Source organism: Vineibacter terrae, assembly GCF_008039615.1.
GTDB classification, from domain to species: domain Bacteria; phylum Pseudomonadota; class Alphaproteobacteria; order Reyranellales; family Reyranellaceae; genus Vineibacter; species Vineibacter terrae.
In genome coordinates, this window is sequence record NZ_VDUZ01000045.1 from 1 (window position 1) to 56,586 (window position 56,586).

Consider the following 56,586-nt stretch of genomic DNA (forward strand, 5'->3'; position numbering starts at 1 on the left):
AGCGCCAGCGAAACGCGACAGCCGCTCGCATCAAATGGATGTTCACCACCCAACGCGCTCGCACAAAGCTCGCTCGCGCCTATCCAGACGCAGCCAAAGAGTCATAATCTCTGGGCACAGGTACTAGAAGGAGCGCCACCAAAGAGTCCGGCTCGGGCGCAGCGCGTCAGTCATGGGGCGGGCACATGCCACGAAGCGCCGCGCCGCGCAACCCGTCATGTCGTCGGGATCAGGTCCGAGGCCTTCTCCGCGATCATGTTGGTGGCGGCATAGGTGTTGCCCGACACCATGGTCGGCATCACCGAGGCATCGGCCACGTGCAGGCCCTGCAGCCCGATCACGCGCATCGATGCCGGATCGACCACGGCCATGGGGTCGGTGCCGATCTTGCAGGTGCCGACCGGATGATAGGTCGTCGAGCCGGTGGCCCGGGCGTGGGCCATCAGCTCGTCGTCGCTGTTCACGTCCGGGCCCGGGAAGTTCTCGTGAACGACGTGGTCGGCAAGCGGTCGTGTCGTCAGCAGCTTGCGCAGGTACCGCATCGCCGCCAGCAGCGCGTCGCGATCGATCTGGTCGGCGAGGTAGTTGGGCTGGATCTCCGGCTTTTCCGTCGCATCGCCGCTCAGCGCCTTCACATGGCCGACGCTTTCGGGACGAAGCTGCGAGGCGCCCAGGGTCATGCCGGGCCTGGTGTCGAGGACGGCGGTGCCATAGCGGCCGCCGGCATAGCTGGCCGGCGCGAAGTAGAGCTGCATGTCGGGCGTCTCCAAGCCCGGCCGGGTCCGCAAGTAGCCGCCGGCATGCGAGGGGCTGGCGGCCAGCAGGCCCTTGCGGCTGACGGCGTAGCGCAGCACCTCGCCCATCAGCCGCAAGCCATGCGAGCGCTCGTTGAGCGAGCCGGCACCCTTGACCAGGGCCGAGACCCGCACGGCGTAATGGTCGCGGAAATTGCGGCCGACGCCGGGCAGAGCATGGATGACGTCGCCGCCGAACGCCTTGAGCCATGCCGGCTCGCCCACGCCGGAGATCTGCAGCAGGTGCGGCGTGTTGATGCTGCCGCCGCACAGGATGACGCTGCGTGCCGCCCGCAGCGTCTCCTGACGGCCATCGCGGCCGCGATAGCGCACGCCCGTGGCCCGCCTGCCGTCGAACAGGATGCGTTCGGCCAGGGCCCACTGGATCACGCGCAGGTTGGGCCGCGACAGGGCCGGCCGCAGATAGGCGTCGGCCGGGCTCCAGCGGCGGCCGCCGCGCATCATCTGCTGGTAGAGGAAGGTGCCTTCCTGGTCGCCGCAATTGTAGTCGGGCGTGCGCTTCAGCCCGAGCGCCTCGTTGGCCGCAATGTAGGCGTCGCTCAGCGGATGCGGCTCGCGCTGGTCCTCGATGAAAAGCGGACCGTCGCGGCCGCGCACCGCATCCTCGCCGCCGACCCGACGTTCGGCGCGCTTGAAGTAGGGCAGCACATCGGTCCATGACCAGCCGCGGCAGCCGAGCTGGGCCCAGGTGTCGTAGTCGGCCGCCTGGCCGCGGACGTAGAGATGGCCGTTGATCGAGCCCGAGCCGCCCAGCACCTTGCCGCGCGGGAAGGTGATCTTGCGGCCATCGATGTGCGGGCCGGGCGCCGTCTCGTAGCCCCAGTTGAGCTTGGGATTGTAGACGGTCTTGTTGAAGCCCGCCGGGACCTTGATCCAGATGTGGCGGTCAGGGCCGCCGGCCTCGAGCACGGCGACACGGTGCTTGCCGGAGGCTGTCAGCCGGTTGGCCAGCACGCAGCCCGCGGCACCGGCACCCACGATGACGTAGTCGACGTCGTTCATTGCCACTCCATCGGCATCGCTGCCGGCGCACTATGCACGGTGCGGTCGAGGAGGGTCTACCAGATCAACTGACTCGGTGGCTGCGGCCGCTGTTGTCGCGTAAAACCAGGGAAGCGGCCAGGGAGGTGTATGATGACGCAGACCCCATCGATGAACCCAACCGATTGGGTGCTGCCACGGATCCTGGCCGAGCAGGGGCGGCTGCGGCCAGCGGCGCCTTGGGTCACGATTGTCGGCGGCGACAGCCTGACGTTCGGCGACGCTGCAGCGGATGTCCGCCGGGTGGCGGGCTACCTGGCCGGCCTGGGCGTCAAGCCCGGTGACATGGTGGGCCTGATGATGCCCAACAGCGTCGATCTCGTGCGCGCCTGGCTCGGGATCGGCACGCTGGGCGCCGTCGCCGTCATGCTGAACAACGAGCTGCGCGGCGCGTTCCTGCAGCATCAGTTGCGCAATTGCGGCGCCGATCTGGTGATCGTCGATGCGTCCCTCGTGGATGCGATCGTGGAGGCGGCGCCGCATGTGGAAACGCTGAAGCGGCTTCTCGTCCCCGGCAGCGCTTCCGGCCCGGCATCCGCCAGGCCGCAGCGTCTGAGCTGGGAGGGCTGGCGAACGGCGGCGCCATACGATGGACCGTTGCCGCGCGGCGAGGACATCGCTTGCGTGATGTACACCTCCGGCACCAGCGGCCCGTCCAAGGGCGTGCTGATGCCGCATGCCCATTGTGCGCTCTACGGCATGGGGCAGATCCGGGCCATGCAGCTGACCCACGACGATCGCTTCTACATCACGCTGCCGCTGTTCCACGCCAATGGCCTGCTGATGCAGCTGGGCGCCACGCTCCAGCTCGGCATCCCGGCCGTGGTTCGCCAGCGGTTCAGCGCCTCGGAGTGGCTGAACGATGTCCGCCGGTACGGCTGCACGGTTACCAATGCGCTGGGTGCGCTGGCGGCTTTCGTGCTGGCGCAGCCGCGGCGCGACGACGACGCGCAGCACGGACTGCGGGCGCTCTGCAACGCCCCCAACCTGCCGGAGCATGAAGCCGCCTTCCGCGAGCGCTTCGGGATCCGCGACGTGTTCTCCGGCTTCGGCATGACCGAGGTGAACATCCCCGTGTGGGGACGGGTCGGGCAGTCGCGACCCGGTGCGGCAGGCTGGGTCGATCGTGAGCACTTCGAGGTCGTCGTGGCGGATCCGGAAACCGATCGCGCCGTTCCACCGGGCCAGCTGGGTGAGATCCTGGTGCGGCCGAAAGTGCCGTTCTGCTTCATGGTCGGCTACCACAACATGCCGGACCGTACGGTGGAGGCGTGGCGGAACCTCTGGTTCCATACTGGCGATGCGGCCACGATGGACGCCGATGGGTTGGTGACGTTCGTCGACCGCATCAAGGACACGATCCGTCGCCGCGGCGAAAACATCGCGGCCAGCGAGGTCGAATCCGCGATCAGCCAGATGCCGGGCGCCGGCGAGGTCGCCGCCTTCGCGGTTCCCTCCAGCATCCCTGGCGGCGAGGACGAGCTGATGCTGGCGATCGTGCCGGCGGCCGGTGCAACGTTGACAGCCGAAGCCGTGATCGAGCACGCCGACAAGGTGCTGCCGCGCTTCGCCGCGCCCCGCTATGTCGAGTTCATGTCAGAGCTGCCGAAGACGGCGACCGGCAAGGTGCAACGCGCCGTTCTGCGCAAGCGGGGACCGGAGCAGGCGTGGGACCGTGATACGCCATCGCGGCCATGAACGACAGCCGCAAGACGAGCGGCGGACCTCGCGGCGGATTCAGGTCAGGGAGATGCCCAGCGAACCGATCAGTTCGGCGTAGCGCCCATTCTGCATGGTCATGATCTCGCGCAAATCCTTGGCCGAGACGTCCAGGGGCGAAACGCCGCCCGAGCGCAGCTGCGCTACGAATTCCGGATCCTTGATGGCCTGCCGGCTGCCCTCCCTCAGGCCTTCCACAAAGGCAGCTGGCGCACGTGACGGCGCGACCAACCCGCAGAAGATGGTCAGCGGATTGGGCTCTCCGAACCCGGCCTCGTCGGCGGTCGGGGCGTCGGGAAAGGCTTCCTCCCGTCGTGGCCCGAACACGGCGAGCGGACGCAGGCTGCCCGATTTGACGCGCGCGGCGACGGCGAAGGGCGTGTCGACCGCGACATCCACGTCCCCGCGCATCACCGCCAGGCTTCCTTCGGGCAGGCTGCGGAACGGCACGTGGGTGAGGTCGATATCGTGCCGCTTCTTGAACATCTCCATCTGCAGGTGCGAGTACGTGCCGACCCCGTTCGTGGCATACGAAAGCTTGCCGGGATTGCTCTTGGCATAGCGCACGAGATCCTGCAGGCTTTTAAGGGGGTGGTCCGCGCGCACCACCCAGACGGCCGACGTCGTGAACAACGGCGTGATCGGGGTGAAGTCGCCGATGGGGTCGTAGCCGGCGTTCTTGTACACATGTGCGGCGATGAGGAAGGTATTGCTCGCCACGAGCAACGACGCCTCGGGATTCCCGCGCAAGACCGTCTGCGCCGCGATCTGTCCGCCGGCACCCGGTTTGTTGGCGACGATGATGGTCCGCTTCAGTATCGGCGCGGCCTTGTTCGCATACATCCGGGCTACGATGTCGTTCACGCCGCCCGGACCGAACGGGCCGACGATCGTGAGCAGGGTGTCCTGCTGGGCATGCAGCCCGCGCGAGGCCACGAGCCCCATGCCGACAGCGGCACCGATGACGAGCTTCCTTCGCTTCATGGGGCCCCCCTTGCGGCGGCGACGCGAATCCTGTCGTCCTGGCTGTCCTGCACGCCACGCACCCTGTCGCCGATGATGGTGGCGCGGGCCATCCTGCGCGTCGCCGGATAGTAGTCCTGCACTGCGTAATGCTGCGTCGCGCGATTGTCCCAGAATGCAATCGTGTTCGGCTTCCATCGCAGCCTCACCTGGAACTCGGGCTGCGCCGCCTGGGAGAACAGGTAGTTCATGAGGCTGTTCGCCGCGAGCGCGAAATCCGCGCCGATGCTGCGCTCGCGCTTCTGCGTGTAGTTGGTGAAGTGTGTGGTGAAACCCTGGTTGACGTTCAGGATCTTCTCGCCGGTCTCGGGATGCACGGCGATGACGGGATGCTCCTGCGCCGGAAACTCTCCGCTCAGGGCGCGCCGCTTCTCCACGGTGTCGTCGCCGCCGAACGCGTGCGCGATGTCGTGCATCGCGTAAAGACCATCGCAGACCGACTTGATCCGGTCGGGAAGCCGCTCGTAGGCGAGCGCCATGTTCACCCAGATCGTATCGCCGCCTACTGGCGGGCATTCGACGCAGCGCAGGATCGAGCCCATCGAAGGCGTCTCGCGCCACGTGGTGTCTGCGTGGAAGATGTTCTCGTTGGCGGGGCGTCGGTTGCCGCGTTCCAGCAGCACGAGCTCGGCATGATCAGGATGGTGGCGAAGGACCGGATGGACCTCCAGCTCCCCGAAGGAGCGCGCAAACGCGACATGCGCCCTGGCCGAGATGTCCTGGTCCCGGAAGAACAGCACCTTGTGCTTCAGCAAGGCTTGCCGAACGGCTGCGATCAGCACCGGATTGTCGGCCGCCGTTTCAAGGTCGATGCCGTGAATCTCCGCTCCGAGCGCAGGCGAAACAGGATCGATGCTGATTCCGTCCGGCATGTCCACCATCCCAATCCCGGTCTCGACGATGCGGATGATAAAGCAGTCGACTTAATAATTGTCAAGCATGTGACTTAAATCTGCAAGTGCTTGCTCCTTCCTCTCCTGCAAGCTAGCTTTCGCCGACATGGCAAGGCCTGGGACCAGCAAACGCACCGCTGCGCGCATTGCGAAGGCGCAACAGCGCTCGGTGCCCAACAGTTCCGACATCCTCCTGCTGACGGCTGAGCGCTTGTATGCCGAGCGCGGCCTGGACGGCGTCTCCTTGCGCGAGATCGCCCGCGAGGCGGACCAGAAGAACAATTCCGCCCTGCACTACCACTTTGGCTCGAAGGACGCGCTGCTCGACGCCATCATCCGATATCGGATGCGGGAGGTGGATGCGCTGCGGAATGACTATCTGGACCGCTGCGAAACGGAAGGCCGGACGGACCTGCGGGCCGCAGTGGAGGCGCTGGTGAGGCCGCTCGCGCACGGGCTGCTCTCGCCGCGGCCGGACAATTACTACAACCGCTTCCTGGCAGCCGCCCAGATACACCCGGACATCGACCTCATCGCGCATGCCAGCGAGGAGGCGCAGGGAGGCTTCCGGCGCGTCTATTCGAAGCTGGAGCAGGCGCTGCCCCGGCTGCCGCCAGCGTTGCTGCGCCAGAGATATCTTACCGGCATCGCGTTGATCACCTTCAGCCTGGCGGATTTCGAGCGGATCAAGGCACGCAAGGTCCGACAGAGCCGCGGGTTCGACATGTCACGCGCGGTCGAAAATCTCATCGACATGACCGTGGGCGCGCTGGCCGCGCCGGTATCCGATCAGGTCAAGCGTCGGCTGGAGGTTGCCGAGCCTGCTTCGCAAGGGAAGCAGACCCTCGGCTGACGGCCGATCCCACCGGGGCGACGAATGGCTCTCGCTACGCCGCTTTCTGTCCCGCGCCGTCGACCACCGTCACGATGTCGCGCATGATGGCGGTGATATCGAAGTCCTTGGGCGTGTAGACGCGCGCCACGCCCGACTTGAGCAGCACCGCGGCGTCCTCGGGTGGGATGATCCCGCCGACCACAACCGGCACGTCGGCGATGCCCGAGCTGCGCATGCCTTCCATCACCTCGCCTACCAGCGGCACGTGGCTGCCCGACAGGATCGACAGGCCGACCACGTGCACGCCTTCCTCGAGCGCGGCATTGACGATGCGCGCCGGGGTCAGCCGGATGCCTTCGTAAACGACCTCCATGCCGCAATCGCGGGCGCGCACCGCGATCTGCTCCGCACCGTTGCTGTGGCCGTCGAGGCCCGGCTTGCCGACCAGCATCTTCAGCCGCCGACCGAGCTTGCGCGACACGCGCTCGACCTCTCGGCGCACGGGTTCCAGCCGGTCGCTGCCGGCGCCGGCGGCACGGCCCACACCGGTGGGTGCACGGTATTCGCCGAAGATCTCGCGCAGGGCCTGGCCCCACTCGCCGGTGGTGACGCCGGCATGGGCGCAGGCGATCGAGGGCTCCATGATGTTGCGGCCTTCCTTGGCCGCGTCCCGCAGCGCCACCAGTGCCGCGTCAGCCTGCCTGGCGTCGCGCTGCGCGCGCCACGCGTTGAGCTGCTCGATCTGCTCGCGCTCGACGGCGGCGTCGACGGTCTGGATCGCGGCTTCGCCGGCCGACAATGGGCTGGGCTCGCCCTCGGTGAAGGCATTGACGCCGATCACGGTTTGCGCTCCCGATTCGATCGCGGCGATGCGCTTGAGGTTCGACTCGACCAGCCGCTGCTTCATGTAGCCGGCCTCGACGGCGGCAATGGCGCCGCCCATGTCGTCGATGCGCGCCAGCTCCGCCCGCGTCTCCGCCTTCAGCTCGGTGACCTTGCGCTCGATCTCGGTGCTGCCGTCGAAGATGTCGCCGAACTCCAGCAGGTCGGTCTCGTGCGCCACGATCTGCTGCAGGCGCAGCGACCATTGCTGGTCCCACGGCCGCGGCAGGCCCAGCGCCTCGTTCCATGCCGGCAGCTGCACCGAGCGGGCGCGCGCGTTCTTGGACAGTACCACCGCCAGCATCTCGAGCAGGATGCGGTAGACGTTGTTCTCCGGCTGCTGCTCGGTCAGCCCCAGCGAGTTGACCTGCACACCGTAGCGGAACAGCCGCATCTTGGGGTCGGTGACGCCATAGCGCTCGCGCGTCAGCTCATCCCACAGCTCGGCGAAGGCGCGCATCTTGCAAAGCTCGGTGACGAAGCGCACGCCTGCATTGCAGAAGAAGCTGATGCGGCCCACCACCTGCGGGAACTCTTCTGACGTGACCTGGCCGCGGGCTTTCACCGTGTCGAGCACGGCGATCGCATCGGCCAGGGCGTAGGCCAGCTCCTGCATCGGCGTCGCGCCGGCCTCCTGCAGGTGGTAGCTGCAGACGTTCATCGGGTTCCATTTGGGCACCTCGCGCACCGTGAAGGCGATGGTGTCCGAGGTGAGGCGCAGCGACGGCTCGGGCGGAAAGACGTAGGTGCCGCGCGACAGGTACTCCTTGATGATGTCGTTCTGCGTCGTGCCCTGCAGCTTGGCACGAGCCACGCCTTGCTTCTCCGCGACGGCGATGTACAACGCCAGCAGCCACGCCGCCGGCGCATTGATCGTCATCGACGTGTTCATGCGGTCCAGCGGGATGCCGTCCAGAAGCGTCAGCATGTCGCCGAGATGCGAAACCGGCACGCCGACCTTGCCGACCTCGCCCCTGGCAAGCGGATGGTCGCTGTCGTAGCCGGTCTGGGTCGGCAGGTCGAAGGCGATCGAGAGCCCGGTCTGGCCCCGCGCCAGGTTGGTGCGGTAGAGCGCGTTCGAGACCTTGGCCGTCGAATGCCCGGAGTAGGTGCGGATCAGCCAGGGCCGGTCGCGCTTGATGCTGGGTGTGGGTTGGTTATCGGCAGGCATGGGGCGATCCCTGAAGCGGCCGGCGAAGCATCGACCGGGCAACCCGCGTGCCTAAGGGAATTCGTGTTGCGTTGCAACATGATCGATGGATAATTGCCTGAATTCGGGCATTCCGGCATTATCGCACTGCCCATCGGGTTGGCTTTGCCGGGGTGAGTCGACCACTATCCGTGTCGGTCCGGGGCGCGATCATCGTTGGGGACGACCGGGCGAGCCTAGATCCGTGAACGACGATTCTGCTTCCGGCGCCGACAAGCGCCCCGATTCCATTACCGGCAGTTCCGCGCCCACCGCGGCACCGCAATGGCTGACTCCTGCGCCAGCAGAGCCGGGCCCGGCGCCGGCAACGCCTCCCGTGCCACGAGATCACGGCGGCTATGCGCATAGCCAGGGCTTTTCCCGGAACTACGTGCCGCCGGCCAGTCATGCGCCGCCACCGGGATATCCCCCGCCGGCCGGAGCGACGCAGCCTTATGCGCAGCCTGGCTATGCGGCACCCGGCGGCCATGCCGCAGCGCCGCCCGGCTATCCGCCGTATGGCGCTCCCGTCGCTTACGCGCCGCCGATCCACGTCAATCCGCCGGTGCGGCTGACCTACGACGGCAGGGTAGGCGAGCTGTACTTGGTTTATCTGCGCAGCCTGCTGCTGACGCTGGTGACGTTGGGCGTCTATCGCTTCTGGGGTCGCACGCGCGTGCGGCGCTATTTGTGGTCGCATTTCCAGGCGTTCGGCGATCGCTTCGAGTATCGCGGCCGCGGTATCGAGCTGTTTCTCGGCTTTCTCGCCGGCGTCGGCTTCCTCATGGTCGTGGGCGGGATCGTGCTGGGGGCGCTATGGCTGTTCGCGCGCGAGACCGTGCTGCAGGAGGTCGATGCCGGTGATGCCGCGACCTGGCTGCTGCTGTTGGCCGGCTACCCGCTGCTGGCGGTCGGGCGCTATGCCGGCTTGCGCTACAAGCTGACACGCACGCGCTGGCGCGGCATCCGGTCTGGCCTCGATGGGTCGGCCTGGAAGTTCGGCGGCATATCTGTCGGGTTGGGCCTGCTCAATGCCATGAGCGCCCAGCTGGTGACGCCGATCCTGGATATGGCGCTGGCCAGGTATCGGCTGAAGAACCTGACATTCGGCACCGTGCGCTTCGGCTTCGCGGGGCAGGCCGGCGATATCTACGGCCGCTTCATCGGCTTCTATTTCCTCAACATCCTGGCCTGGATCGTGCTGGTCGTCATCATCGTGATGATCGTCGGCGGGCTGTCTGCCGTCATCGATCGCTTCGGCGGCTGGGAGGCGATCGGCGACAAGATTGCCCATCCGACACCCTTGGTGATCGTGATCATGATCCTGGTGGCCCTGGCGGTCTATTCGCTGATCGGCCTCGTGATCCTGCCGCTGCGCTGCTGGTACCAGGCTTATCTGCTGCGCTACCTCATCTCGCGGACATGGTTCGGCCGCATACAGTTCGTGAGCGGCGTGACGACGGGCCAGATGTGGGGCTTCATGGTGCTGAACTGGATCATCCTGGTATTCACCTTCGGCATCGGCTGGCCCTGGGTGCTGCACCGCACGGCACGACTGGTCGCCGACCAGCTCTGGATCTATGGCGAGGTCGACGCGCTGGCCGTCGCCCAGGCGCTTGGGCAGGGGCCAGCGATCGGCGAAGGCCTGCTCGACCTGTTCGACACCGGAATCGTGTGAGCCTGCCATGACCGCGCCCATGACGGCCCGCTTCTACGATGGCCTGCACCCCGTCGCTCACATCGTCACCGTGAAGGCGACGCCGGCCGAACTCGCCGCTACGATGCCGGATGGGCGCGTGGTCGTGCGCTGGCCCACGGCCGAGATCGAGGTGGTATCGGACGCCGAGCACGAGCCGCACGCGCTGCTGGTCTGTGCCCGGCAGCCCGGCACCCGGCTGGCGATCGAGGACGAGGCGTTGCGTCAGTCGCTGGCCGAGCTGGGGGGCAACCTGGCGCGCGCCACCGGTCGGCGGCCACGTATTGCGCCGGCCCTGGGCGGCGTCGCGGCGGCGCTGGCGATCACGGTCGGCGTCATGGCGTTCGCTGCCGAGAAGCTGCCGAACGTGGTGGCGCCGTTCGTGCCCTATGTCTGGCAGCGCTCACTGGGCGATTCGGTCGTGACGGCGATGACCAGCGACATGCGCAAATGCACGCGTCCCGAAGGGCAGCAGGCGCTGCAGGCGCTGATCGACCGCCTGCAGGATGCGTCTTCCTACCGGCGGCGCATCGATGTCAGCGTCGTGCAGAACCCGATCGTCAACGCGTTCGCCGTCCCCGGCGGTCGGCTGATCGTGTTCTCCGGCCTGATCGACAAGGCCTCGGGACCGGCGGAGGTGGCCGGCGTGATCGCCCATGAGGTTGGCCACGTGGTGCACCACCACTCCATGAAGGGCCTGCTGCGCGCCTATGGCTTCGATATGGTGCTGAAGCTGGTGACCGGCGGCTACTCGTCTGACGTGGCCACCCTGGGCGGTGCCGGTGGCGTGCTGCTGGCCCTGCGTCATAGCCGGGACGCGGAGCGGGAGGCCGACCAGACGGCGCTGGAGCTGATGGACAAGGTCGGGATGCGCGCCGACGGGCTGTCGACCTTCTTCGGCAAGCTGCTGGAAATGCAGAACAAGCAGGCTCCGGGTGACAAGGGCAAGGCACCCGGCAACGGCTCGACCAAGCCGCGCGACGCCGCCGAGGAGGCTGGCATCTTGTCCACGCACCCGCCGACGCGGGAGCGCCTGGAGGCGACCAAGCGTCCTGCGACCGGCGCGCCGGCGCTGAGCGCGCAGGAGTGGCAGGCGCTGCGAGCAATTTGTCGCTAGGCGCTTGTTTTACCTCAGCTTTCAGTAGGTCGGCCGGGCATGGTGCGCCAGCTATAGTGCAGTCGTGCGAATTTTATTTTCGCCGTTGTGGCAATTTTCTAACCAAACGGGTCTGTTGATCTAATAGAAATTGACTTTGTGCGTCGCACCATTACGCTGCGTCTGCTAACGGGAAACCGTTCAAATCCACAGACGTTATTCATTCGAAGCGCAGGGGCCAGATATGACCGCAGCGTTGGCCGTCGTTCCATCGCACCCGACGGCGGGACAGCCGAAGAAGGATCTCTACCAGGTCGGCGAGATCCCACCTCTGGGCCACGTGCCGAAGTCGATGTACGCCTGGGCGATCCGGCGCGACCGTCACGGACCGCCCGAGCAGGCGATGCAGCTCGAGGTCGTGCCCACCCACGCCATCGGCGATGATGAGGTGCTGGTGCTCGTGATGGCGGCCGGCGTGAACTACAACGGCGTCTGGGCCGGCCTGGGCGTGCCGGTGTCGCCGTTCGATATCCACAAGGCACCGTTCCATGTCGCCGGTTCTGACGCCGCCGGCATCGTCTGGGCCGTCGGTTCCAAGGTGAAGCGCTGGAAGGTGGGCGACGAGGTCGTGGTCCACTGCAACCAGGACGACGGCGACGACGAGGAGTGCAACGGCGGCGACCCGATGTTCTCGCCCTCGCAGCGCATCTGGGGCTACGAGACGCCGGACGGCTCCTTCGCGCAGTTCTGCCGCGTGCAGGCGCGCCAGCTGATGAAGCGGCCGCAGCACCTCACCTGGGAAGAGAGCGCCTGCTACACGCTGACGCTCGCCACCGCCTACCGCATGCTGTTCGGCCACCGCCCGCACATCCTGCGGCCGGGCCAGAACGTGCTGGTGTGGGGCGCCGCCGGCGGCCTGGGCTCGATGGCGATCCAGCTGATCGCGGTGTCGGGCGCCAACGCCATCGGCGTGATCAGCGACGAGAGCAAGCGCGAGTTCGTGATGAGCCTGGGCGCCAAGGGCGTCATCATCCGCAACAGCTTCGACTGCTGGGGCCAGCTGCCCGACGTCGACGACACCAAGGGCTATGCCGAGTACATGAAGAAGGTGCGCAAGTTCGGCGCTGCCATCTGGGAAGTCACCGGCAAGGGCAACGACGTCGACTTCGTCTTCGAGCATCCCGGCGAGCAGACCTTCCCGGTCTCCTGCTTCATCGTGAAGCGCGGCGGCATGGTCGTGTTCTGCGCCGGCACCACCGGCTACAACCTGACCTTCGACGCGCGCTTCGTGTGGATGCGCCAGAAGCGCATCCAGGGCAGCCACTTCGCCAACCTGCTGCAGGCCGCCCAGGCCAACCAGCTGGTGATCGAGCGGCGGCTGGATCCGTGCATGTCCGAGGTGTTCGCCTGGGAGGACATCCCACGCGCCCACACCAAGATGTGGAAGAACCAGCACAAGCCCGGGAACATGGCCGTGCTGGTATCGGCCAAGCGGCCCGGCCTGCGCACGCTTGAGGATGCGCTGGAGGATTGATGGCGGCCGCCTGCCGCCTGTCGTCATTCGCTGGAGTCTGTGATGTCCCTCGCTGAAAAGCGCGACGCGGTCGCGTCGACGCTTGCCCTCGACAATCTTCTCGCCCTGTGCGCCGAAGCCGAGCGCGCGGCGCTCGCCTTCGACGCCGCCGCCAAGGCGGCGGTGCGCCGGCTGATCGCCCCCGCCGGCCGCGTCGATGCCAAGCTGCTGGAGCGCGAGCAGTTCGCGGCCCATGGCTATGCCTGGATCGCGACCTACGTTGCCGGCCTGGTGCAGATGCGCCGCTGGGCCGAGACCCTGGCCGCAGGCTCCAGGCTGGGTGAGCTGGAGAAGTTGCTGCTGCAGGCCGCCTACGGCGAGTACCTCGGCCAGTTGTCGGGCGGCATCGCCATGAGCCAGGTCGAGGTCGTGCGTGGCGCCGATCTCGGGCTGTCGGACGACGAGGTCCAGGCGCTGCAGACGCCTGGTGTGCGCAAGCTCGTGGCGCACGGCAACAGCGGCGCGGTGCGGATGCGCATCGCGACATTGCTGGCCGATTCGCTGGATACCGGCGACTTCGGCGCGCTCGGCCTCGATGACGAGGCGCTCGAGATGGTGCGCGAGCAGTTCCGCCGCTTCGTCGGCGACGAGGTGCTGCCGCACGCTCATGAATGGCACCTCAAGGACGAGCTGATCCCGCTGCCGGTGGTCGAGAAGATGGCCGAGATGGGTGTCTTCGGCCTCACCATCCCGGAGGAGTGGGGCGGCTCGGGCATGGGCAAGCTCGCCATGTGCGTCGTCACCGAGGAGCTGTCGCGCGGCTATATCGGTGTCGGCTCCTTGGGCACGCGCTCGGAGATCGCGGGCGAGCTGATCCGCTCGGGCGGCACCGAGGCGCAGAAGAAGAAATACCTGGCCAGGATCGCGCAAGGCGAGATCCTGCCGACGGCCGTGTTCACCGAGCCCAACACGGGTTCCGACCTCGCCAGCCTGCGCACCCGCGCCGCGCGTGACGGCGATGTCTACAAGGTGCAGGGCAACAAGACCTGGATCACCCACGCCGCGCGCGCCGACATCATGACGTTGCTGGTGCGCACCAATCCGGACAAGCCGGGCTATCAGGGCCTGTCGATGCTGCTGGCCGAGAAGCCGCGCGGCAGCGAGGACAATCCGTTCCCGGCCAAGGGCATGACCGGCGGCGAGATCAAGGTGCTGGGCTATCGCGGCATGAAGGAATACGAGCTGGGCTTCGATGGCTTCGAGGTGCCGGCCGAGAACCTGCTGGGCGGCCAGGAAGGCAACGGCTTCAAGCAGCTGATGGCCACGTTCGAAAGCGCGCGCATCCAGACCGCGGCGCGCGCCGTCGGCGTAGCGCAGTGCGCCATGGAGCTGGGCCTGCGCTATGCCAAGGACCGCCTCCAGTTCGGCAAGCCGATCTACGCCTTCCCACGGGTGGCCGGCAAGATCGCCTGGATGGCGGTCGAGACCATGATCGCGCGTCAGCTCACCTATTTCTCGGCGCGCGAGAAGGACAGCGACCGCCGCTGCGACATCGAGGCCGGCATGGCCAAGCTGCTGGCGGCGCGCGTCGCCTGGAGCAATGCCGACAACGCGCTGCAGATCCATGGCGGCAACGGCTACGCCCAGGAGTATCCGATCAGCCGCGTGCTGTGCGACGCGCGCATCCTCAACATCTTCGAGGGCGCCGCCGAGATCCAGGCCCAGGTCGTCTGCCGCGGCCTGATCGAGGGGCGCAATTAGGCACGGTTCCTAGCGGCGGTACTCCCACCAGTCGCGACGGCCGTCGCGGTCGCGGTCGACCCAGCGGCGCGACTGATAGTAGCCGTCGTTGTAGACGTACGACTTGTAGCGATAGCTGTAGTCGGGATTGTAGCCGTAGCTGTAGCGGGGCTGCCGGTCATAGCCGTCCGAAACACAGGCGCTCAACCCTGGCCCTGTGATCACGAGCACGGAAGCGGCTAGGATGCGGGTGAAATGGCTGCGCATGGCGTGGCCCTCTTTCGAGGCCGTCTCGCCTGCTCTTACGTGCAGCTGACGGCCGTGATCCCTGCCGCCCGGGCCGCACCGTCAAATATCTTGGTTCCGCCGCAAAACCGGCCTGCTTGTGCCGCGGTTGTCTCACCTGCGGCATTGTTGGCGGTCCTGGCCGGCTGGTCCGGGTCGAACCGGAGAGCGGAACAATCGCGAGGTAACGGTTCCGCGACGAGCGATGTGATTGGTAGCCTCGCCCGCTGTTGTGGCGGGCGGGCGCCGAGGCCCTGCCGGCCGATCACGTGGAGGGAATCATGCCGGGTCTGTGTGAAGGTCGCGTCTGCATCGTAACCGGCGGCGCGCGCGGCGTCGGACGGGAATACGCGCTGATGCTGGCGGAGCAGGGCGCCAAGGTGGTCGTCAACGACCTGGGAGGCGCAGCGGACGGCACGGGCAAGGACACGTCGCCGGCGCAGCAGGTGGTCGACGAGATCCGCAAGGCCGGCGGCGAGGCCGTAGCCAATGGCGACGACGTCAGCGACTGGAACGGCGCCAAGAACATGATCGACCAGGCCGTGAAGACCTACGGCAAGCTCGACGTGGTGATCAGCAACGCCGGCATCCTGCGCGATCGCATGCTGGTGAACATGAGCGAGGCCGAGTGGGACGCGGTGATCAAGGTGCACCTGAAGGGCACCTTCGCGCCGGCGCGGCATGCCTGCGCCTACTGGCGGGACCGCGCCAAGGAGACCGGCGCCCCGGTGAACGGGCGCCTGATCAACACCACGTCGGTGTCGGGCATCTACGGCAATATCGGCCAGACCAACTACGGCGCCGCCAAGGCCGGCATCGCCTCGCTGACCGTGATCGCCGCGCGCGAGATGCGCCGCTACGGCGTCACGGTGAACTGCATCTCGCCGTCGGCGTACACCCGCATGACCGCCGATCTGCGGCAGTACTCACCCGAGGACATCGAGCGGCGCAGCCCGCGCTGGGTGGCGCCGATCGCCGTGTGGCTGGCGAGCGAGGAGTCGGGTGACGTCACCGGCCGCGTCTTCCAGGCCGGCAACGGCATCATCGCCGTCGCCGAAGGCTGGCATCGCGGCCCCACGGTCGATGCCGTGTCCGATCCGGCCACGCTTGGTCCGATCGTCAAGGACATGATGGCCCGCGCCCGCAAGAACGCCGGCATGGATGGCCTCGACCTGGATTGATTTTTCCGGTCGGGCCGCGCCGCTCCAGCGGCGCTCATGAACTCGAGCGCCGCTGGAGCGGCGCGGCCCGACCAGCCAGATCTTCTACTCTCCCAGCATCTTGCCGCGCAGGCGGCGCATGCCGGCGAGCCAGCGGTCGTAGTCGGCGGTCTTGCGGCGCATGTAGTCCAGCACCTGCGGGTGCGGCAGGATCAGGAACTTCTCCTCGTCCATCGTGCGCACCACGCATTCGGCAAGCTCGTCCGGCTCGATGATCCCATCGACGCTGGCCGAGCCGGCCTCGCGGCCCTGGATCATGGCCGTGCGCACCGCCTGCGGGCACAGCACCGACACCTTCACGCCCTTGTCGCCGTAGGTGATCGCCAGCCACTCGGCGAAGGCGACGGCGGCGTGCTTTGTCACCGCATAGGTCGCCGACGGCAGCGAGGTCAGCAGGCCGGCGGCAGACGCCGTGTTGACGATGTAGCCCGAGCCGCGCTCGGCCATCTTCTTGGCCACGGCGCGTGCCGCGTAGACATGCGACATCACGTGAACCGACCAGTTCAGCGCCCAGTCGCCGTCGGGCGCATCCTCGTCGCCCGAGCGCACCAGGCCGGCGTTGGAGCAGAACACGTCGACCGGCCCGAAGCGCTCCTCGGCGCGCGTCACCAGGGCGAGGATATCGACCTCCTTGGCGACGTCGCAGGGGACCGCCAGCCCGCCGATCTCCTTGGCGAGCGCGTCGAGCGGTCCCTGGTGCAGGTCCGCCACGACCACGCCTTTGGCGCCTTCGCGCGCGAACCGCTTTGCCATTGCCGCGCCGATGCCGCCTGCCGCACCCGTCACGATCGCGACCTTGCCCGCTAGCTTCATGGTTTCCTCCGGTATTGATGATGCGGACATGCCAGATGACGAAGCGCCGTGGTAGTGGTGTCTGTTCGACGCATCGCACAGCGAGCCAGGGCCTTGGCTGAGGTATCATGCTCATCATCTTCGATTGTGACGGCGTGCTGGTGGACACGGAGCCTGTCTCGAACCGCTGCTTCGCGGCGGCGCTCAACCGTGAGGGCCTGGCATGGGACGTGCCGCAGACCATGCGCGAGCTGATGGGGCGCTCGCTGAAGAGCTGCGTTGCCATCGCCGAGGCAGCGCTGGGCCGCGCGTTGCCGGCCGACTTCGTCGATCGTCTGCAGGCGGAGACGTTCGCCGCATTCAGGCGCGAGGGGGTCAACGCAATTGCCGGGGTCGCCGAAGCGATCGATGCGCTCGAGGCTGCCGGGCACCGCACCTGTGTCGCATCGTCGGGCGATATCGGCAAGATGCGGATCACCCTGGGCGGCGCCGGTCTTTGGGACCGCTTCGAGGGCCGTATCTTCAGCGCCACACAGGTGGCGCGCGGCAAGCCTTTCCCCGACCTGTTCCTCCTCGCTGCACGCGAGATGAAAGCGGCGCCCGATGCGTGCCTCGTCGTCGAGGATGCGGTCGCCGGCACCGAAGCCGCAGTCGCCGCCGGGATGCGCGTGCTCTGCTACGCCGCAGCGCCTTACGCCGACCGCGACGGCATGGCGGCTGCGGGCGGCGAGGTGTTCGCCGACATGCGTCAGCTGCCCTTGCTGGTCGGCTGAGTTTCTCTATATGCAAATCGACTTGCATTAAATGAAGAAGCGAATACGCTGGCCGGCATGTCGAATCCAGCCGATCTTGCGCGCGCCCTTGGCGAGCAGCTGCGGTAGGCACGCCAGCGGCGCGGCCTGACACTGGGCGATGTCGCGGCGCGCACGGCGTTGTCCGTGGGCTTCCTGTCGCGGCTGGAGCGCGGCGGCGCCAATGCCTCGATCGCCAACCTGATCCGTCTGTCGACGTGCCTGGATGTGCCGCTGGCGCAGCTTTTCGGCGAGGCGCAGGCGGCGCCCCCGCCCACGCACGTGATGATGCGGCGCGCCCGCAGCACCGCCGACTGGATCGCCAGCCCAAACGGCTACGCCTGGCGGCGCCTGGGCGGCGACCTGCGCCAGCCGCTGCTGGACGCCTTCGAGCTGGAGTTTCCGCCGACGCGGCGCCGTGAGATCGCCCTCGTGGCGCATGAAGGCGAGGAGTTTCTGCTGATCCTGTCGGGCTGCATCGAGTTCCAGATCGGCTCCGAGCGCCTGACGATGGAAACCGGCGATTCCGTGCATTTCGATGCCGGCATCCCGCACATGGGACGCAACGCCGGCGACAGCCCGGCCCGCATGCTGATGGTGCACACCCGCTCGGGTGCGGAGGCGCAGGCGCCGCCGCTTTTCCTGGCCATGGCCGGGGCCGACATCAAGACCGTGAGAAAGGGAGGATGATCATGAGCGACGCGGCGCAACGGGATCATGCACCGGCCATCGTACGGCATGTCGATGACATCGAGTGGGAGACGATCCGGTGGCCGGGCGAGACCGGCAAGATGCTCTTTCACCCACGGCCCGAGAGACCGACCGAGCCCAATGCCGGCCTGCTGCGGCTGGCGCCCGGCGCCTGGCATCCGCTGCACAAGCACGACTTCGCACAGGTCTGGTACGTGCTGGAAGGCGAGTTCGAGGTCGCCGGCAAGGTCTGGGGGCCGGGCACCATGATCTGGCACGCCGATCCGCACTACGAGGACGAGCTGCGCACCACGAGCGGCGGGCTCATCCTCATCGTCCAGTATCCCGGCCCGACCACCGGCGGCCGTCCGATCTACGACAAGCGCTTCAACATGGCCGAGCGCAAGGCGGTGGCCGAGGAGCGGACCGACATGTGACGGCGCAGGCGTTGCGGCGCGGGGACGGTATCGCGCCGGTGCCGCCATGCTGTAGAGGAGGGCGGCCATGCCGACCCTCCTCATCTTCGACTGCGACGGCACGCTGATCGACAGCGAGCGCCTGTACAACCTTGCCTGGGCTGACGTGCTGGGCCGGCACGGCTTGCCGTGGACGGTGGACGAATGCGCCCAGCGGCTGATGGGTCGGCCACTGCCGGATTGCTATGCCATCATCGAGGCGGCGCTGGGCCGCAGGCTGCCCGCCGATTTCCAGAGTGAGGTCTTCGCTGCGAGCGACCGGTGGTTCGCGCGCGAGGGCCTGCAGGTCATCGACGGGGTGCAGGAGGCGCTGGCGCGCTTGCCGCAGGCAAAATGCGTCGCCTCGTCAGGGCTCTATACGCATGTCCGCGACAACCTGGCGCAGACCGGGCTGCTGGGCTACTTCGGCGCCGAACGGATCTTCACCGCCGCGATGGTGGCACGAGGCAAGCCAGCACCGGATGTCTTCCTCCACGCCGCCAGGGCCATGGGTGCCGCGCCGCGCGACTGCATCGTGATCGAGGATTCGGTGCCAGGAGTGCTGGGCGGCCGGGCCGCCGGCATGCGGGTGCTGGGCTATGGCGGCAATCAGCATGACCCTGCGGCGTTGCGCGCAGCCGGGGCCGAGGTCTTCGACAACATGCGCGCCCTGCCGGCGTTGATCGGTTGAGGTCGCTCACCCTGGCATTCCGCTGGGCCGCGCTCCCATATCGTGACAGATTGGCGACGCTCCGCCTCAGGGAACCGCAATCATGGCCAAGGCCCTATCCTATATCGTCCTCATCTTCGCCGGCTTGTGCATGCTGGGCGCGCTGGGCTCGATCTTCATCGGCATGATGCGCGCCGGCCAGGGCGGCGTCGAAGGCGCCCGCCGCAGCAACCGGATGATGTGGTGGCGCGTGCGGCTTCAGCTCGCCGCCATCGTGCTGATCATCATCTGGTATTTCCTGAAGAATGCCTGACGCGGGCGGAGGAGAGTGATGGTTCAGCTCACGCGCATCTACACACGCGGTGGCGACAAGGGGCAGACGTCGCTGGGCACCGGCCGGCGTGTGGCCAAGCACGACCAGCGCGTCGCGGCCTACGGCGATGTCGACGAGACCAATGCCACGATCGGCCTGGCGCGCCTGCACATGGAGGGCGCCGCCGAGGCCGACGCCATGCTGGCCCGCATCCAGAACGACCTGTTCGACCTGGGCGCGGATCTGTGCACGCCGGAAGTCGAGGGCGAGACGCGGGAGCGGCTGCGCATCGTGGCGACTCAGGTCGAACGGCTGGAGCGCGAGATCGATGCCATGAACGCCGAGCTGGCGCCGCTGAAGTCGTTCATCCTGCCCGGCGGCACGGCGGCGTCGAGCTACCTGCACCTCGCCCGGACCGTGGCGCGCCGGGCCGAGCGTGAGATGACGGCGCTGGCCGAGCGCGAGGACGTCAATCAGGAGGCGCTGCGCTATATCAACCGGCTCTCCGACCACCTGTTCGTGATGGCCCGCCACCTGAACGACAAGGGCGCCCGTGACGTCCTGTGGATGCCCGGCGCGACACGATGAGATGCCGCGGATGCCGGCCTGCGGAACGGTTCCAAGGGCCAGCCAATTGTAATTCCAAGGCTTTTCCGTCAGGGCCGTGCCGTTGTGCAGCGCGGCATCGGCTTGACAGCTTTCAGTCAGCGGCCTAGACGGAACGCCTTCAACCGGTCATCGAGGGCGAAAACCCAATGAAAGTGCTGGTCGCCGTTAAGCGCGTGATCGACTACAACGTCAAGATCCGCGTGAAGGCCGACAAAACCGGCGTCGAGACGGCGAACGTCAAGATGTCGATGAATCCATTCGACGAGATCGCGGTGGAAGAAGCCGTGCGCCTGAAGGAGCAAGGCAAGGCCACCGAGGTCATCGCCTTCAGCGCCGGGCCGCAGCAGTGCCAGGAGACGATCCGCACGGCGCTGGCGATGGGTGCCGACCGCGGCGTCCACGTCAACGCCGACGCCGAGCTGCAGCCGCTGGCGGTGGCCAAGCTGCTCAAGGCGGTGGCCGACAAGGAGCAGCCGGGCCTGATCATCGTCGGCAAGCAGGCGATCGACGACGACAGCAACCAGACCGGCCAGATGCTGGCGGCGCTGCTGGGCTGGTCGCAGGGCACCTTCGCCAACAAGCTGGCGATCAACGACGGCTCGGCCGAGCTCAAGCGCGAGATCGACGGCGGCCTGGAGAACATCAAGCTCAAGCTGCCGGCGGTGATCACGACGGACCTGCGGCTGAACGAGCCGCGCTACGCCTCGCTGCCCAACATCATGAAGGCGAAGAAGAAGCCGATCGACGCACAGACGCCCGAGTCGCTGGGTGTCGATGTGGCGCCGCGGCTGAAGACGCTGAAGGTCGAGGAGCCGCCGGGCCGCAAGGCCGGCATCAAGGTCAAGACCGTGGCCGAGCTGGTCGACAAGCTGAAGAACGAAGCGGGAGTGCTGTGAGATGAGCGTGCTCGTTGTCGCTGCGCATGACGGCAAGGCTGTCCGCGCCAACGTCGCCAACGCCGTCGCGGCTGCGACCCAGCTCGGTGGCGACGTTCATGTGCTGGTGGCCGGCTCGAACGCCGGCGAGGCCGCCAAGTCGGCGGCCGCGATCCAGGGCGTGGCCAAGGTGCTGCAGGCCGAGGACGCGGCCTATGCCGACTGGGTGGCCGAGGATATCGCGCCGCTGGTGGTGAAGCTGGCGCCGGACTACAGCCACGTGGTGGCCGCCGCCGACACGGTCGGCAAGAACATCATGCCGCGCGTGGCGGCGCTGCTGGACGTGGCGCAGATCTCGGAGGCGATCGCGATCGTGTCGCCCGACACCTTCGTGCGCCCGATCTATGCCGGCAACGCCATGGCGACGGTGCAGTCGGCCGACAAGATCAAGGTGCTGACGGTACGCCCGACCAACTTCAAGGCGGCGGCCGGCGGCGGCTCGGCGGCCGTCGAGCAGATCGCGGGCGCCGGCGCCAGCGGCCTGTCGAGCTATGTCGGCGCCGAGGTGTCGAAGTCGGAACGGCCGGAGCTGACCAGCGCCAAGATCGTCGTGTCCGGCGGCCGTGGCCTGGCGTCGGGCGAGAACTTCAAGATGCTGGAGGCGCTGGCCGACAAGCTCGGCGCCGGGCTGGGCGCCAGCCGCGCCGCGGTCGATGCCGGCTACGTGCCCAACGACTACCAGGTCGGGCAGACCGGCAAGGTCGTGGCGCCTGACCTCTACATTGCTGTCGGCATCTCGGGCGCCATCCAGCATCTGGCCGGGATGAAGGACAGCAAGACCATCGTCGCCATCAACAAGGACGAGGAGGCACCGATCTTCCAGGTCGCCGACTACGGCCTTGTCGGCGACCTCTTCCAGATCGTGCCGGAGCTCACGGCGGCGATCGACAAGAAATGACTCGGGCTCGACGCCGGCTCGTGGGGCGGCCGGCGGCACCGGCATTATCGGGGGATTGACGATGATCCAGCGGATCGGCGTGATCGGCGCCGGCCAGATGGGCGGTGGCATTGCGCATGTCTGCGCGTTGAAGGGCTTCCAGGTGAAGCTCGTCGACGTCGACGACGCCCATCTCGAGAAAGGCCTCGAGACGATGGCCGGCAACATGGACCGGCAGATCGGCCGTGGCCTGATCAAGCCCGACGAGAAGGACGCAGCCCTGCGGCGGATCGAGACCGGGCTTGACTACAAGACGTTCGAGGATTGCGACCTCGTGATCGAGGCTGCGGTCGAGAACGAGCAGATCAAGCGCGAGATCTTCAAGAAGCTCTGCCCGATGCTGCCGCCGACGACGTTGATCGCGACCAACACGTCGTCGATCTCGGTGACGCGCCTGGCGTCGGTGACCGACCGGCCCGGCCGGTTCATGGGCATGCACTTCATGAACCCGGTGCCGATGATGCAGCTCGTGGAGCTGATCCGCGGCATCGCGACCGAGGAAGAGACCTTCCGCACCATCCGCGACCTGACGATCAAGCTCGGCAAGACGCCGGCGAATGCCGAGGACTTTCCGGCGTTCATCGTCAACCGCATCCTGCTGCCGATGATCAACGAGGCCGTCTATGCCCTCTACGAGGGCGTCGGCAACGTCGAGTCGATCGACACCGCGATGCGGCTGGGCGCCAACCATCCGATGGGGCCGCTGCAGCTGGCCGACTTCATCGGGCTGGATACCTGCCTGTCGGTGATGCAGGTGCTGTACGAGGGGTTGGCCGACTCGAAGTATCGGCCCTGCCCGCTGCTGGTGAAGTATGTCGAGGCGGGCTGGATCGGCCGCAAGGCCGGCCGCGGCTTCTACGACTATTCGGGCGAGCGCCCGATGCCGACCCGGTAGAAACTGCCCTCTCCCGCAAGCGGGAGAGGGAGGGGCCCATCGCGCCAGCGATGGGAGGGTGAGGGGCAGCACACGAGATACCTCGTCCTTGGACCCTCACCCGCCGAACGCTTCGCGTCCGCCGACCTCTCCCGCATGCGGGAGAGGTTATGAGCCTTCCCCGATCACGTGCCGCACCAGCGCCTCGGCCTCCGGGGTGTCCCAGTCGGCGTCACCCTGCAGCCGGCCGACCTCGCGGCCCTGGGCGTCGAACAGCACCGATGTCGGCAGGACGGCGATGCGCAGCGCACCGTAGGACTTCTTCTGCGTATCGAAGAACACCTGCAGGTTGTCGAGCTTGCGGCTGCGGATGAAGGGCTCGACCTTGGGCCGCGACGGGCCGTCCAGCGACAGGGCGACAACGACGAACTTCTCGCTGCCGATCTTCGCGGCAAGCCGATCCAGGCTGGGCATCTCCTTCACGCAGGGGATGCACCACGTGGCCCAGAAATTGACCAGGACCACCTTGCCCTTGAAGGCGTCGAGGCTGGCGTTGGCGTCGGCCTTGTCCTTGAAGGCCAGCGCCGGCGCCGCCGTCCGCTCGACCTGAAGCTCGAGCTTGGTCATGTCGCCGGCGAGCGGCGGCTTGGCGTCCTTGGCCGCCACGGGCAAGGCGGTGCCGGCGGCGATCGCCAGCGCGCCCAGGGTGCGCACGAGAAACGAGAAATGCGATGCAAGCTGTGCCATAACCACGATCCTACGATCTCCAGCCCAAGACGTCATGATCGGGAACAGGAAAGTGAAGGCGAGCCGCGAGCGCCGTACTGTCGCAGCCGGCGCCCCGTCGAGCAAATCGTCCAACGCCATGTGGGGCGGCCGCTTCACGCTTGGCCCGGCCGAGATCATGGAGCGCATCAATGCCTCCATCGGCTTCGACCGGCGCATGTACCGGCAGGACATCCGGGGCTCGATCGCGCACTGCGAGATGCTGGTGAAGCAGGGCATCGTGTCGGCGGCCGACGGCCGCAAGATCATTGCCGGGCTGCGTCGCATCGAGGGCGAGATCGAGGCCGGCAATTTCACGTTCTCGACCCGGCTCGAGGACATCCACATGAACGTCGAGGCGCGGCTGTCGCAGCTCATCGGCGATGCCGCCGGCCGGCTGCACACGGCGCGCTCGCGCAACGATCAGGTGGCGCTCGACGTTCGGCTGTGGGTGCGCGACGCGATCGACCGCGTCGAGGGGCTGCTGCGCGACCTGCAGGCGGCGCTGATCGACCGGGCCGAGGAGCACGCCGCCACCATCATGCCGGGCTTCACGCATCTGCAGACGGCGCAGCCGGTGACCTTCGGCCATCATCTGATGGCCTATGTCGAGATGTTCGGCCGCGACCGCAGCCGCTTCGCCGATTGCCGCCGGCGCATGAACGAGAGTCCGCTGGGCGCGGCGGCGCTGGCCGGATCACCGCACCCGATCGACAACCACGACACGGCCAAGGCGCTGGGCTTCGATCGGCCGATGGCCAATTCGCTGGATGCGGTCTCCGATCGCGACTACGCGCTGGAGTTCATGGCGGCGGCGACGATCTGCGCCGTGCATGTCTCGCGCCTGTCGGAAGAGATCATCATCTGGTGCAGCGCGCCGTTCCGCTTCATCGCCCTGTCGGACGCCTTCACCACCGGCAGCTCGATCATGCCGCAGAAGCGCAACCCGGACGCCGCCGAGCTGGCGCGCGCCAAGACCGGCCGCATCCTGGGCGATTTCACCGCGCTGGCGGTGGTGATGAAGGGCCTGCCGCTGACCTACGGCAAGGACATGCAGGAGGACAAGGAGCCGATCTTCGACGCCGCCGACTCGCTGGAGCTCAGCCTGGCGGCAATGGCCGGCATGGTGCGCGACCTGAAGGCCAACGACGAGCGCATGCGCGCCGTCGCCGCCGCCGATTATTCGACCGCAACCGATCTCGCCGACTGGCTGGTGCGCAGCCTGGGGCTGCCGTTCCGGCAGGCCCACCACGTCACCGGCAGGCTGGTGGCGCTGGCGGTCTCGAAGGGCGCGGATCTCGGGGCGCTGCCGCTCGAGGACATGCAGGCGATCGAGCCGGCGATCACCAAGGACGTCTACCGTGCGCTCACCGTCGAGGCGTCGGTGGCGGCTCGCGCCAATTTCGGCGGCACGGCGCCCAGGAACGTCAAGAAGGCGGTCGCCGCGGCGCGGCGGCGCTTTCTGAGCGAGCGGAAGAGCCCGACATGATGCGCCACAGACGCCTGCTCCTGCTCGCACTGACGCTGCTGCCGCTGGCGGCATGCGGCAAGAAGGGCGAGCTGGAACGTCCCAGCGGCGGCAAGTCGCCGGAGCGCACCTATCCCAAGCCCGATCCCGTGCCGTGGCAGACCGAGCCGCAGCCGAAGCACAAGTAGGGGCCGGCGATCTCATGGAACCCTTCGTCTACCGCAATGGCGAGATGGTCGCCGAGGACATGCCGCTGGCCCGCATCGCCCGCGAGGTCGGCACGCCGGTCTACGTCTATTCGCTGGCGGCGCTGCGCGCCAATCACCAGGCGTTCGTGGCCGCCATGCGCGGCCTGAAGGCCGAGCTGCACTACGCGGTCAAGGCCAACAGCAACGTGGCCGTGATCCGTGCCTTCGCGGCCCTGGGCGCCGGCGCCGACATCGTGTCGGTCGGCGAGATGCGCCGGGCGATGGCGGCCGGGGTCGCGCCTTCGGACATCGTGTTCTCCGGCGTCGGCAAGAAGGAGGCCGAGCTGCGCGAGGCGCTGGCGGCCGGCCTCCGCCAGATCAACGTCGAGAGCCGCGCCGAGCTCGACACGCTCGATGCCGTCGCCAGGAGCCTGAACCGCACCGTCGACATCGCGATCCGCGTCAACCCGGACGTCGACGCCAAGACGCATGCCAAGATCACGACCGGCCGCAAGGAGAACAAGTTCGGCATCGACATCGACCTGGCGCGCGAAGCATACGCGCACGCCGCATCGAAGCCGAACCTGAGGCCGGTGGGCGTGGCCATGCATATCGGCTCGCAGATCCTGTCGCTGGAACCCTATCGCGACGCCATCCGCAAGCTGCGTGGCCTCGTGGGCGATCTGCGCGCCGACGGCCACGCCATCGATCGTCTCGATCTGGGCGGCGGCTACGGCATCGTCTATCGCCACCAGTCCAACGAGCGGCCGTTCGCGGTCGGCGACTACATGCAGATGGTGCGCCAGGAAACGGAAGGGCTGGGCTGCGCGCTGAGCTTCGAGCCGGGCCGCAGCCTGGTCGGCAATGCCGGCGTGCTGCTGGGCGAGGTGATCCTGGTCAAGCCCGGCGCGGCGCGCACGTTCGTGGTCGTGGATGCCGCGATGAACGACCTGATCCGCCCGACGCTGTACGATGCCTGGCACGACATCGTGCCCCTGAGGCAGCCGGCTGCCGGCGCGCCGGCGGCGGTCACCGACATCGTCGGGCCGATCTGCGAGTCGGGCGATTATCTCGCGCAGGAGCGGCCGATGCCGCCGCTCGCCGCGGGCGATGTCCTGGTGGTGAAATCCGCCGGCGCCTATGGCGCGGTGATGGCCTCGACCTACAACACCCGGCCGCTGGTGCCCGAGGTGCTGGTCGATGGGGATCGCTATACGGTCATTCGCCCGCGCCAGTCGCTCGACGAGCTGATCGCCGCCGACCGCGTCCCGGACTGGCTGTAGCGCGTATTGCCATCCCTTCCGTCATCCCGAGCGCAGCGAGGGATGACAGTTGAGCGTGTTTGACTTCCGGCTCGGCGCACGGGAGGCTGACGGCTGCAGATTTCGACGGGGGAAACGATGCGGCTGGCAGGAAAGATCGGGATTGTCACGGCGGCAGCATCCGGCATGGGCCGGGCAGGGGCGCTGCGCTTCGCACGTGAAGGCGCCGCTGTCGCTGTCGTCGACCTGGATGACGAGAAAGCCCAGGCGGTCGTGCAGGAGATCACCCGTGCGGGCGGCAAGGCGCTCGCGCTGGCTGGTGACCTGCGGCGCGACGACTTCGCGCGCGAGATCGTGGGGCGGACCGCGTCGGCGTTCGGCGGCCTCGATTTCGTCTGGAACCATGTCGGCCATCCCGGGCCGGCGGCCGTCGAAGGCGTCGACATGGCCGAGTTCGAGCGCGCCGTCGACCTCAACCTCCGCACCGTGCTGGTGACGACAGACGCCGCCATTCCCGAGCTGCGTCGCCGCGGTGGTGGCGCGCTGCTCTACACGGCATCGCAGTCCGGCATCCAGGGCTCCGCCTACAGCCCGGTCTACTCGGCCATGAAGTTCGGCGTGGTCGGCTTCGTGCGCGCGTTGGCCAAGCGCCTGGTGCGCGAGAAGATCCGCGTCAACGTGGTGTGCCCCGGCATGGTCGACACGCCGATGCTGCGTGTCTTCGTCTCGCGTCCGGACAGCGCCGGACCGCGGCCCAATGATATCGAGGCCGTGGTCCAGCAGAGCACCGCCCTCAACCCGACGGGCCGCGCCGCGCAGCCTGAGGAGATCGCCAACGCGGCGCTGTTCCTGATATCGGACGAGGCCTCGTTCATCACCGGCGTGGCGCTGCCGGTCGACGGTGGCGCCACGGCCTGAGCCGCCTGAGCGCACGCGCTCCCCAGCGAAGTCACATTGCCGCCCGGGGCGCTTGCCGCGCCCGGTTCAACCCGTTAGGCTTGCCTCGACGGCCTGGGGTGTCGCGCTTGCGCGACTGAGAGCACACCCATCGAACCTGTCTGGGTAATGCCAGCGGAGGGAGCAGCCGATGAGCGGGAAGACCGCGTCGTCTCCATATCCTTGCGTCATTGTCGTTGGCGCCGGCGTGATCGGCCTGGCGATCGGCTGGCGTCTTGCCCAGGCCGGCGTCGCCGTGACGCTCTACGACAAGGGGGCCGCCGGCAGTGGCGCCAGCCATGCTGCGGCCGGCATGCTGGCCGCCTGCGTCGAGGCCGAGCCGCGCGAGGGCAGCCTGCTGGCCCTGGGACGCGCCAGCCAGGCGCTGTGGCCCGCCTTCGCCGCCGAGCTCGAGCAGGCGACGGAGATTGCCATCGGCCTGCGGTGCGAGGGCACGATCGTGGCGGCGTTCAACGATGACGACAGGGCGCGGCTGCAGCACCATCTTGCGTTCCAGCAGTCCCTCGGCCTGCCGGTCACGTGGCTGCCCGCCGCCGATGTGCGACGGCGCGAGCCGCATCTGGCGTCCACGCTCGTGGGCGCGCTCTGGAGCCCGGAGGACCACCAGGTCGACAATCGCCGCCTGGCGGCGGCGCTGCGCGCGGCGGCCTGCGCCGCAGGCGCCACGTTGCATGAGCACGCGCCCGTCGAGCGCATCGCGCATGACGGCAAGCGCACGCACGGCGTGATGGTGGCCGGAACGCTGCAGCGTGCCGACATCGTGATCCTCGCCGCCGGAGCGTGGTCGCGCGATGTCCCGCTGGCGCCGCCCGTGGCGCGTCTGCCGGTGCGCCCGGTCAAGGGCCAGATGCTGGCGCTGCGCATGGATCCGGCTGCGCCGATCCTGCGGCACGTCCTGCGCGTGCCCGATACCTATCTCGTGCCGCGCCACGATGGCCGGCTGATCGTCGGCGCCACGGTCGAGGAAAGAGGCTTCGACGGCGACATCACCGCGGGCGGCCTGCTGTCGCTGCTCGATGCCGCCTGGCGCGCCCTGCCGGCGATCGAGGAGCTGCCTGTCGACGAGACCTGGGTCGGGTTCCGGCCCGGCAGCCGGGACGACACGCCGATCCTCGGGCCCGGGCCGATGGACGGGTTGATCTACGCCACCGGGCACTACCGCAACGGCATCCTGCTGACACCGATCACAGCCCGTGTCATCGCCGACCTCGTCCTGCACGGCGCGATTGATCCCTTGATCGGATCTCTTGGCGCGGCGCGCTTCCAGGCGCGCGCCGCCGCGGAATAGGAAGGAACCCCCATGGACGGCAGCGAGATCCGGGTCAACGGCAAGAACGAGGCGCTGGCCAGCGCGACGGTGAGCGAGCTGCTGGCGGACAAGGGCCTGGAGGCGGAGGGGCGCGGTGTCGCCGTCGCCGTCAACGGACGGATCGTGCCGCGCGTCCAGTGGCCGCAGACCAGGCTCGTCGCCGGCGATGCGGTCGAGATCGTGCGCGCGATGAAAGGCGGTTGATATGCTCGATACACCTCAGGGAACCGGCGACCCGTTGATCATCGCCGGCCGCGTGTTCGCTTCGCGTCTGTTCGTCGGCACGGCCGGCTATCCCAACCAGCAGGTGATGCTCGATGCGATCGCCGCCAGCGGCACCGAGATGGCGACGGCCTCGATCCGGCGCATCAGCCTGGACGGCTATCAGGAGAGCCTCGTCGACCTGCTGGCGGATCGCGTGCGCTTCCTGCCCAACACGGCCGGCTGCCAGACGGCGCGCGACGCGGTGCTGACGGCGGAGCTGGCGCGCGAGGCCCTGGAGACGGACTGGATCAAGCTCGAGGTCATCGGTGATCGCGAGCTTCTGTACCCCAACGTCGAGGAGCTGCTGCTCGCCACGGCCGAGCTGGTCGCCAAGGGCTTCATCGTGCTGCCCTATTGCAACGACGATCCGGTGACCTGCCTCAAGCTGGCCGAGCGCGGCGCCGCCACTGTCATGCCGCTGGGCGCGCCTATCGGCTCGGGGCTGGGCATCTGCAATCCGCACCTCATCGAGCTGATCTGCAGCCGCAGCCCGGTGCCTGTCGTGCTCGACGCCGGCATCGGCACGGCCTCGGATGCAGCGCTGGCGATGGAGCTGGGCTGCGCCGCGGTGCTGGCCAACACGGCCATCTCCAAGGCGCATGACCCCGTGCGCATGGCCGCCGCCATGCGCCATGCGGTCGAGGCCGGACGTCTTGCCTTCACGTCGGGCCGTATCCCGAAACGGCGCTACGCCCAGCCGTCGAGCCCGCAGCTCGGCCTGGTCGGCAGTTGACGGACCAAATCCCGCCTGGATAGATGCCACGAAACGGCGGATTGCCCGACCATGACCGATCAGAACGATGACGTGCTTGCCGACATCGCTGCCGCGGTGGCCGGCACGGATCGGCGCTATGAGCGCATTGCCAACTTCGCCTGGCCCAAAGGCGTGCAGATGGCGGTCAACTTCACGGCCGATTTTGATGCCATGCTGCTGCGCCGTCTGCTCAACGAGCCGCCGATGCAGCTTGCCAAGGGCGAGTTCGGCGGTCGTGTCGGGATCTGGCGGTTGATCGAGCTGTTCGACAGCCAGCAGGTGAAGGCCACGATCTTCACGCCGGGTCGCATCTGCGAGCTCTATCCGCGTGCCGTGCGCGCCGCGGCGGCAAGCGGCCACGAGATCGCCGACCACATGTGGGAGCACCGGGTTCCGGACGACCCGGCGCTGGAAGCCGATCACCTCCGTCGGGCGACCGCGGCGCTGGAGCGCACCAGCGGCCGTCGGCCCGTCGGCACCCGCAGCTGGCATCGGCACGAGGCGCTGGTGCGCGAAGGCTACATCTACAACTCGCATGGCAGCGCCGATCACCTGCCGCATTACGAGTACGACAAGGACGGCAAGAACTGTCTTCTGAACCTGCCGTTCCACTACGCCATCGACGACGCGATGTTCTACAGCTTCGCCTGGCTGGGCAGCGGCAACGCCGCGCAGCGCATCACCGACACCGACCGGGTGATGGATCTCTGGTGGCAGGCCTTCCAGCAGCAATACGCCCAGGGCGGCTATCTCAACATATGCATGCACCCGTTCGTGTCCGGGCGGGCGCTGCGGATTGCGGCGCTCGAGAAGCTGATCCAGCGCATGAAGACGTTTCCGGGCGTCTGGTTCCCGACCTGCGCCGACGTGGCGCGGCATTGCCTGCAGGCGTTCCCCGCCGGCCGCGCCACAGCGTGACGGGAAGGAGCATCCCATGCCCTGGAAGGATCGCTACACCATCTCCGACGAGGTCGGGATGGCCGATGCGGATATCGTCTGGCCCGACGGTGCCCGCTGCTGCGTCACGGTGACGGTCTGCCTCGGCTCGGCATCCGGTCCGCACGGGCTCACGGCGGCGGACATGCGCACGCCCGAGGCCTACTTCGCGGCCAATGACGGCATCGAGCAGCTGATGTGCGTGCTGGGCCGTCACGGCATGCGCGTGACCTTCGCGGTGCCGGGTGTCCTGGCGCCGCCATACCAGCATCGCCTGCGTGCCCTGGTCGCGGCCGGCCACGAGGTCGCCGCCCTCGGCTTCCGCCACGAGGACGTCGCGACGCTGGCGCGGGACGAGGAGAAGGACCGCCTGGCGCGGACCACGGCCCTGATCGCGGAAGCGGCCGGCGCCAGGCCGCTTGGGTGGTTCGCCCTGCCGCGCCAGAGCGATGCTTTCGCCGGCGGCGCCATCAGCCCCAGCACGATCGATCTGCTGATCGAGGCCGGCTACGCCTACCTGGGCAACGGGCTGGCAGACGACATCCCGCACTGGTGGGTGGCCGACTTCGCGACCCGCCGGGCGCTGCTGGCGCTGCCGTACTACTATCATTTTGACGACCAGTTCTTTCACCTCTTCCCCGGCAAGGGGACCGGGCTGGAGCATGCCGACAGCCTGTTCCGCAACTGGCGGGCCGAGTTCGCGGCGCAATACCGGCGTGGCCGGCAGTTCCACATGGTCCTGCACCCGCAGCACAGCGGCTGGGCGCATCGCGCGCAGCTCCTCGACACCTTCCTGCAGGACATGCGCAGCCATCCCGGCCTGTGGACCCCGACCGGCGGTGAGCTCGCGGACTATTGGCTCAAGGCCTATCCCCCGGAGCGCTTCCTGAAGCTGGAGCCGAGCATCTGGCAGGACCACGAGGGCAGCCTGAGCTGACAAAACATCCCTCGCCTGGAATGACGGCTTCCTGAGGAACGGAACAGTCCGTGCAGCGTTATACACACGCCGGATTGTGATCGGGGCGGCTGGCCGACATGACCGCAAGCCTATAGACTGTATCTGGCGTGACATTTGCTTCCCCGCGCTGGCGGGGCGGGATGCGCGTGGTCGCCTGCCATGGTGGCGCCATGGTTGGGCGCGTTAATGGTGGAAGTGTGGCCGGCTCCGGGAAGCCTCCCGGCTGGCTTTTTGGTGGAGCGGGAGACCCGCATGTCGGTCGCACCCTCGTCCTGGGAAGAACCGCGCGGCGTGCGCCGCAAGATCACGCTGGCTCTTTCCGGCTTGGCGTGGGAGGCGATGTGGCCGCGGCTGGTGCCGCTGCTTTGCGTCATCGGCCTGTTTCTCGCGGCCGCCCATCTTGATCTGTTCGCGGGCCTGGAGCCGTGGACCCACACCGGCATCCTGGTGGCGTTGGGCCTGGCCCTGATCGGCGGCAGCTGGTGGCTGTTCCGAGGCTTCCGCTGGCCGCAGCGGGAAAGCGCGGCGCGCCGCCTGGAAACCGATAGCGGCGTGCCGCACCGGCCGCTGGCCGCGCTCGCCGATTCGCTGGCGATCGGCAAGAACGATCCGTTTGCCGCCGCCCTTTGGGAGGCGCACCGCAAGCGCGAGGCCGAGCGCCTTGCGGCTTTGCGCAACCGTGCGCCGCGGCCCGGTGTGCCGGGCCTCGACCGGCGCGCATTCCGCCTGGTGCCGCTGCTGCTGCTGATCGTCGCCGTCGTCGCGGCCGGCGGCTGGCGCAGCGATCGCCTGGCGACGGCGCTGACGCCTGCCTTCCCGCCACCGCCGCCGCTGGTGGTGGAGCTGTGGGTGTCGCCGCCGGCCTACACGCGCAAGCCGCCGATCTACCTCGACTCCAAGGAGCCGGCGGACGAGAAGCAGCCCGTGAAGGTGCTGCACGTGCCGGTCGGCTCGAAGATTGCCGGCTTTGTCGACAATGTGCCCGGCAGCCGTGCGCCGATCCTGAAGATCGACGACCGCGAGGTCCCCTTCACCTCCGTGTCGGGCGCCAAATATCAGGTCGAGGCGGTTCTCGACCGCGGCCAGCACCTGACGGTGATGGTGCGCGGCAGCGAGCGCGCTTCCTGGACGGTGAAGCTGCAGGCTGACCTGCCGCCGACGGTGGAGTTCACGCGCGATCCTGTTGCCACCGAGCGCCGGGAGACGCGGATCGACTACATTGCCGGCGATGATTTCGGCGTCGCGTCGATCTCGGCGCGGATGCGCCTGCATGGCAGCGCGCTCACCGGCTTCGTCGGCGACGAGGATCCGCAGTGGGTGACAATCGACCTGCCGCTGGCCGGGACCGGTCGCACGCGCATCGAGGATTTCGTGCGCCAGGATCTGACGCCGCATCCCTGGGCCGGCCTGCCTGTGGTGATGGAGCTGACCGCGACCGACGCGGCGGGCCTGCAAGGCCACAGCAAGCCGATTCAGTTCACTCTGCCGGAGCGGCGTTTCTCGCATCCCGTGGCGCGGCGCATCATCGCGCTGCGCAAGGGCTTGTCGCAGGACCCGCAGGGCAATCGCGTCCCGGCAGCGCAGGGCCTGCTGGTGCTGAACGCGCGGCCCGGCGACTACAAGGGCGACACGGTCGTGCATCTGGGCCTGCGCACCGCGGCCGCGCGCCTGGCGTCGGACAAGACCGGCGGCTCGATCCCCGAAGTGCAGCAGCTGATGTGGGATCTGGCCCTGCGGCTGGAGAACGACGACCTGACGGATGCCCAGCGCGAGTTCCGCGATGCCCAGCGCGAGCTGAAGGATGCGCTGGACCGTGGCGCGCCGGACCCCGAGATCGAGCGCCTCATCCAGCAGCTGCGCGAGGCGATGGACCGCATGATGCGCGAGTTCGCCGAGCGCATGAAGGATCCAGCCGAGCGTGAGAAGGCGGAACGCGAAGCGCAGGAGATGGATCCGGATCAGATGATGAATTCGCAGGACCTGCAGTCGATGATGGACCGGGCGCGCGAGATGGCGCGCAACGGCCAGCGCGACGAGGCCAAGCGCATGCTGGAGCAGATGCTGAAGGATATGGAGAACATGAAGCCCATGCTCTCCGACCGGCAGCAAGGCCAGCCTGGCCAGCAAGGTCAGCAGCAGGGCCGCCAGATGATGAACGAGATGGATCAGATGGCGCGCCAGCAGAACAAGCTGCTGGGCGAGTCCGAGCGCCAGCAGCGCGGCCAGCAGGGCCAGCGCGGCGACCAGCAAGGCCGCCAGCCCGGGCAGCAGGGGCAACAGGGGCAACAGGGTCAGCGCGGACAGGGGCAGCAGGGGCGGCAGCCGGGCCAGCAGGGGCAGGGCATGTCGCCGGGCGACCAGCTTGGCGGTCAGCAGGAAGCGCTGCGCCGCCGCCTGGGCGACTTCATGGGGCGCTTCGGCGACCAGCCCGGCGACGTGCCGGGGTCGTTGGGCCAGAGCGAGCGCGCCATGCGCGATGCCGAGGAGGCGCTGCGGCGCGGCGACTATGACGGCGCAGCACGGGCCCAGCGCCGGGCATTGGACCACTTGCAGCAGGGCATGCAGGACATGGCCGAGCGCATGCAGCGCGGGCCAGGCAACCAGCAGGACCGTGGCGAGGTCCAGGAACGCCGCCAGGCGCAGAACCGCGACCCGTTCGGCCGCTCCGAGGGCAATTACGGCGACACGCTCGACACCGATGACAACAAGGTGCCGGATCGGCTCGATCGCCAGCGGTCGCGTGAGATCCTGGAAGAGCTGCGCCGCCGCGCCGGAGAGTCTGAACGGCCCCAGCCGGAGCTGGACTACATCGATCGTCTGCTGCGCCAGTTCTGACAGAGTCCTCCCCAACGCAGTTGGGGAGGTGCCCCGATACGACGTTTCGACGCTGTCGCTTCGAAACGTCGGAGGGGAGTTCTGACGAGGTCTCGGTTATAAGGACCACGTCAGCTCCCCATCCGGCCTTCGGCCACCTTCCCCGCTTTGCGGGGAAAGGGAAACATCACCTCACCCCTCGATGGCGCCGATATAGGGCAGGCCGCGATAGCGGCCGGCCTTGTCCAGGCCGTAGCCCACCAGAAACTCGTCGGTGACCGCGAAGCCGACGAAGTCGGCCTGCAGATCGACGGACCGCCGCGCCGGCTTGTCGAGCAGGGCGCAGATCCTCACGTCCCGCGCGCCTCGGTTACGCAGCAGGTCGCGGGCGAAAAGCAGCGTCCTGCCGGTATCCAGGATGTCGTCGATCACCAGCACGGACCGGCCGGCGACGGATTCGCGCAGGTCGCGCACGATATCGATCTGGCCTGAGGATCGGGTGCCGGCGCCGTAGCTGGACAGGGTCATGAAGTCCAGCGGCCAGTCGGCCCCGGCCCGTGCCAGCGCCCGCACCAGGTCGGCCGCGAACACGAAGCTGCCGGTCAGGATCGGCACCATCAGCGTATCGTCGGGCATCGCGTCACGGATGTCGCGCGCCAGGTCTTCGATGCGGGTCGCAATCTCGGCCGACGAGAACCGGATGGCGATCGGTGGGTTTTCCATCACCGTGCGACAACCTCCAACCGCTGGCGCCTGACGCCGTTTGTAGCGTGCCCGCGGCAGCAGATGCCAGCGTGTCGTAGGGGGCGGAGCAGGGGCGAATTTTTCGTCGGGCATGCCATGCTCTCGTCATCGATGCGGGTGGAAGCTAGACTGTGCGCCCCTCACAGAAGGACCCTGGCTGCACCGTGGCGACGACGCTTCCTGCTCCCACCTCGAAATCGCCACCCATCATGGAGCAGGCTGCTGTCGTTGACTTGACCGCGGTCGTCGTCGCCGTCACGCAGGACCAGCCGCGCGTGCTGGTGACCCCGGGGCAGGGCCGGGCATCCGCCGCCGACCGGCGGATGGCACGGGCCGAGCTGGGCAGCGCCGCCTTGGATGCGCTGCCCTCGGGGCCGCTGGAGCACCGCCATCGCACGCTGGAGGCAGGCCTGCGCGCCTGGGTCGAGGCTCAGACCGGGACCCGGCTGGACTATGTCGAGCAGCTCTATACGTTCGGCGATCGTGACCGCATGAGCTCGGGGCCGGGCAGAAGTCGTGTGCTGTCGATCGGCTATCTCGCGTTGGCGCAGGAGGCTGGCTCGGCGCTCGCCGGCGACGCGCTGTGGCACGACTGGTATCGCTACTTTCCATGGGAGGACTGGCGGCGCGGCCGCCCTGCCGTCCTCGACCGCGTGGAGAAGCCGCTGCGGCGTTGGGCAGGGGCGGGCGACACCCGGGCGGAACGCACAGCACGCAAGGAAAGGGCGATCGTGGCGTTCGGCCTCGACGGCACCGCCTGGAGCGATGAGCGGGTGCTGGAACGCTACGAGCTGCTCTACGAGATCGGCCTGGTCGCCGAGGCGCGCCGTGACGGCCTGGCGGGCGAAGGTCGCGCCGTCGATGCGCTGCAGGAAGGCCAGCCGATGGCCGCCGATCACCGGCGTATCCTCGCCACCGCGATCGCGCGCCTGCGCGGCAAGATCAAGTACCGGCCGGTCGTCTTCGAGCTGATGCCTGCGGGCTTCACCCTGCTTCAGCTCCAGCGCGCCGTGGAGGCGTTGGCCGGCGTGCGCCTGCACAAGCAGAATTTCCGTCGCCTGGTGGAGCAGCAGGGCCTGGTCGAGGAGACCGGCCATATCATCACGGCCACCGGCGGCCGCCCGGCCCGGGAAGTGCGCTTCCGCGAGGAGGTCGTGCTCGAGCGCCTGGCGCCGGGCCTGCGCCTGCCGATCGCACGCGCGTCCGAATAGCGCGATGGCAGCCATGCAATAAGCGGCCGCGACGCGGCCCATGGCGACCTTGAATCTCCTTATGCTCAATCCTAGCATAATAGGACCGGGGGACCGGTTTTTTCGGACCCTCGTAATGCTCAAAATGAGTATAGGAGAGCGCCCATGTTCACCCCTACTGCGACCGCCGGCTCACCGGTGGTTTCCGCCGACATCCTGGCCCGCACGGCGTCGATCTACGAGAAGGTGCGCACGGTGATCCCGCCGATCGAGTGGCCGGCCTTCGCCGAGGATATCGATGCCATCCTGGCGCTGAAGCGCGAGCGCGATGCGGTGATCCTGGCGCACAACTATCAGACGCCGGAGATCTTCCACGGCGTTGCCGACATTGTCGGCGACTCGCTGGCGCTGGCGCGGGAGGCCGCGCGTACCGACGCATCGGTGATCGTGCTCTGCGGCGTGCATTTCATGGCCGAGACGGCGAAGCTGCTCAACCCCGGCAAGACGGTGCTGATCCCCGACCTGGAGGCGGGCTGCTCGCTGGCGGAGTCGATCACCGGTGCCGATGTGCGCCTGTTGCGGCAGCGCTATCCCGGTGTGCCGGTGGTGAGCTACGTCAACACCTCCGCCGAGGTGAAGGCCCAGACCGATATCTGCTGCACGTCGGGCAATGCGCGCGCCGTGATCGAATCCCTGGGCGTGCCGCGGGTGATCATGCTGCCGGACGAGTATCTGGCGCGCAACATCGCAGCCCAGACCTCGGTCGAGGTGATCGCGTGGCACGGGCGCTGCGAGGTGCATGAACGCTTCACCGCCGATGACATCGGGCGCCTGCGGGCCGGCCATCCCGGTGTGGTTGTGCTGGCCCACCCTGAATGCTCGCCCGAGGTGGTGGCGGTGGCGGATTTCGTCGGCTCGACGCAGGGCATGAACGACTATGTCGTTCACAAGCGTCCGGCGCGCGTCGTGCTGATCACGGAATGCTCGATGAGCGACAACGTCGCGGCCCAGCATCCCGACCTCGAGTTCGTGCGGCCTTGCAATCTCTGCCCGCACATGAAGCGCATCACGCTGCCCGGCATCCGCCATGCGCTGGAGACCATGACCCACGCGATCGAGATCGATCCGGCCATCGCCGCGCCGGCGCGGCGCGCGGTCGAGCGCATGCTGGAGGTGAAGCCGCGATGAGCGATGATGTGAGCACACGGCGCGCCGGCGTTGTCGTTGTCGGTGCCGGCATCGGTGGCCTGGCGACGGCGCTGCGATTGGCGCCTATGCCGGTCACGGTGTTGAGCGCGGCGTTCCTGGGCGAAGGCGTGGCCAGCGCCTGGGCCCAGGGCGGCATTGCCGCGGCGTGCGGCGATGACGACCATCCCGGCCTGCATGCCGACGACACCATCGCGGCGGCCGGCGGCATAGCGGACCCGGCGATCGTGGACGTGGTCACGCGGGCGGCCCCCGGCTGCATCGATGACCTGGTGGCGCTGGGCGTGCGCTTCGATCGCGATGCCGCGGGCCGGCTGCGCCTGGGCCGTGAAGGCGGACATCACCGCCATCGTATCGTGCATGCCGCCGGCGATGCCACGGGCGGCGAGATCATGCGTGCCTTGCTGGCGGCAGCCCGCGCCGCGCCGTCGATCACGCTGGTCGAGGCTGCCATCGCCGAGGAGATCCTTGTCGAGGACGGGCGCCTGCAAGGCGTGATCGCCCGCTGCGGCGGCTCGGCTGTGCTGTTCACGGCTGACGCCGTCGTGCTGGCGACCGGCGGCCTGGGCGGGCTGTACCGGCACACCAGCAATCCCGTGACGGCGCGCGGTCGCGGCGTGGCGCTGGCGGCGCGGGCCGGTGCCGTGCTGGCTGACCTCGAGTTCGTCCAGTTCCATCCGACGGCGCTCGACATTGGGCGCGATCCCATGCCGCTGGTGACCGAGGCCGTGCGCGGCGAGGGCGCCGTCCTGGTCGATGACGCCGGCCTGCCGATCATGTCGGGATTGCATCCGCTGGCCGACCTGGCGCCACGCGACGTGGTGGCGCGAGCCGTATGGCGCAAGCGCCAGGCGGGCGGGCGGGTCTACCTTGATGCCCGCGCGGCGGTCGGCGCGGCGTTTCCGGAGCGCTTTCCCACCGTGACGGCTGCCTGTCGTGCCGCCGGCATCGATCCGGTGGCGGCCCCGATCCCGGTCGCGCCGGCGGCGCACTATCACATGGGCGGCGTGGCCGTGGATATCGACGGGCGCAGCACGCTGCCTGGCCTGTGGGCCGTGGGCGAGGTGGCGGCAACCGGCCTGCACGGCGCCAACCGTCTGGCCAGCAACTCGCTGCTCGAGGCGCTGGTGTTCGCCAACCGCCTGGCCGATGACATCAAGGGGACACCGCCTGATGCCGCCAGGCGGGCGCCGCGGCCGCGCCTCACATTGGGCATGGATGTGGATGAGTCCGCCGCGATGCTGCGGCTGCGCCACCGCATGGACACCTGTGTCGGCGTCGAGCGCGATGCATCCGGGCTGCGCCTGGCGATCGATGATATCGGCAGCCTGCGGCGAACGGCAGCGTCGGGCACGCTCGCCGATGCGGCGCTGGTTGCCGAGCTTGTCGCGACGGCGGCGCTGCGGCGCTGCGAGACCCGTGGCGGCCACTGCCGCGTTGATCATCCCGACGCGGCTCCGGCCGCCCGCAGCCGCCTGACCCTGCGCGACATCGCGCCTGCAAAAACCAAGGATCGTGTGAAGGAGGTCGTGTCGTGAGCCAGAGTCCATCGCTGGGCATGCTGCCTGCATTGCTTGTCGAGCCTGTCGTGCGGGCTGCGCTGCTCGAAGATCTGGGCCGCGCCGGCGACATCACGACGGCAAGCGTCGTGCCGGAGGCGGCCCGGGCGCGCGCCGTGATCGTCACGCGTCAACCTGGCGTCGTTGCCGGTGTCGATTGCGCGATGATGGCCATGCGGCTGCTCGATCCTGCGATCGAGATCACCATCCATCGCGCCGACGGCAGCCGTGTTGCCGCCGGCGACACGGTTGCGGCCGTGGCCGGGCCAGCCCGCGCCATCCTGACCGCCGAGCGCGTGGCGCTGAACTTCCTGTGCCATCTGTCGGGCGTCGCAACCGCAACGGCGTCGCTGGTCGATGCCGCGCGCGGGCATCGCGCGCGCATCACCTGCACACGCAAGACCACGCCTGGCCTGCGGGCCCTGGAAAAGCATGCGGTGCGCGCCGGCGGCGGTGTCAGCCACCGCTTCGGCCTCGACGATGGCGTGCTGATCAAGGACAACCACATCGAAGCCGTCGGCGGCATCGGGACAGCGGTCGCGCGCGCCCGGCAGGCGGTCGGCCACATGGTGAAGATCGAGGTCGAGGTCGAGACGCTGGCCGAGCTCGAGACGGCTTTGGCGGCAGGCGTCGATGCCGTGCTGCTCGACAACATGGCGCCGGCGATGCTCGCCCAGGCCGTGGTCATGATCGATGGCCGCGCCGTGAGCGAGGCGTCCGGGCGCATCACGCGCGATACCGTCGCCGCGGTCGCCGCCAGCGGCGTCGACATCATCTCGGCCGGCTGGATCACGCACAGCGCCGCGGCGCTCGACCTGGGCCTCGACTTCCAGAAGGGATGAGCGGCAGGTGCCGCTCAGTCCGCCGCGACCTCGACCGCTGACGCTGCCGGTGCGTCCTCGATGCGTGCCTCGAAGCGGGCTCGTCCATTGGGCGGGATCCGGCCGGTCACGATGGCGACGGTGCGTTCGGCGATGAGCTTGCCCTGGTCGTCCTTGAACATCAGGCGCACATGCCTGGCCGCGGCTTCGCCACGGCCGACATTGACGATCTCGCCCGTGACGATGAGCGTCGACTTGCCGTCCGCAGCGGCGATGCGGCTGATCGTGGACGTCTGCTGATCGATCGCGAGCGTGGTGAAGATCCGGTCGTGCAGCAGATAGGCGGCGCCGCACGCCAGGGCGAGCACGATCAGCGCGCCGAGCACTGCCTTGAGCCAGGTCGGCATGCCCGGATCCGGCGGGATCACCGGCACAAGGCTGGTGCCGGCCTGGCTCGGCGGCTCGATGGTGAAATCCGGTATTGCGTCCGGTTCCGCCGCCGGCTGCGGTGCTGGCGCCGGTGTCGGCGGCATCACATCGGGCGCGCTCAGCCCGGCAGGCACCCTGGCCTGCCACTTGAAGCCGCAACGGAAGCACTGGACCGTCCGACCTGTCGGGCCGATCGCGGCAGGATCGACCAGATAACGCGCCGAACAATTCGGACAGGTGAGTTGCATAAGCGAGGGATACCAGATGTATTCGGCGGCCGGACAGTAGTTTACAAGGTCTTGTGAGACAAGCGAGGTGGGGAGCGCATGGCGCGTCTGGTTTTGCTCGATCGCGATGGCGTGATCAATGCGGATCGACCCGACTCTGTGCGTAACCCTGGTGACCTTATTCTGTTGCCGGGTGCTGCGGCGGCCGTAGCGCGCCTGAACGCTGCCGGCGTGCGTGTCGCGGTGGTGACGAACCAATCGGTGGTGGGGCGGGGGATCATATCGATGGCGATGCTGGATCGCATTCACGTCGAGCTGCGCACGCTGCTGGCGCGCGATGGCGCGCATCTCGACGCGCTGCTGGCCTGCACCGACGCTCCAGACCGGCCTTCGCCGCGGCGCAAGCCTCGTCCAGGCATGCTGCTTGAAGCGTTGCAGCAGTTTCGCGCCACCGCTGACGACACGCCGATGATCGGTGACGATCTGCGTGACCTGCAGGCGGCGCACGCCGCGGGTTGCCGGCGCGTGCTGGTGCGGACGGGAAAGGGCGCGGCTGTCCAGGCGGCGGGCGTTCCGGCCGATCTACTGCCGGTCGCGGTTCGCGCCGATCTTGCCACGGCCGTCGACTCCTATTTGAACGGCGATCTGTGGTGAACGGACCGAGCGTAAGATGATGCGCCAGGCGATCGGGTCGTTCCTGTTCAATGTCGGCTTCTATCTGCTGTCGGCGGTGATGGCGGTCGCCGGCTTGCCGGTGCTGGCGTTGCCGGCGCGGGCGAACGCGGCCTACGCCCGGATGTGGATACGCGCGACGCTGGCCCTGCTGCGCGCGACCTGCCGGCTGACGCATCAGGTGCGCGGGCTGGAGAACCTGCCTGCAGGTCCCTGCATCGTCGCCTCGAAGCACCAGTCGACCTGGGAGACGCTGGCGTTCAACCTCGTCTTCCATGACAGCGCCTTCGTGCTCAAGCGCGACCTGTTCTACATCCCGATCGTGGGCTGGATGATGTGGCGTGCCGGCAACATCGGGATCGATCGCGCGGCCGGTCCGTCGGCACTGCGGTCGATCCTGCGTGATGCGCGCCGGGCCATGGACAGTGGCCGGCCGATCATCATCTTTCCTGAGGGTACGCGCACCGCCATTGGTGCCGACGCGCCCTACCAGCCCGGCGTGGCCGCGCTCTACACGCAGCTCAAGGTGCCGGTCGTGCCGGTGGCGCTGAACTCGGGCCTGTTCTGGGGGCGGCGCGTGTTCATCAAGAAGGCGGGGCGAATCGACGTCCTGGTCCTGCCACCGATCGCACCGGGGATGGCGCGGGCTGCGTTCATGAAGACGCTGCATGACCGGATCGAGGCTGCGACGGGGCAGCTGGCCGCGCGTCAAATGACAAAAGAGTGAGTGACCGGGCGCTTTTGGCGCGCTTTTTGTGGATCGCGCTGGGGACAATAATGAAAAGCACAGTAAATTCAGTTGGTTGACGAAAGTCCGTTTGTTGATAAGGGGAAAATGCGACCCTCGAACAAATAGGGAACGACTCATTGACCGGACACAGGGGCGACACTAGATTATACGTTTCCTGAGAGTCGAATATTGTCCGCGAGCCGGGCGCCGGTGGCGGCTGTCATACTCTGCGCCGGGAGATTTTGCATGGGCGGGACTGCGATGCCTCCGTCGCCGATCGCGACCCGCATCTGGGACATGAAGTATCGCTTGGCCGCGTCTGACGGCACGGCGGTGGATGCGGCGATCGAGGATACGTGGCGGCGGGTTGCCGAGGCGCTGGCGGCCAACGAGCGTGAGCCGGCCCGCTGGGTGCCGCGCTTCGAAGCGGCGTTGCGGGACCACAAGTTCCTGCCGGCGGGACGCATCCTGGCCGGTGCCGGCACGGGACGTGACGTCACCCTGTTCAATTGCTTCGTGATGGGCGCCGTCCCCGACGACATGTCAGGCATCTTCGAGCATCTCAAGGAAGCTGCGCTCACGATGCAGCGCGGCGGTGGGATCGGCTACGATTTCTCGACCCTGCGGCCCCGCGGCGCGCCCGTGCTGGGGGTCGGCGCCGATGCGTCCGGTCCCCTGAGCTTCATGGATGTGTGGGACGCGATGTGCCGCACCATCATGAGCGCCGGGTCGCGGCGCGGCGCCATGATGGCGACCTTGCGCTGCGATCATCCCGACATCGAGGATTTCGTCGACGCCAAGCGCGACGCAAGACGCCTGCGCAACTTCAATCTCTCGGTGCTGGTCAGCGACGCGTTCATGGCGGCCGTGACGGCCGACGCCGACTGGCCACTGGTATTCGGCGGCCGCACATTCCGTACCGTGCGCGCTGGCGCCCTTTGGGACCGCATCATGCGGACCACCTACGAGGTCGCCGAGCCGGGCGTCATCTTCATCGATCGCATCAACCGCGCCAACAATCTCGCCTATTGCGAGTCGATCAGCGCGACCAATCCGTGCGTCACTGGCGACACCTGGGTGCGAACCGTCGATGGAGCGCGTCAGGTGCGTGATCTCGTCGGTCGGCCGGCGACGCTGCTGGTCGATGGCGCGCCCTACGCCACCACGACGGAGGGTTTTTACGCGACCGGCCACAAGCCGGTGCTGCGGCTGGTGACGACGGAGGGCCATGCCTTGAGGCTGACGGCGGACCATCTGGTCCGCGTCGTGGCATCTGAAACCCGTTGGCGCCGGACCACGGAATGGCGTGCCGCCGGCGAGCTCAAGCCAGGCGATGAGGTGGTGCTGCACGACCACCATGCCGCCACGGATTGGGCTGGCCCGCTCGATGCCGATCACGGCTATCTGCTGGGGCTGCTGATCGGCGATGGCACCCTGAAGGCGGACAAGGCGGTGCTGTCGGTATGGCCTCGGGCTGCCGTTGCCCATGGTGATCCAGCCGATCCGGACGCGGTATCAATCATGGACGCGGCGCTGGCCGCGGCGCGGCGTCTGCCGCATAGGTCGGACTTTGTCGGCTGGTTGAAAGTGGCCGGCCGGCGAGAATACCGGCTGGCAACCGGTGCCTTGAAGCAGCTTGCGGCGGATGTCGGCATGCGACCCGGCCATAAGGCCATCACTGCGTGCATGGAGCGGGCTTCGAGCGCGTTCTATCGCGGCTTCCTGCGTGGCTTCTTTGATTGCGATGGTGCGGTGATCGGCTCTCAGGCCAAGGGCGTGAGCATTCGACTGGCGCAAAGCGACCGCGCGCGCCTGGAGGCAGTGCAGCGGATGTTGCTGCGGCTGGGCATCGCCTCGACGATCTATGCCGAGCGGCGGGCTGCAGGCATGCGCGCGCTGCCGGACGGAAGCGGCGGCTCGAAGGACTACGCCGTGCTGGCGCAGCACGAGCTGGTGATCGCCAACGGCAACGTGCAGCGGTTTGCGGCGTGTGTCGGCTTCACCCATATGTCCAAGGCGACGCGGCTGAAGGCGCTGATATCAGCCTACCGCCGCCAGCCAAACCGTGAACGCTTCGCAGCGCGGGTCGCCTCTGTGATACCGGACGGCACCGAAGAGGTGTTTGACGTCAAGGTCCCCGGAATCAATGCCTTCGACGCCAATGGCCTTCATGTCCACAACTGCGGCGAGCAGCCGCTTCCTCCTTACGGCGCCTGCCTGCTCGGCTCGATCAACCTGGCGCGCCTGGTGACGCGGCCGTTCGAGAGCGACGCGGCGCTCGACATGGCGGCGCTGGAAGAGCTGGTGCCGATGGCGGTGCGGATGCTCGACAACGCCATCGACATCTCGCGCTTTCCGCTGCCGGCGCAGAAGGACGAGGCCCAGGCCAAAAGGCGCATGGGCCTGGGCGTGACCGGGCTGGCCGACGCGCTGATCATGTGCGGCGTGCGCTATGGCTCGCCGGAAGCGGTGCGGCTGAGCGAGGACTGGCTGGCCGCGGTGCGCCGCCTGTCATACATGGCGTCCAGCGATCTGGCGGCCGAGAAGGGCAGCTTTCCCCTGTTCAACCGCAACCGCTACCTGGCCGGCGAGACGATCGCGACGCTGGAGCCCGAGGTCCGTGACTCGATCGCGCGCTACGGCATCCGCAATGCGCTGCTGAACTCGATCGCGCCGACCGGCACCATCTCGCTGCTGGCCGACAACGTGTCCTCCGGCATCGAGCCGGTGTTCGCCTTCACCTATGAACGCGCCGTGACTCTGCCGGACGGGTCGCGCCGCACCGAGGAGGTCGCCGACTACGCCTACCGGCTGTTCCGGCATCTCAATGGCCCGGATGCCGCGCTGCCCGACACCTTCGTCGATGCCCAGACGCTGCCGCCGGCGGCACATCTGGCGATGCAGGCTGCCGCGCAGAAATACATCGACAGCTCGATCTCCAAGACCATCAACCTGCCGGAGTCGATTTCGTTCGAGGCGTTCAAGGGCGTCTATGCCGAAGCCTACCGCCTCGGCTGCAAGGGCTGCACGACCTATCGTCCCAATGCCGTGACCGGCGCCGTGCTGACCACGTCGGCGGCCGAAGCGGCGCCGACGGCCGTTGTACCGTCGTCGCCAAAGGCTGCGGCCAGGGATGGCGTGGTCTATATCGCGCAGCCGCTGGAGCGGCCGGCCGAGCTGCCGGGCAGCACCTACAAGATCAAATGGCCGGGCAGCGACCACGCGATCTACATCACGCTCAACGACCTGGTGCAGGATGGCCGCCGCCGGCCGTTCGAGATCTTCATCAACTCCAAGAACATGGAGCACTATGCCTGGACCGTGGCGCTGACGCGCATGATCTCGGCCGTGTTCCGCCGCGGCGGCGACGTGTCGTTCGTGGTCGAGGAGCTCAAGGCGGTGTTCGATCCGCGCGGCGGGCAGTGGATGGAAGGCCGCTATGTGCCGTCGCTGCTGGCCGCCATCGGCGCCGTGATCGAGCGGCATCTGGTCGAAATAGGCTTCCTGGCACCGGGCGAGCAGCCGCTGCGCATCGATGCCGTGCAGCCCAAGGCGGTGCTGGTTGCCGGAGGTCACGAAGAAGGATCGGGCGCGGCCGGCGAGCAACGCCTCGGCCAGTGCCCGCAATGCGGCGCCGCTGCGCTCACCCATCGCGACGGCTGCGATCTCTGCCTGTCCTGCGGCTATTCCCGCTGCGGCTGACCTGGGAGCGCGCCACTCAAGTGGCGCACCGGCCCGAAGGGCCGGCGCATGTTCCGACGCTGCGCATGGTCCGGCGCTGCGCGCCGGTGCGCTACTGGAGTGGCGCGCTCCCGGCAATCAAGCGGACCCCTTCAGCCGTGCCACTTCGGCTTCCAGCTCCTTGATGCGCGCCGCGAGACGGTCGATCGCCGGCGCGATCTCCGGCTCGCTGTAGCGTGCCGTGATGTGCTGCGAGCAGTTGACGTCCCAGGCCTCGATCTCGAACACGATGGCGCGCTCGACGAGGGCGCGGTAGCCCGGCACGGCGAGCTGCTGCAGCAGCGCGGCATCATCCTCGACGTAGCGCGCACGGCCCCAGAGCTTGACGCGCTGCTGGGTCGCGAAGTGCAGGATGAAGATGTGGCAGCGCGGGTTCTCGGCAAGGTTGCCGACGGTGATGTACTGCCGATTGCCGCGGAAGTCGGCGAAGCCCAGCGTGCGCTTGTCGATCACCCGCAGGAAGCCGGGTGGGCCGCCGCGATGCTGGATATAGGGCTGACCGGCGGCGCTGGCCGTGGCGAAGAAGAACGTGTCGATGATGGCCAGGAACGCGCCGAGATCGTCGGTCACCTCGGTTTGCCACGGCCGGTCGCTCTCCAGGCGCTCCATCCGGCTGCGCGAGCCCAGGCGCGTCTGTGCCGCCTTGACCGAGGGTGTGAAGGCGACGTCGCAAGGCGGTGGACGCGGCGCATCGTCGGACATCGCGGATCACTCGGCGACGGCGCGCTGCGGGCTGAGCCACGCGTCGAGGTCAGCGAGCGCGCGGCGCGTCAGGGCCAGCTTCTTGTCCTTGCCGCGCAGCGGACGGCGGGCGCCGGCAGGTGTCGGCACCTCCGGGAACAGCCCGAAATTGACGTTCATCGGCTGGAACGTCTCGGCGGCGGCCCCGCCGGTGATGTGCGAGAGCAGGGCGCCCATCGCCGTCGTCGCCGGCGGCAGCGACGGCGGCTGGCCTATCCTCTCGGCTGCCGCGAAGCGGCCGGCCATCAGGCCCACGGCGGCGCTCTCGACATAGCCTTCGCAGCCGGTGATCTGGCCGGCGAAGCGCAGCGCCGGCCGTGCCCGCAAGCGCAGCGTCGCATCGAGCAGGCGCGGGCTGTTGATGAAGGTGTTGCGGTGCAGGCCGCCCAGCCGCGCGAACTCGGCGCCCTGCAGCCCCGGGATCATGCGGAAGATCCGGGTCTGCTCGCCGTGCTTCAGCTTGGTCTGAAAGCCGACGATGTTGAACAGCGTGCCCAGCGCATTGTCCTGCCGCAGCTGCACGACCGCGAACGGCCGGCGTCCGGTGCGGGGATCGGTGAGGCCGACCGGCTTCATCGGCCCGTAGGCCAGCGTGTCGCGGCCGCGCGACGCCATCACCTCGATCGGCAGGCAGCCGTCGAAATAGGGCGTGTCGCGCTCCCACTCCTTGAAGTCGGTCTTCTCGCCGGCCAGCAGCGCGTCGACGAAGGCGTAGTACTGCTCGCGGTCGAGCGGGCAGTTGATGTAGTCGGCGCCGTCGCCGCCGGGGCCGGCCTTGTCGTAGCGCGACTGGAACCAGGCGGTCTCGAAATCGATGGACTCGCGATGGACGATCGGCGCGATCGCGTCGAAGAAGGCGAGGTTGCTCTCGCCGGACAAGTCGAGGATCGCCTGGGTCAGCGCCGGTGACGTCAGCGGTCCGGTCGCGACGATCACGCTGTCCCAGTCGCCCGGCGGCGCGCCTGCGACCTCCTCGCGCCTGATCTCGACCAGGGGCTCGGCTTCCAGCGCCGCCTGCACCGCGGCGGAGAAGCCATGCCGGTCGACCGCCAGCGCGGCGCCGGCCGGCACCTTGTGCGCATCGGCGGCACGCAGGATCAGCGAGCCGGCCCGCCGCATCTCCTCATGCAGGAGGCCCACGGCGCTATGGTCGCGATCGTCGGACCGGAAGGAGTTGGAGCACACAAGCTCAGCCAGCGATTCGGTGAGATGCGCATCGGTGCCACGAAATGGTCGCATCTCGTGCACGACGACGCGAATTCCAGCGCGCGCAAGCTGCCAGGCGGCTTCCGAGCCGGCGAGCCCGCCGCCGATGACATGGACGGGGTTGATCAAGGTGCCGGACACGGCTTACATCCCGATGACAGACGGCATTTCGCGCGAACACATAATGCCGGGGCTGTGGCGGCGCAACCGGCCGTCGAGCTGCATGAACGGGCACGTCACAGGGGGAGGACAATCGTCATGGCCTTGAAGCGTCATAATCCCAAGGGCGTTGCGCTGATGGGACGCTACAGCCACGCGGTCGAGCTGTCCCCGGGCCAGCGTGTCATTTACGCCTCCGGCCAGGTCGGCGTCGATTCCAAGGGCAAGATCGCGGCCGGAATCGAGAAGCAGTGCGACCTGGTGTGGAAGAATATCGGCGCCATCCTGCGCAGCGCCGGCATGACCTACGGCGACATCGTCAAGATCAACGGCTATCTCACCGATGCACGGTTCATCGGCGCCTACCGCTCCGTGCGCGACAAGTATGTCCATGATCCGATGCCGGCATCGACATTGGTGCTGGTGACCGGACTGGCCAGCCCCGACATGCTGGTCGAGGTCGAGGTCGTCGCGGCTCGGACCTGATACCTGACACCTTCATCAGTCGTCGCTTGAACGAACATGTAAATGAGTATATGCTCATTTGCATGATGCGCACGCTGCACGCCATTCCGGTGATCGACGTCCGTGACGGTGGGCCGGTGGCACATGCGCTTCGCCGCACGGCGCAGGCGCAAGCGGTGCGAGATGCTTCCCTGGGCTGGCTGCCGGCCGGCCGGTTCCTGGCGGGTGTCGGCGATCCCCTGGCGCGCTGGTGGCTGCGGCGATCAGGCTCCCCCTATGTCAGCGACATCGATGCCATCGCCGGTGCCGTGCGTGGGCGCGGCACGTGGCTGCTGCATGGCGCCTATCTGTTCGGCTGCACGGCGCTGGTCGATGGCGGCCGCGATGGGCCGCGCCTGCGCCGCACCTTGGACTGGCCGTTCCCGGGATTGGGCCGCCTGGCCGAGGTGGCGCACCTGGCAGGGAACGCGGGCGACTTCCTGAGCGTCACGTGGCCCGGGTTCACCGGCGTCCTGACCGCCGTGGCGCCCGGTCGCTTCGCGGCCGCGATCAACCAGGCGCCGATGCGGCGGCGCACGCGCGCCGCCAGGCTGCGCTGGATCGATTACGCCATCAATCCGGTCCGCGCGCTGACGCGTTGCCAGGGGCAGCCGCCCGACCACCTGCTGCGTCAGGCCTTCGAGACCTGCGCCACGTTCGATGCCGTCCGGCACCTGCTGCAGACGGCGCCGGTGGCGCGTCCCGTGCTGTTCACGCTCATCGGCCTGCGTCCGGGCGAGCACGTGGTGATCGAGCGCGACGAGACGACGGCGCGCACGATCGAGGGCGAGACGGCGGTGGCCAACGCCTGGCATGCGCCGCGGCGCGGTTGGGAGCCGCGCGTGTGTGGCGTCGGCGCGCCCGAAGAGAACAACCGGCGGCGCCGTGCGGCGATGGCGGCCTGGGTCGGCCGCGACGACGATGTCTTCGGCTGGGCCCGTCCGCCGGTGATCAACGCCTTCACGCGCCTGACGGTGGAGCTGTGCGCGGCCAGCGGCACGCTGCGCGCCGCCGGCTGGGAGGCCGACGGGAGCGGCAGCGCCCAGCGCGTGACCGACGTCCTGGCGCTCGGCCGGGGATGATCCCGTTGAGGCCGCCGCGTTCCCGCGGCGCGCCTGGTGGACACCTATGCCAGTCGCCGTCGCAGGAAGCGGCGCTCCGGCTCGCTGCGCGCCAGCTCGAAAGCGTGGTGGAACGCGGCATGCGCCTCCGCGTTGCGGCCGGCCCGGCGCAGCAGCTCACCACGTGTCGCATGCAGCAAGCGAAAGCCGCGCAGCGCCGGGTCGTTCTCGAGCTCGGCCAGCGCGCCAAGCCCGGCTTCGGGCCCACTGGCCATTGCCAGCGCCACGACCCGGTTCAGGCGGTGGACCGGCGACGGATTGGTGTCGACCAGCAGGTCGTAGTAGGCACGGATTGCGTTCCAGTTCGTGCTTTCGAAGCTTGATGCGATCGCGTGCTCGGCGGCAATGCCGGCCAGCAGATGATACTCCGACAGAAGCTGGCCGGCGGCTGCCTGCGTTATCGCCGCAAGGCCGCGCGCAATCAGGTCGCGATCCCATAGGGCGCGGTCCTGCTCGGCCAGCAGCAGCAGGTTGCCGTCGGCATCGGTGCGCGTGGCCAGCCGCGCCGCCTGGAACGCCAGCAGCGCATGCAGGGCCTGCGTTGCCGGCGTGCCGGTGATCGGGTGCCGCGCCATGCGTTCGGCCAGAGCCAGCATCTCGAGGCATATGTCGGCGCGCACCAGCTGGTCGCCGGCGGATGCGCTCCAGCCCTCGCTGAAGGCGAGGTAGATCGCGTCGAGCACCGTCGCCAGGCGGGCCGGCAACGCGTCGGGCGCCGGCATGTCCAGCGACAGGCCGTGGGCGCGGATGCGCTTCTTCGCGCGCACCAGCCACTGCGCCACGGTGGCCGGATCGCGCAGCAGGCCGGCAGCGATCTCGTCGACCGACAGGCCGCAGCCGGTCTTCAGCACCAGCGCCGTGCGCATGTCGGCCGACAGGTCCGGGTGGGCGCACATGAACAGCAGCCGCAGCTCGTCGTCGACCAGCTCGTCGGCGAAAGACGCATCGGCCGCTGCCGGCGCCTGCGCCAGGTCCAGCGCCAGCGCCGGCGCGTGCCTGGCCAGGGCGGCATCACGGCGCAGCGCATCGATGGTCAGGCGCCGCGCCACGGCATGCAGCCACGCCACCGGATCGTCGGGGATGCCGCGGAAGGGCCACACGCGCAGCGCCCGCGCCAGGGTCTCCTGGGCGATGTCCTCGGCGAGGCCGAGATGGCCCGGCCCCAGGTGGCGCGCCATCGTCGCGGTCAGGCGCCCGGCCTCGCGCCGGAACAGCCGCTCGACAAGGCCGGGCACGTCGCGGCTGGTGTCCGCGGCCGGGTCCATGACGCCTTACATCTCCTGGATCTGCCGCACCTCGATGGTGCCGCTGGCGCCGGGGCGCACATGCGGGCAGGTGCCGGCGATCGCCACGGCCGCGGCATAGTCCGCGGCCTCGATCAGGAAGTAGCCGCCGATCACTTCCTTGGTCTCGGTGTAGGGGCCGTCCTTGAGCACGACACCGCTGCCGTTGTGCCGCACGATCTTGCCGGCGTCGTCCATCAGCTTGTTGCTGTTGTGGAGCTGGTTGCGCGCGCGCAGCCCCTCCGCCCAGGCCCGGTACTCGCCGATGATGCGCTGGATCTCGGCCGGTGACAGGCTGCTGAAATCGCCCGGGTTGTCACGCAGCAGCAGCAGAAACTTGGCCATGTCGCCCTCCACTTGTGCGATGCGGCCGCGCCCGATCGGGGCGACCATAGCATGGACGGCGCAGCATCCGCGGAATCGACAGGGCTCGCCAGCGCCGGTTGTCGGCGGCCGGCGATTCGTGACCGTCATCCCGAGCGCAGCGAGGGATCTCCCGCAAATGGCGCACAGTGCGTCGCTCGCGGGAGATCCCTCGCTGCGCTCGGGATGACGGGTGTATCAGCGGCCAGCGATTCCAGGTACGCCCAACTTTCTGGGCGTCAGGCCATGCGCGGCCTCGGCATGGGCCGCCGCCAACGGCACGATGTCAAGCCGGCTCACGCGCGCTTGCGTGCCGCGGTGGTGCCGCCCTTGCGCAGGTGCGGCGCGAGGTATTGCCCGGTATGGCTTTCGGCCACCTTCACGATGTCCTCGGGCGGGCCCTCGGCCACGATCCGGCCGCCGCCGGCGCCGCCGTCCGGCCCGAGGTCGACGACCCAGTCGGCGGTCTTGATGACCTCGAGGTTATGCTCGATCACCAGCACGGTGTTGCCGGTCTCGACCAGGCGGTGCAGCACCTCGAGCAGCTTGCGCACGTCGTCGAAATGCAGGCCGGTGGTGGGTTCGTCGAGGATGTAGAGCGTGCGTCCGGTGGCGCGGCGCGACAGCTCCTTGCTGAGCTTCACGCGCTGCGCCTCGCCGCCCGACAGGGTGGTGGCCTGCTGGCCGATATGGATGTAGCCCAGGCCCACCTGCTGCAGGGTCAGCAGCTTGTCGCGGATCACCGGCACGGCCTTGAAGAACTCGACGCCCTCGTCGACGGTCAGCTCGAGCACGTCGGCGATCGATTTGCTCTTGAACAGGACCTCCAGGGTCTCGCGGTTGTAGCGCTTGCCCTTGCAGACGTCGCACTGGACGTAGACGTCGGGCAGGAAGTGCATCTCGATCTTGATCACGCCGTCGCCCTGGCAGGCCTCGCAGCGGCCGCCCTTGACGTTGAACGAGAACCGGCCGGGCTTGTAGCCGCGCGCCGTCGCTTCGGGCAGCTGCGCGAACCAGTCGCGGATGGGCGAGAAGGCGCCGGTGTAGGTGGCCGGGTTCGACCGCGGCGTGCGGCCGATCGGCGACTGGTCGATGTCGATCACCTTGTCGAGCAGCTCGATGCCGTCGATGCGGTCATGCGCGCCCGCCGTCTCGCGCGCACCGTTCAGCCGCTTGGCCAGTGCCTTGTAGAGCGTCTCGACGATCAGGGTCGACTTGCCGCTGCCCGACACGCCGGTGACGCAGATGAAGGTGCCCAGCGGAAAGCGCGCCGTGACGGACTGCAGGTTGTTTTCCTTGGCGCCCCGCACGACCAGCGCCCGCTTCATGTCGACGCGCCGCCTTGTGGCCGGCACCTCGACCTGCCGGAAGCCGGACAGGTACTGGCCGGTGAGGCTGGCCGGATTGCGCATCACCTCCTCGGGCGTGCCTTCCGCCACCACCCGGCCGCCATGCGCGCCTGCCGCCGGACCCATGTCCAAGACATGGTCGGCGGTGCGGATCGCGTCCTCGTCATGCTCGACCACGATCACGGTGTTGCCCAGGTCGCGCAGCCGCGTCAGCGTCTTGAGCAGCCGGTCGTTGTCGCGCTGGTGCAGGCCGATCGAGGGCTCGTCCAGGACATAGAGCACGCCCGTGAGGCCGGAGCCGATCTGCGACGCCAGCCGGATGCGCTGGCTTTCGCCGCCCGAGAGCGTGCCGGACGAGCGGTTGAGGTTGAGGTACGAGAGCCCGACATTGTTGAGGAAGCCCAGCCTCTCGTTGATCTCCTTCAGGATGCGGGCGGCGATCTCGCGCTGCTTGGCGGTGAGCTTCGTCGGCAGCGCCGCGAACCACTCGACGGCATCGGCGATGGAGAAGCGCGTGACGGCGCTGATATGCAGGCCGGCGATCTTCACCGCCAGCGCCTCGGGCCGCAGCCGCTCGCCGTGGCAGGCCTCGCATGGCTGCTCGTTCTGGAAGCGCTCCAGCTCCTCGCGGATCCACGACGAGTCGGTCTCCTTCCAGCGCCGCGCCAGGTTGGGGATCACGCCCTCGAAGGGCTTGGTGGTCTGGTACTGCCGGATGCCGTCATCGTAGCGCATGGTGACGGCGTCGCTGCCGGAGCCGTTGAGGATGCCCTCGCGCGCCTTGGCCGGCAGGTCGCGCCAGGGCGTCGTCATCTTGACCTTGTAGTGCTTCGCCAGGCTCTCCAGCGTCTGGGCGTAGTAGGGCGAATCGCTCCATGCCGCGATCGTGCCCTCGGCCATGGAGAGGCGGTCGTCGGGCACCACGAGATCGGCATCGAAGAACATCTTCACGCCCAGCCCGTCGCAGGCCGGGCAGGCGCCTTGCGGCGCGTTGAACGAGAACAGCCGCGGCTCGATCTCCTCGATCGTGAAGCCCGATATCGGACAGGCGAACTTGGCGGAGAACACCGTGCGCTCACCGCCGTCGGCGGTCTCGGCCACGGCCAGGCCGTCGGCCAGGTCGAGCGCGGTCTCCAGCGAATCGGCCAGCCGGTTGCCGAGATCGGCACGCACCACCACGCGGTCGACGACCACGTCGATGTCGTGCTTGAACTTCTTGTCAAGGGCGGGCGCGTCGTCGATCTCGTAGAGCTTGCCGTCGACCTTGACGCGCTGGAAGCCCTTCTTGCGCCACTCCAGCAGCTCCTTGCGGTACTCGCCCTTGCGGCCGCGAACCACCGGCGCCATCAGATAGAGCCGGGTGCCCTCCGGCATCGCCTTGATGCGGTCGACCATCTGCGACACGGTCTGGCTCTCGATCGGCAAGCCGGTGGCGGGCGAGTAGGGCACGCCGACGCGCGCGAACAGCAGGCGCAGATAGTCGTAGATCTCGGTGACCGTCCCGACCGTCGAGCGCGGGTTGCGCGACGTCGTCTTCTGCTCGATCGAGATCGCCGGCGACAGCCCCTCGATGGAATCAACGTCCGGCTTCTGCATCAGCTCGAGGAACTGGCGCGCATAGGCCGACAGGCTCTCGACATAGCGGCGCTGGCCCTCGGCGTAGATCGTGTCGAACGCCAGCGACGACTTGCCCGAGCCGGATAGCCCGGTGATCACGATCAGCTGGTCGCGCGGCAGGTCGACGTCGACATTCTTCAGATTGTGCTCGCGCGCGCCGCGCACGGAGATGAAGCGACTAGGCTCGGCGGCGGTGCGGAACGCTGTGACGGGCTTGGTCATGGGCGGTGGGATGGCTGGGCTGACGCTGAGGGCCGGCAATTATGGGTAAGCAGCGGCCGTGCCGCCACTGCTGTGTTCAGGTTTTGTATCCACAGTACCAATCCTGACTGACAGAATCTGTCAGGAGGGGGCCATTCGTTGACGGAACCATGACGCCAGCGCCTCCTCGTCCATTCGTCCGGCGGCCAGGTCCACGAACGCCAGCACAACCTCGGCCTCGGCCGCCTCGACGCCCAAGCCATTGCGGAGCAGGAATGTGGCGGCGGCGACGAAGGCCGTGCGCTTGTTGCCGTCGACGAACGGGTGGTTCCGCGCCAGTCCATAGGCGTAGGCTCCCGCCAGCGCCGCTGCGTCGGGTGAGCCGTAGGCGGCAAGGTTCACAGGCCGTGCCAGCGCTGACTCCGGCAAGGCAGCATCGCGCACGCCGGTGCCCCCGCCATGCTCGGCGACCTGCTCGGCGTGAATGGCCAGGATCGATCGGACGCTCAGCCATCGCCATGCCGCCTGCGTCACTTCGCCAGCTCGCGCAGGGCGTTGCGGTAGCGCCGCATGACCTTGCGCGCGGCGGCCATATCGGCCTCGAAGTCCGTGTCGTAGGGGGAGAGCTCGATGCCGTTGGGCGTTTCCGTGATGCACAGCGTGTCGCCCTTGGCCACGCGCAGGCGTGCCAGCGCCTCCTTGGGCAGCACCACGCCGACCGAATTCCCGACCGTCGTCACCTTGACCTTGAGCATTCGACCCTCCGGAGCATTATAACATTCATTATAACGCTTTGGGTGTCGGGGAAAATATCATCCGGCGGTCTGGGCGGCGGCGACCCGGGCCGTGGGCCGGTCGTCCATCAGCAGCTGCGCCGTGCCGGCGATCAGGCCGATCAGCACCGCCACCTTCCAGGCCAGGTCGTAGGAGCCCAGCAGGTCGAAGATGTAGCCACCGCCCCAGGCGCCGAGGAACGATCCGGTCTGGTGGCTGAGGAAGGCGACGCCGGTGAGCGTCGAGAGGTAGCGCAGGCCGAAGATCTGGGCCACCAGTCCGTTGACCAGCGGGATGACGCCCAGCCACAGCAGGCCCATGGCGGCGGCGAACAGCAGGGTGCTGACCGGCGTCGGCGGGAACATGAAATAGCTCGCCAGCGCCAGCGACCGCAGCAGATAGAGCGTGCCCAGCAGCAGGCGCTTGGGGTAGCGGTCGCCCAGCCAGCCGAAGCCCCAGGAGCTGATGATGTTGAAGCCGCCGATCAGCGCCAGCGCCCAGGCGCCGTAGGCCGGGTCCATGCCGCAGCTCGCGAGATAGGTCGGCAGGTGCGTGGTCAGGAACACCAGCTGCAGGCCGCAGACGAAATAGGCGCAGGCCATCACGACATAGCCGGGATGACGACCGGCCTCGGCCAGCGCGCCGCCGAACGTCAGGTCGCGGTCGCGGGCCGTGCTGTTGGGCAGCTTGTCGGCGCGGCTGCCGATAAGGGCCGCAGGGATCATCACCAGGGCCAGCGCCACGAAGGCGAAGAGGCCGACGCGCCAGCCATCGGCCTTCAGCAGGAACTGGGCCAGCGGCGCGGTGAGCAGGGCGCCGAGGGAGCCGGCCGCCGAGACGATGCCGAAAGCGAGCGTGCGGCGTGAGGGCACCACCACGCGGGCGGCGATGTTGGCGGTGATGCCCGACGATGTGCAGGATAGCGCCGCGCCGATCAGCACGCCGGCGCCGAGCACGATCATCGTCGCGTTCTGCGCCGTCGCCGTGAGCCACAGGCCGGCGATGTACATGATGCTGCCGGCGAGCGAGACCCAGCGCGTGCCGTAGCGATCGGCCAGCGCGCCCACGAAGGGCTGGGTGACGCCCCACGCCACCTGCTGGATCGAGACGGCAAGCGCGAAGTCGGACACGGCGATGCCCAGGCCCTGCGACGCCGGCGTCTGGAACAGGCCCAGGCTCTGCCGCATGCCCATGGCCAGCGTCATCATCAGGGCCGCGCCGCCCAGGATCAGGTCGGCTTCGCGCCGGCTGACCTGAGGGC

Annotated in this window: 52 protein-coding genes, 1 pseudogene and 1 riboswitch; of the genes and pseudogenes, 36 read left to right on the forward strand and 17 right to left on the reverse strand. The window is 68.3% G+C overall.

Features of this window, described 5'->3' with window-relative positions:
* Positions 1-215: 215 nt before the first annotated feature.
* Entirely contained in the window at positions 216-1,817 is a 1,602-nt protein-coding gene (locus FHP25_RS30535; RefSeq protein ID WP_147850777.1) for a GMC family oxidoreductase, read from the reverse strand.
* Between the two features lie 150 nt (positions 1,818-1,967).
* On the opposite strand from FHP25_RS30535, the gene FHP25_RS30540 reads away from it, so the two are divergent.
* Positions 1,968-3,554, forward strand: coding sequence for an AMP-binding protein (locus FHP25_RS30540; RefSeq protein WP_178133900.1), 1,587 nt, complete (start codon positions 1,968-1,970; stop codon positions 3,552-3,554).
* A 39-nt stretch (positions 3,555-3,593) separates the two neighbouring features.
* Here the strand turns inward: FHP25_RS30540 and FHP25_RS30545 are convergent, their stop codons facing one another.
* Positions 3,594-4,559: a Bug family tripartite tricarboxylate transporter substrate binding protein gene (locus tag FHP25_RS30545; RefSeq protein WP_178133901.1), complete on the reverse strand. Its 966-nt coding sequence runs from the start codon at positions 4,557-4,559 to the stop codon at positions 3,594-3,596.
* Positions 4,556-5,479, reverse strand: coding sequence for a TauD/TfdA dioxygenase family protein (locus FHP25_RS30550; protein WP_147850780.1), 924 nt, complete (start codon positions 5,477-5,479; stop codon positions 4,556-4,558). The genes FHP25_RS30545 and FHP25_RS30550 overlap by 4 nt, the downstream gene beginning before the upstream one ends.
* Before the next feature lie 181 nt (positions 5,480-5,660).
* Here FHP25_RS30550 and FHP25_RS30555 point away from each other — a divergent pair, with 181 nt between their 5' ends.
* Complete coding sequence (locus tag FHP25_RS30555) at positions 5,661-6,344, forward strand: TetR/AcrR family transcriptional regulator (RefSeq protein ID WP_178133902.1); 684 nt, start codon at positions 5,661-5,663, stop codon at positions 6,342-6,344.
* Between the two features lie 34 nt (positions 6,345-6,378).
* On the opposite strand, the gene FHP25_RS30560 is transcribed toward FHP25_RS30555, so the two are convergent.
* Positions 6,379-8,379, reverse strand: a complete 2,001-nt coding sequence (locus tag FHP25_RS30560) for a protein meaA (RefSeq protein ID WP_147850782.1) — start codon at positions 8,377-8,379, stop codon at positions 6,379-6,381.
* Positions 8,380-8,734: 355 nt separating this feature from the next.
* Here FHP25_RS30560 and FHP25_RS30565 point away from each other — a divergent pair, with 355 nt between their 5' ends.
* From FHP25_RS30565 to FHP25_RS30580, 4 genes are all read left to right on the forward strand, one after another.
* Complete coding sequence (locus FHP25_RS30565) at positions 8,735-10,075, forward strand: YjgN family protein (RefSeq protein ID WP_178133903.1); 1,341 nt, start codon at positions 8,735-8,737, stop codon at positions 10,073-10,075.
* 7 nt (positions 10,076-10,082) lie between these two features.
* The gene (locus FHP25_RS30570; RefSeq protein WP_178133904.1) at positions 10,083-11,210 is read left to right on the forward strand and encodes a M48 family metallopeptidase; all 1,128 of its coding nucleotides are present in this window, start codon (positions 10,083-10,085) and stop codon (positions 11,208-11,210) included.
* A gap of 223 nt (positions 11,211-11,433) precedes the next feature.
* Complete coding sequence (ccrA, locus tag FHP25_RS30575; protein WP_147850785.1) at positions 11,434-12,723, forward strand: crotonyl-CoA carboxylase/reductase; 1,290 nt, start codon at positions 11,434-11,436, stop codon at positions 12,721-12,723.
* A 42-nt stretch (positions 12,724-12,765) separates the two neighbouring features.
* Positions 12,766-14,463: an acyl-CoA dehydrogenase family protein gene (locus tag FHP25_RS30580; protein WP_147850786.1), complete on the forward strand. Its 1,698-nt coding sequence runs from the start codon at positions 12,766-12,768 to the stop codon at positions 14,461-14,463.
* A gap of 9 nt (positions 14,464-14,472) precedes the next feature.
* On the opposite strand, the gene FHP25_RS30585 is transcribed toward FHP25_RS30580, so the two are convergent.
* On the reverse strand, positions 14,473-14,709 hold the full coding sequence (locus tag FHP25_RS30585; protein ID WP_147850787.1) for a hypothetical protein: 237 nt from the start codon (positions 14,707-14,709) through the stop codon (positions 14,473-14,475).
* 299 nt (positions 14,710-15,008) lie between these two features.
* Between FHP25_RS30585 and FHP25_RS30590 the strand changes: the two genes are divergently transcribed.
* On the forward strand, positions 15,009-15,908 hold the full coding sequence (locus tag FHP25_RS30590) for an SDR family oxidoreductase (RefSeq protein WP_147850788.1): 900 nt from the start codon (positions 15,009-15,011) through the stop codon (positions 15,906-15,908).
* A gap of 84 nt (positions 15,909-15,992) precedes the next feature.
* Here FHP25_RS30590 and FHP25_RS30595 read toward each other — a convergent pair whose 3' ends face one another.
* Positions 15,993-16,760 (reverse strand): SDR family oxidoreductase, encoded by a 768-nt coding sequence (locus FHP25_RS30595; RefSeq protein ID WP_147850789.1) that lies wholly within the window; start codon positions 16,758-16,760, stop codon positions 15,993-15,995.
* A gap of 107 nt (positions 16,761-16,867) precedes the next feature.
* On the opposite strand from FHP25_RS30595, the gene FHP25_RS30600 reads away from it, so the two are divergent.
* From FHP25_RS30600 to FHP25_RS30640, 10 genes and pseudogenes are all read left to right on the forward strand, one after another.
* Positions 16,868-17,512 (forward strand): HAD family hydrolase, encoded by a 645-nt coding sequence (locus FHP25_RS30600; RefSeq protein ID WP_147850790.1) that lies wholly within the window; start codon positions 16,868-16,870, stop codon positions 17,510-17,512.
* 120 nt (positions 17,513-17,632) lie between these two features.
* Positions 17,633-17,761, forward strand: a pseudogene (locus tag FHP25_RS42305) (helix-turn-helix domain-containing protein); the annotation flags it as partial.
* Complete coding sequence (locus tag FHP25_RS30605) at positions 17,759-18,220, forward strand: cupin domain-containing protein (RefSeq protein ID WP_408068559.1); 462 nt, start codon at positions 17,759-17,761, stop codon at positions 18,218-18,220. The pseudogene FHP25_RS42305 and the gene FHP25_RS30605, both read left to right, overlap by 3 nt.
* A gap of 2 nt (positions 18,221-18,222) precedes the next feature.
* Positions 18,223-18,657: a cupin domain-containing protein gene (locus FHP25_RS30610; RefSeq protein ID WP_147850792.1), complete on the forward strand. Its 435-nt coding sequence runs from the start codon at positions 18,223-18,225 to the stop codon at positions 18,655-18,657.
* Between the two features lie 67 nt (positions 18,658-18,724).
* A complete protein-coding gene (locus tag FHP25_RS30615) occupies positions 18,725-19,366 on the forward strand; it encodes an HAD family hydrolase (RefSeq protein ID WP_147850793.1) in 642 nt (213 codons plus the stop codon).
* Between the two features lie 82 nt (positions 19,367-19,448).
* Positions 19,449-19,658 carry an HIG1 domain-containing protein gene (locus FHP25_RS30620; RefSeq protein ID WP_147850794.1) on the forward strand — a complete coding sequence of 70 codons (210 nt, stop codon included), beginning with the start codon at positions 19,449-19,451 and terminating at the stop codon, positions 19,656-19,658.
* 18 nt (positions 19,659-19,676) lie between these two features.
* The gene (locus FHP25_RS30625; protein WP_147850795.1) at positions 19,677-20,246 is read left to right on the forward strand and encodes a cob(I)yrinic acid a,c-diamide adenosyltransferase; all 570 of its coding nucleotides are present in this window, start codon (positions 19,677-19,679) and stop codon (positions 20,244-20,246) included.
* A gap of 167 nt (positions 20,247-20,413) precedes the next feature.
* Complete coding sequence (locus FHP25_RS30630; RefSeq protein ID WP_147850796.1) at positions 20,414-21,163, forward strand: electron transfer flavoprotein subunit beta/FixA family protein; 750 nt, start codon at positions 20,414-20,416, stop codon at positions 21,161-21,163.
* Between the two features lies 1 nt (position 21,164).
* On the forward strand, positions 21,165-22,100 hold the full coding sequence (locus FHP25_RS30635; RefSeq protein WP_147850797.1) for an electron transfer flavoprotein subunit alpha/FixB family protein: 936 nt from the start codon (positions 21,165-21,167) through the stop codon (positions 22,098-22,100).
* 61 nt (positions 22,101-22,161) lie between these two features.
* A complete protein-coding gene (locus FHP25_RS30640) occupies positions 22,162-23,034 on the forward strand; it encodes a 3-hydroxybutyryl-CoA dehydrogenase (protein WP_147850798.1) in 873 nt (290 codons plus the stop codon).
* A 147-nt stretch (positions 23,035-23,181) separates the two neighbouring features.
* Here the strand turns inward: FHP25_RS30640 and FHP25_RS30645 are convergent, their stop codons facing one another.
* The gene (locus FHP25_RS30645) at positions 23,182-23,760 is read right to left on the reverse strand and encodes a TlpA family protein disulfide reductase (protein ID WP_178133905.1); all 579 of its coding nucleotides are present in this window, start codon (positions 23,758-23,760) and stop codon (positions 23,182-23,184) included.
* 118 nt (positions 23,761-23,878) lie between these two features.
* Between FHP25_RS30645 and argH the strand changes: the two genes are divergently transcribed.
* From argH to FHP25_RS30690, 10 genes are all read left to right on the forward strand, one after another.
* Positions 23,879-25,267: an argininosuccinate lyase gene (argH, locus tag FHP25_RS30650; protein ID WP_218578728.1), complete on the forward strand. Its 1,389-nt coding sequence runs from the start codon at positions 23,879-23,881 to the stop codon at positions 25,265-25,267.
* Positions 25,264-25,434, forward strand: coding sequence for an LPS translocon maturation chaperone LptM (gene lptM / locus FHP25_RS41010; RefSeq protein WP_178133906.1), 171 nt, complete (start codon positions 25,264-25,266; stop codon positions 25,432-25,434). Before argH ends, lptM begins: the two co-directional genes overlap by 4 nt.
* A gap of 14 nt (positions 25,435-25,448) precedes the next feature.
* Positions 25,449-26,717 (forward strand): diaminopimelate decarboxylase, encoded by a 1,269-nt coding sequence (gene lysA, locus FHP25_RS30655; RefSeq protein WP_147850801.1) that lies wholly within the window; start codon positions 25,449-25,451, stop codon positions 26,715-26,717.
* A 117-nt stretch (positions 26,718-26,834) separates the two neighbouring features.
* On the forward strand, positions 26,835-27,614 hold the full coding sequence (locus tag FHP25_RS30660; RefSeq protein WP_147850802.1) for an SDR family NAD(P)-dependent oxidoreductase: 780 nt from the start codon (positions 26,835-26,837) through the stop codon (positions 27,612-27,614).
* A gap of 84 nt (positions 27,615-27,698) precedes the next feature.
* Positions 27,699-27,795: riboswitch (TPP riboswitch) on the forward strand.
* On the forward strand, positions 27,784-28,941 hold the full coding sequence (gene thiO / locus FHP25_RS30665) for a glycine oxidase ThiO (RefSeq protein WP_147850803.1): 1,158 nt from the start codon (positions 27,784-27,786) through the stop codon (positions 28,939-28,941). (Overlaps the previous riboswitch by 12 nt.)
* 12 nt (positions 28,942-28,953) lie before the next feature.
* Positions 28,954-29,166, forward strand: a complete 213-nt coding sequence (thiS, locus tag FHP25_RS30670; RefSeq protein ID WP_147850804.1) for a sulfur carrier protein ThiS — start codon at positions 28,954-28,956, stop codon at positions 29,164-29,166.
* Between the two features lies 1 nt (position 29,167).
* Entirely contained in the window at positions 29,168-29,959 is a 792-nt protein-coding gene (gene thiG / locus FHP25_RS30675; protein ID WP_147850805.1) for a thiazole synthase, read from the forward strand.
* 51 nt (positions 29,960-30,010) lie between these two features.
* Positions 30,011-30,898, forward strand: coding sequence for a polysaccharide deacetylase family protein (locus tag FHP25_RS30680; protein ID WP_147850806.1), 888 nt, complete (start codon positions 30,011-30,013; stop codon positions 30,896-30,898).
* A gap of 16 nt (positions 30,899-30,914) precedes the next feature.
* Complete coding sequence (locus tag FHP25_RS30685) at positions 30,915-31,853, forward strand: polysaccharide deacetylase family protein (RefSeq protein ID WP_147850807.1); 939 nt, start codon at positions 30,915-30,917, stop codon at positions 31,851-31,853.
* A 180-nt stretch (positions 31,854-32,033) separates the two neighbouring features.
* Complete coding sequence (locus FHP25_RS30690; protein WP_147850808.1) at positions 32,034-34,709, forward strand: TIGR02302 family protein; 2,676 nt, start codon at positions 32,034-32,036, stop codon at positions 34,707-34,709.
* Between the two features lie 171 nt (positions 34,710-34,880).
* On the opposite strand, the gene hpt is transcribed toward FHP25_RS30690, so the two are convergent.
* A complete protein-coding gene (gene hpt / locus FHP25_RS30695; RefSeq protein WP_147850809.1) occupies positions 34,881-35,411 on the reverse strand; it encodes a hypoxanthine phosphoribosyltransferase in 531 nt (176 codons plus the stop codon).
* 254 nt (positions 35,412-35,665) lie between these two features.
* Here hpt and FHP25_RS30700 point away from each other — a divergent pair, with 254 nt between their 5' ends.
* From FHP25_RS30700 to nadC, 4 genes are all read left to right on the forward strand, one after another.
* Positions 35,666-36,643, forward strand: a complete 978-nt coding sequence (locus tag FHP25_RS30700) for an NUDIX hydrolase (RefSeq protein WP_408068558.1) — start codon at positions 35,666-35,668, stop codon at positions 36,641-36,643.
* 144 nt (positions 36,644-36,787) lie between these two features.
* Positions 36,788-37,810 carry a quinolinate synthase NadA gene (nadA, locus tag FHP25_RS30705; RefSeq protein WP_147850811.1) on the forward strand — a complete coding sequence of 341 codons (1,023 nt, stop codon included), beginning with the start codon at positions 36,788-36,790 and terminating at the stop codon, positions 37,808-37,810.
* The gene (locus tag FHP25_RS30710) at positions 37,807-39,366 is read left to right on the forward strand and encodes an L-aspartate oxidase (protein ID WP_147850812.1); all 1,560 of its coding nucleotides are present in this window, start codon (positions 37,807-37,809) and stop codon (positions 39,364-39,366) included. The genes nadA and FHP25_RS30710 overlap by 4 nt, the downstream gene beginning before the upstream one ends.
* Before the next feature lie 20 nt (positions 39,367-39,386).
* Entirely contained in the window at positions 39,387-40,229 is an 843-nt protein-coding gene (gene nadC / locus FHP25_RS30715) for a carboxylating nicotinate-nucleotide diphosphorylase (RefSeq protein WP_147850833.1), read from the forward strand.
* A 14-nt stretch (positions 40,230-40,243) separates the two neighbouring features.
* Here nadC and FHP25_RS30720 read toward each other — a convergent pair whose 3' ends face one another.
* Positions 40,244-40,885 (reverse strand): zinc-ribbon domain-containing protein, encoded by a 642-nt coding sequence (locus FHP25_RS30720; protein ID WP_147850813.1) that lies wholly within the window; start codon positions 40,883-40,885, stop codon positions 40,244-40,246.
* Between the two features lie 78 nt (positions 40,886-40,963).
* Here FHP25_RS30720 and FHP25_RS30725 point away from each other — a divergent pair, with 78 nt between their 5' ends.
* The 3 genes from FHP25_RS30725 to FHP25_RS30735 all read left to right on the forward strand — a co-directional run bounded on the left by FHP25_RS30725 (position 40,964) and on the right by FHP25_RS30735 (position 45,968).
* Complete coding sequence (locus FHP25_RS30725; protein WP_147850814.1) at positions 40,964-41,518, forward strand: HAD-IIIA family hydrolase; 555 nt, start codon at positions 40,964-40,966, stop codon at positions 41,516-41,518.
* Positions 41,519-41,534: 16 nt separating this feature from the next.
* A complete protein-coding gene (locus FHP25_RS30730) occupies positions 41,535-42,263 on the forward strand; it encodes a lysophospholipid acyltransferase family protein (RefSeq protein ID WP_231712538.1) in 729 nt (242 codons plus the stop codon).
* Between the two features lie 249 nt (positions 42,264-42,512).
* Positions 42,513-45,968, forward strand: coding sequence for an LAGLIDADG family homing endonuclease (locus FHP25_RS30735; protein WP_231712539.1), 3,456 nt, complete (start codon positions 42,513-42,515; stop codon positions 45,966-45,968).
* Between the two features lie 117 nt (positions 45,969-46,085).
* Here FHP25_RS30735 and FHP25_RS30740 read toward each other — a convergent pair whose 3' ends face one another.
* Positions 46,086-46,709: a pyridoxamine 5'-phosphate oxidase family protein gene (locus FHP25_RS30740; protein WP_147850815.1), complete on the reverse strand. Its 624-nt coding sequence runs from the start codon at positions 46,707-46,709 to the stop codon at positions 46,086-46,088.
* 6 nt (positions 46,710-46,715) lie between these two features.
* A complete protein-coding gene (gene trmFO / locus FHP25_RS30745; protein ID WP_147850816.1) occupies positions 46,716-48,095 on the reverse strand; it encodes a methylenetetrahydrofolate--tRNA-(uracil(54)-C(5))-methyltransferase (FADH(2)-oxidizing) TrmFO in 1,380 nt (459 codons plus the stop codon).
* 117 nt (positions 48,096-48,212) lie between these two features.
* On the opposite strand from trmFO, the gene FHP25_RS30750 reads away from it, so the two are divergent.
* Together FHP25_RS30750 and FHP25_RS30755 are read left to right on the forward strand one after the other, a co-directional pair.
* Positions 48,213-48,599, forward strand: coding sequence for a RidA family protein (locus FHP25_RS30750; protein ID WP_147850817.1), 387 nt, complete (start codon positions 48,213-48,215; stop codon positions 48,597-48,599).
* Between the two features lie 62 nt (positions 48,600-48,661).
* Positions 48,662-49,699: an Ntn hydrolase family protein gene (locus FHP25_RS30755; RefSeq protein ID WP_147850818.1), complete on the forward strand. Its 1,038-nt coding sequence runs from the start codon at positions 48,662-48,664 to the stop codon at positions 49,697-49,699.
* 44 nt (positions 49,700-49,743) lie between these two features.
* Here the strand turns inward: FHP25_RS30755 and FHP25_RS30760 are convergent, their stop codons facing one another.
* The 6 genes from FHP25_RS30760 to FHP25_RS30785 form a co-directional block, all read right to left on the reverse strand.
* Positions 49,744-51,003: an RNA polymerase sigma factor gene (locus FHP25_RS30760; RefSeq protein ID WP_147850819.1), complete on the reverse strand. Its 1,260-nt coding sequence runs from the start codon at positions 51,001-51,003 to the stop codon at positions 49,744-49,746.
* A gap of 6 nt (positions 51,004-51,009) precedes the next feature.
* Entirely contained in the window at positions 51,010-51,366 is a 357-nt protein-coding gene (locus FHP25_RS30765) for a YciI family protein (RefSeq protein ID WP_178133907.1), read from the reverse strand.
* Between the two features lie 314 nt (positions 51,367-51,680).
* Positions 51,681-54,572, reverse strand: a complete 2,892-nt coding sequence (gene uvrA / locus FHP25_RS30770) for an excinuclease ABC subunit UvrA (RefSeq protein WP_147850821.1) — start codon at positions 54,570-54,572, stop codon at positions 51,681-51,683.
* Between the two features lie 120 nt (positions 54,573-54,692).
* Positions 54,693-55,085 (reverse strand): type II toxin-antitoxin system death-on-curing family toxin, encoded by a 393-nt coding sequence (locus FHP25_RS30775; RefSeq protein ID WP_147850822.1) that lies wholly within the window; start codon positions 55,083-55,085, stop codon positions 54,693-54,695.
* The gene (locus FHP25_RS30780) at positions 55,082-55,306 is read right to left on the reverse strand and encodes an AbrB/MazE/SpoVT family DNA-binding domain-containing protein (protein WP_147850823.1); all 225 of its coding nucleotides are present in this window, start codon (positions 55,304-55,306) and stop codon (positions 55,082-55,084) included. The genes FHP25_RS30775 and FHP25_RS30780 overlap by 4 nt, the downstream gene beginning before the upstream one ends.
* A 57-nt stretch (positions 55,307-55,363) precedes the next feature.
* The gene (locus tag FHP25_RS30785; RefSeq protein WP_147850836.1) at positions 55,364-56,533 is read right to left on the reverse strand and encodes an MFS transporter; all 1,170 of its coding nucleotides are present in this window, start codon (positions 56,531-56,533) and stop codon (positions 55,364-55,366) included.
* Between the last annotated feature and the right edge of the window lie 53 nt (positions 56,534-56,586).

Bases quoted from the DNA above. Each gene is read 5' to 3' on its own strand.
- FHP25_RS30535 (WP_147850777.1), bottom strand. From the start codon at position 1,817: ATGAACGACGTCGACTACGTCATCGTGGGTGCCGGTGCCGCGGGCTGC.
- FHP25_RS30540 (WP_178133900.1), top strand. From the start codon at position 1,968: ATGAACCCAACCGATTGGGTGCTGCCACGGATCCTGGCCGAGCAGGGG.
- FHP25_RS30545 (WP_178133901.1), bottom strand. From the start codon at position 4,559: ATGAAGCGAAGGAAGCTCGTCATCGGTGCCGCTGTCGGCATGGGGCTC.
- FHP25_RS30550 (WP_147850780.1), bottom strand. From the start codon at position 5,479: ATGGTGGACATGCCGGACGGAATCAGCATCGATCCTGTTTCGCCTGCG.
- FHP25_RS30560 (WP_147850782.1), bottom strand. From the start codon at position 8,379: ATGCCTGCCGATAACCAACCCACACCCAGCATCAAGCGCGACCGGCCC.
- FHP25_RS30570 (WP_178133904.1), top strand. From the start codon at position 10,083: ATGACCGCGCCCATGACGGCCCGCTTCTACGATGGCCTGCACCCCGTC.
- ccrA (WP_147850785.1), top strand. From the start codon at position 11,434: ATGACCGCAGCGTTGGCCGTCGTTCCATCGCACCCGACGGCGGGACAG.
- FHP25_RS30580 (WP_147850786.1), top strand. From the start codon at position 12,766: ATGTCCCTCGCTGAAAAGCGCGACGCGGTCGCGTCGACGCTTGCCCTC.
- FHP25_RS30585 (WP_147850787.1), bottom strand. From the start codon at position 14,709: ATGCGCAGCCATTTCACCCGCATCCTAGCCGCTTCCGTGCTCGTGATC.
- FHP25_RS30590 (WP_147850788.1), top strand. From the start codon at position 15,009: ATGCCGGGTCTGTGTGAAGGTCGCGTCTGCATCGTAACCGGCGGCGCG.
- FHP25_RS30595 (WP_147850789.1), bottom strand. From the start codon at position 16,760: ATGAAGCTAGCGGGCAAGGTCGCGATCGTGACGGGTGCGGCAGGCGGC.
- FHP25_RS30600 (WP_147850790.1), top strand. From the start codon at position 16,868: ATGCTCATCATCTTCGATTGTGACGGCGTGCTGGTGGACACGGAGCCT.
- FHP25_RS30610 (WP_147850792.1), top strand. From the start codon at position 18,223: ATGAGCGACGCGGCGCAACGGGATCATGCACCGGCCATCGTACGGCAT.
- FHP25_RS30615 (WP_147850793.1), top strand. From the start codon at position 18,725: ATGCCGACCCTCCTCATCTTCGACTGCGACGGCACGCTGATCGACAGC.
- FHP25_RS30620 (WP_147850794.1), top strand. From the start codon at position 19,449: ATGGCCAAGGCCCTATCCTATATCGTCCTCATCTTCGCCGGCTTGTGC.
- FHP25_RS30625 (WP_147850795.1), top strand. From the start codon at position 19,677: ATGGTTCAGCTCACGCGCATCTACACACGCGGTGGCGACAAGGGGCAG.
- FHP25_RS30630 (WP_147850796.1), top strand. From the start codon at position 20,414: ATGAAAGTGCTGGTCGCCGTTAAGCGCGTGATCGACTACAACGTCAAG.
- FHP25_RS30635 (WP_147850797.1), top strand. From the start codon at position 21,165: ATGAGCGTGCTCGTTGTCGCTGCGCATGACGGCAAGGCTGTCCGCGCC.
- FHP25_RS30640 (WP_147850798.1), top strand. From the start codon at position 22,162: ATGATCCAGCGGATCGGCGTGATCGGCGCCGGCCAGATGGGCGGTGGC.
- FHP25_RS30645 (WP_178133905.1), bottom strand. From the start codon at position 23,760: ATGGCACAGCTTGCATCGCATTTCTCGTTTCTCGTGCGCACCCTGGGC.
- argH (WP_218578728.1), top strand. From the start codon at position 23,879: ATGTGGGGCGGCCGCTTCACGCTTGGCCCGGCCGAGATCATGGAGCGC.
- lptM (WP_178133906.1), top strand. From the start codon at position 25,264: ATGATGCGCCACAGACGCCTGCTCCTGCTCGCACTGACGCTGCTGCCG.
- lysA (WP_147850801.1), top strand. From the start codon at position 25,449: ATGGAACCCTTCGTCTACCGCAATGGCGAGATGGTCGCCGAGGACATG.
- FHP25_RS30660 (WP_147850802.1), top strand. From the start codon at position 26,835: ATGCGGCTGGCAGGAAAGATCGGGATTGTCACGGCGGCAGCATCCGGC.
- thiO (WP_147850803.1), top strand. From the start codon at position 27,784: ATGAGCGGGAAGACCGCGTCGTCTCCATATCCTTGCGTCATTGTCGTT.
- thiS (WP_147850804.1), top strand. From the start codon at position 28,954: ATGGACGGCAGCGAGATCCGGGTCAACGGCAAGAACGAGGCGCTGGCC.
- thiG (WP_147850805.1), top strand. From the start codon at position 29,168: ATGCTCGATACACCTCAGGGAACCGGCGACCCGTTGATCATCGCCGGC.
- FHP25_RS30680 (WP_147850806.1), top strand. From the start codon at position 30,011: ATGACCGATCAGAACGATGACGTGCTTGCCGACATCGCTGCCGCGGTG.
- FHP25_RS30685 (WP_147850807.1), top strand. From the start codon at position 30,915: ATGCCCTGGAAGGATCGCTACACCATCTCCGACGAGGTCGGGATGGCC.
- FHP25_RS30690 (WP_147850808.1), top strand. From the start codon at position 32,034: ATGGTGGCGCCATGGTTGGGCGCGTTAATGGTGGAAGTGTGGCCGGCT.
- hpt (WP_147850809.1), bottom strand. From the start codon at position 35,411: ATGGAAAACCCACCGATCGCCATCCGGTTCTCGTCGGCCGAGATTGCG.
- nadA (WP_147850811.1), top strand. From the start codon at position 36,788: ATGTTCACCCCTACTGCGACCGCCGGCTCACCGGTGGTTTCCGCCGAC.
- FHP25_RS30710 (WP_147850812.1), top strand. From the start codon at position 37,807: ATGAGCGATGATGTGAGCACACGGCGCGCCGGCGTTGTCGTTGTCGGT.
- nadC (WP_147850833.1), top strand. From the start codon at position 39,387: ATGCTGCCTGCATTGCTTGTCGAGCCTGTCGTGCGGGCTGCGCTGCTC.
- FHP25_RS30720 (WP_147850813.1), bottom strand. From the start codon at position 40,885: ATGCAACTCACCTGTCCGAATTGTTCGGCGCGTTATCTGGTCGATCCT.
- FHP25_RS30725 (WP_147850814.1), top strand. From the start codon at position 40,964: ATGGCGCGTCTGGTTTTGCTCGATCGCGATGGCGTGATCAATGCGGAT.
- FHP25_RS30730 (WP_231712538.1), top strand. From the start codon at position 41,535: ATGATGCGCCAGGCGATCGGGTCGTTCCTGTTCAATGTCGGCTTCTAT.
- FHP25_RS30735 (WP_231712539.1), top strand. From the start codon at position 42,513: ATGGGCGGGACTGCGATGCCTCCGTCGCCGATCGCGACCCGCATCTGG.
- FHP25_RS30740 (WP_147850815.1), bottom strand. From the start codon at position 46,709: ATGTCCGACGATGCGCCGCGTCCACCGCCTTGCGACGTCGCCTTCACA.
- FHP25_RS30750 (WP_147850817.1), top strand. From the start codon at position 48,213: ATGGCCTTGAAGCGTCATAATCCCAAGGGCGTTGCGCTGATGGGACGC.
- FHP25_RS30755 (WP_147850818.1), top strand. From the start codon at position 48,662: ATGATGCGCACGCTGCACGCCATTCCGGTGATCGACGTCCGTGACGGT.
- FHP25_RS30760 (WP_147850819.1), bottom strand. From the start codon at position 51,003: ATGGACCCGGCCGCGGACACCAGCCGCGACGTGCCCGGCCTTGTCGAG.
- FHP25_RS30765 (WP_178133907.1), bottom strand. From the start codon at position 51,366: ATGGCCAAGTTTCTGCTGCTGCTGCGTGACAACCCGGGCGATTTCAGC.
- uvrA (WP_147850821.1), bottom strand. From the start codon at position 54,572: ATGACCAAGCCCGTCACAGCGTTCCGCACCGCCGCCGAGCCTAGTCGC.
- FHP25_RS30780 (WP_147850823.1), bottom strand. From the start codon at position 55,306: ATGCTCAAGGTCAAGGTGACGACGGTCGGGAATTCGGTCGGCGTGGTG.
- FHP25_RS30785 (WP_147850836.1), bottom strand. From the start codon at position 56,533: ATGATGACGCTGGCCATGGGCATGCGGCAGAGCCTGGGCCTGTTCCAG.